Source organism: Prevotella sp. TF12-30 (assembly GCF_003436715.1).
Lineage (GTDB): Bacteria > Bacteroidota > Bacteroidia > Bacteroidales > Bacteroidaceae > Prevotella > Prevotella copri_A.
In genome coordinates this window covers 1-45031 of record NZ_QSQJ01000033.1, presented here as the reverse complement: position 1 = coordinate 45031, position 45031 = coordinate 1, and the positions used below count along the sequence as shown (strand labels likewise).

At 46.3% G+C, this 45031-nt stretch carries 24 protein-coding genes and 1 pseudogene; 13 read left to right on the top strand and 12 right to left on the bottom strand.

Translation table 11 applies throughout. The features are described from left to right. From DXD25_RS11850 to DXD25_RS11800, 10 genes are all read right to left on the bottom strand, one after another. Window positions 1-1071 (bottom strand): site-specific integrase (locus tag DXD25_RS11850; RefSeq protein WP_147327905.1); only part of this gene is annotated, 1071 nt, incomplete at its 3' end. A 31-nt stretch (window positions 1072-1102) separates the two neighbouring features. After that, on the bottom strand, window positions 1103-2332 hold the full coding sequence (locus tag DXD25_RS11845) for a site-specific integrase (RefSeq protein WP_117663687.1): 1230 nt from the start codon (window positions 2330-2332) through the stop codon (window positions 1103-1105). Window positions 2333-2592: 260 nt separating this feature from the next. After that, window positions 2593-2889, bottom strand: coding sequence for a PD-(D/E)XK nuclease family transposase (locus DXD25_RS11840; protein WP_117663686.1), 297 nt, complete (start codon window positions 2887-2889; stop codon window positions 2593-2595). Window positions 2890-2954: 65 nt separating this feature from the next. Continuing rightward, entirely contained in the window at window positions 2955-3230 is a 276-nt protein-coding gene (locus DXD25_RS11835; protein WP_117663685.1) for a type II toxin-antitoxin system YafQ family toxin, read from the bottom strand. Next, window positions 3227-3433, bottom strand: a complete 207-nt coding sequence (locus tag DXD25_RS11830) for a hypothetical protein (protein ID WP_117663684.1) — start codon at window positions 3431-3433, stop codon at window positions 3227-3229. The genes DXD25_RS11835 and DXD25_RS11830 overlap by 4 nt, the downstream gene beginning before the upstream one ends. Before the next feature lie 751 nt (window positions 3434-4184). Continuing rightward, window positions 4185-5438: an ATP-binding protein gene (locus tag DXD25_RS11825; RefSeq protein WP_117663683.1), complete on the bottom strand. Its 1254-nt coding sequence runs from the start codon at window positions 5436-5438 to the stop codon at window positions 4185-4187. A 495-nt stretch (window positions 5439-5933) separates the two neighbouring features. Beyond that, window positions 5934-7385, bottom strand: a complete 1452-nt coding sequence (locus DXD25_RS11815; RefSeq protein WP_117663681.1) for a DUF5115 domain-containing protein — start codon at window positions 7383-7385, stop codon at window positions 5934-5936. A gap of 24 nt (window positions 7386-7409) precedes the next feature. Beyond that, window positions 7410-8564 carry a SusF/SusE family outer membrane protein gene (locus DXD25_RS11810; protein ID WP_117663680.1) on the bottom strand — a complete coding sequence of 385 codons (1155 nt, stop codon included), beginning with the start codon at window positions 8562-8564 and terminating at the stop codon, window positions 7410-7412. Between the two features lie 26 nt (window positions 8565-8590). After that, complete coding sequence (locus tag DXD25_RS11805; RefSeq protein ID WP_117663679.1) at window positions 8591-10207, bottom strand: RagB/SusD family nutrient uptake outer membrane protein; 1617 nt, start codon at window positions 10205-10207, stop codon at window positions 8591-8593. Between the two features lie 18 nt (window positions 10208-10225). Next, complete coding sequence (locus tag DXD25_RS11800; RefSeq protein ID WP_117663678.1) at window positions 10226-13309, bottom strand: TonB-dependent receptor; 3084 nt, start codon at window positions 13307-13309, stop codon at window positions 10226-10228. Between the two features lie 280 nt (window positions 13310-13589). Between DXD25_RS11800 and DXD25_RS11795 the strand changes: the two genes are divergently transcribed. The 13 genes and pseudogenes from DXD25_RS11795 to DXD25_RS11735 all read left to right on the top strand — a co-directional run bounded on the left by DXD25_RS11795 (window position 13590) and on the right by DXD25_RS11735 (window position 40360). Next, entirely contained in the window at window positions 13590-14615 is a 1026-nt protein-coding gene (locus tag DXD25_RS11795; RefSeq protein ID WP_117663677.1) for a LacI family DNA-binding transcriptional regulator, read from the top strand. A 143-nt stretch (window positions 14616-14758) separates the two neighbouring features. Continuing rightward, on the top strand, window positions 14759-16072 hold the full coding sequence (locus tag DXD25_RS11790; protein ID WP_117663676.1) for an MFS transporter: 1314 nt from the start codon (window positions 14759-14761) through the stop codon (window positions 16070-16072). Window positions 16073-16215: 143 nt separating this feature from the next. After that, window positions 16216-18894, top strand: a complete 2679-nt coding sequence (locus DXD25_RS11785; protein WP_117663675.1) for a 4-alpha-glucanotransferase — start codon at window positions 16216-16218, stop codon at window positions 18892-18894. A gap of 217 nt (window positions 18895-19111) precedes the next feature. Next, window positions 19112-21247 carry a glycoside hydrolase family 97 protein gene (locus DXD25_RS11780; protein ID WP_117663674.1) on the top strand — a complete coding sequence of 712 codons (2136 nt, stop codon included), beginning with the start codon at window positions 19112-19114 and terminating at the stop codon, window positions 21245-21247. 145 nt (window positions 21248-21392) lie between these two features. Next, on the top strand, window positions 21393-23363 hold the full coding sequence (pulA, locus tag DXD25_RS11775; RefSeq protein WP_117663673.1) for a type I pullulanase: 1971 nt from the start codon (window positions 21393-21395) through the stop codon (window positions 23361-23363). A gap of 81 nt (window positions 23364-23444) precedes the next feature. Further along, the gene (locus DXD25_RS11770) at window positions 23445-25370 is read left to right on the top strand and encodes a glycoside hydrolase family 13 protein (RefSeq protein WP_117663672.1); all 1926 of its coding nucleotides are present in this window, start codon (window positions 23445-23447) and stop codon (window positions 25368-25370) included. A gap of 122 nt (window positions 25371-25492) precedes the next feature. Beyond that, window positions 25493-28462 (top strand): two-component regulator propeller domain-containing protein, encoded by a 2970-nt coding sequence (locus DXD25_RS11765; RefSeq protein WP_117663671.1) that lies wholly within the window; start codon window positions 25493-25495, stop codon window positions 28460-28462. A 319-nt stretch (window positions 28463-28781) separates the two neighbouring features. Further along, window positions 28782-31985 carry a TonB-dependent receptor gene (locus tag DXD25_RS11760; protein WP_117663670.1) on the top strand — a complete coding sequence of 1068 codons (3204 nt, stop codon included), beginning with the start codon at window positions 28782-28784 and terminating at the stop codon, window positions 31983-31985. A 54-nt stretch (window positions 31986-32039) separates the two neighbouring features. After that, window positions 32040-33797: a RagB/SusD family nutrient uptake outer membrane protein gene (locus DXD25_RS11755; protein WP_117663669.1), complete on the top strand. Its 1758-nt coding sequence runs from the start codon at window positions 32040-32042 to the stop codon at window positions 33795-33797. A gap of 28 nt (window positions 33798-33825) precedes the next feature. After that, window positions 33826-35268 (top strand): annotated as a pseudogene (locus DXD25_RS11750) (hypothetical protein); the annotation flags it as partial. A gap of 649 nt (window positions 35269-35917) precedes the next feature. After that, window positions 35918-37612 carry an arabinan endo-1,5-alpha-L-arabinosidase gene (locus DXD25_RS11745; protein ID WP_117663668.1) on the top strand — a complete coding sequence of 565 codons (1695 nt, stop codon included), beginning with the start codon at window positions 35918-35920 and terminating at the stop codon, window positions 37610-37612. 138 nt (window positions 37613-37750) lie between these two features. Next, window positions 37751-38815: a family 43 glycosylhydrolase gene (locus tag DXD25_RS11740; RefSeq protein WP_370453419.1), complete on the top strand. Its 1065-nt coding sequence runs from the start codon at window positions 37751-37753 to the stop codon at window positions 38813-38815. A gap of 240 nt (window positions 38816-39055) precedes the next feature. Then, a complete protein-coding gene (locus tag DXD25_RS11735) occupies window positions 39056-40360 on the top strand; it encodes an NCS2 family permease (protein WP_117663666.1) in 1305 nt (434 codons plus the stop codon). A gap of 176 nt (window positions 40361-40536) precedes the next feature. Here DXD25_RS11735 and DXD25_RS11730 read toward each other — a convergent pair whose 3' ends face one another. Next, on the bottom strand, window positions 40537-42978 hold the full coding sequence (locus DXD25_RS11730; RefSeq protein WP_117663665.1) for an alpha-L-arabinofuranosidase C-terminal domain-containing protein: 2442 nt from the start codon (window positions 42976-42978) through the stop codon (window positions 40537-40539). Window positions 42979-43219: 241 nt separating this feature from the next. Beyond that, complete coding sequence (locus DXD25_RS11725) at window positions 43220-44797, bottom strand: ATP-binding protein (protein WP_117663688.1); 1578 nt, start codon at window positions 44795-44797, stop codon at window positions 43220-43222. Between the last annotated feature and the right edge of the window lie 234 nt (window positions 44798-45031).

Here is a 45031-nt window from a genome sequence, read left to right as displayed (position 1 = left end):
GCTTTCCATTGATATGCCCGAAGTAACCATGTTTACTCCGAATGTATGTCTTGCAACGTGTGCGGTAAGGTTCTCATTGATACCCAAAGCCACACCGAGTGAATGAAATTCAAACCACATGGAATCACGTGAAGAAAGAGGGAAAACAGGTTTGCTATCATCCGCTGTATTGTATAGCGACATTATTTGTTCAGCTATCGGATGCAAGGGAATGAACGCTTCGTTGTTGGTCTTTGCTCTTTTCTCACGGATGTATTTTCTACCGTCTGCCGTCATCCCGATATGGTGTGGATACAGGTTACGTAAATCGACATAAGCCAAACCTGTAAGGCTGGAGAAAACAAACATTCTGCGTGCCAACTCCAAAGCCTTATCCTCCATAGGAGTCTCCATAATGAGCAGCAAGTCATTTCTGGATATATGTCTACGCTTTGGTGAGCCTTTCTTTTCATATCCGACATCTTCCAATGGATTGAATTTCAGCAGACCTCTGTCAACAGCGATATAAACCAAGCGTTGCAGCCAACAGAGATTATGGTTCGTATTGGATGCACTATACCCTTTGCCAATCAAGAACAACTTATAAGATTTGCCAAATTCCTCAGTCAAATCTTCAAATGCAATGTCATTCATTCCTCGTAACCCGATGAACTCTCGCAAGTTGAGCTGCGATGTCTTCGATTGGCGATAAGAAGATGTTGAGTTAATACGGATGGAGCGCAGCCTAAGGCGTTCACGCTCCTCCTCGCCAGTGGCAAGCAATGTCATCGGGATAGTATTTGCATCAACAATAACATTCTTCAGAATCTCGGCGGTAACGATGCCCTTTTCCTTTGTTGCCTGCTCGTAGGCTTCGTCAATTCTTAGTCTGAACGCTTGCAGTTGTCCGTTCACTCTTGCATTCTTGGCTTCACCTTTTTTCGTGTCCCATTCTTCGGGAGCACAGTAAAGACCTGTTGCTATGGCTGACACTTTGCCGTCAATCGTGATACGGCAAAATATAGATGTGGTTCCGTCTGCCTTTACTCTGCCACGGTTGATATAATAAAACTGCTTGTATGTACTTCTCATTGTTATGTTCCTTTCTTATTTTGTGATAATATTACAGGACAAACTTGAAGTCCTTGTTGACTTCGATGAACTTGTCCATATCCTCAAATAGCTTTTTCGGGGTGACACGTGCATAGATTTGCGTGGTCTGAATGTTGTTGTGACCAAGCATTCTGCTGATAGTCTCTATCGGAACACCTTCTTCGAGCGTAACGAGCGATGCGAAACTGTGCCGTCCAACATGATAGACCAAATCCATACTTATGCCAGATAGTACTCGGAGACTTTTCATGTTACCTCTCAGCACTCGAAATTCCTGTGGCGGTAAAAGAGTAGGTCTTGTCGGGTCTTTGTATTTCTCCAACATGGCAAGCGCCTCTGGCAGTAACTTCACACGTGCAAGCATCTTGTTCTTCTTTCTATGGTATTTCAGCCAAAGGCTGCCCTCCTCATCACGAAAGAGGTTTTCTTCCGTGATGGAAACCGTATCGGCATAAGCCGTGCCTGTATAGCAGGCGAAAAGAAAAAGGTCACGGGTCAAAGCCAACGATTTTCTTCGCTCTGGTATTTCGAGGTCACGAATTTTCAGGAAGTCCTCACGTGTCAATGCCTTTGGTGGATTCTCTTTCTTTTGAGGTAGCTTGAAGTGCATGAAATGATAACGCTCGGAGTGTCCTGCCTTGAAAGCTATTCGGCAGGTCTTCTTCAATATGGCGAGATAGTGGCGGACTGTATCAAGTGCAAGACCTCTCTCGTCCAAGCAAAAGTCCATGTACTCACGGATAAACTGCTCGTCAAGCTCACCGAATGCCACATCGTCAGTTCCATAACGCTTCTTGACGAACAATCCCAATGTCAGGCGAGTGTACTGGTAGTTTGGCAGCGTGCCTTTCTTGTAGTCGATGCCGATTCTTGACTCAATGTCCGCAATGATGGCGTCAAGCTGCTTCAACAAGGTCATCTGAGTGTCTGCACTGCATTGAAACAGATCCTTTATCGCCTTTGCGTCAAAATCCGTCTTGCGCTCCACAAGTGACTCGTAGGCTGAGTTTATTGCCAGCAACAGCTTGTCAATCTTGGCGTTCACTTCCACAGCCTCCTTGCTCTTGCCGTCAAGTCTGCTCTCACGTGGATTCCATAACTTTGGCGTACATGACAACTTGCAACCGAACTGCGCCATTGTTCGGTTGAGGGTGATGCGTCCCATGATGGGAGCCTTACCGTTCTTGTCCAATCCGCTCTTTTTAAGGTAGAGCAGCACCTTGAATTTTTCAACTTTCATCTGCTTACTTTTTTAGTTTGCAAAAATAATCAATCAGTAAGCATTCTCCGTCATTGAAAGTTGTGCATAACAGTGCAACAAACACTGGTGACAAACTATTTGTTTTTCACCTCGTTAGCAGTGTTGGTTTCGGTAACTGACCGCTAACGGTTTGGTAACTGAAATAACTCAATATCCTGCTCGGCTTTGCTTTGCAGCCAATTGGCAGAATTATGAAATATTGCTCATTCTCAACCACTTGCAGCTCATTTATCTCATATTCACTTTCCGTTGCTTTTGCTTAAATTGTGCATACCTTTCGCCATTCCTTTTTCCATACCTCTCTTCTCATCAAACTTTCTGGTGGCATATATATCACGCATATTCTTGATGTCCTCGTCATAAAGCTCAAGTTCCTCGCGGGAAAGCTTGCGGAGGTCGCCTATCTCTGCCAACTTGCGGAAGACTGGATACTTCTCGCTGAATGGCATCTGTTCAAACATGTTCATATTCTTCACTATATAAATCCAACAATCAAATATATCCATACACTCTGCCTCCGTATGCTTGTCGAACAACGGCAGTTGGAGTAATTGTTATACAATGTTTTTATATGCATTTTGCCAACAATAATACATTATAGTCAAAACAAATCGCTATGGGTTCCATTGTTGAGAAACAACAAGGTTAGTTTTTTATCGTTTTGTTCCCACAGCATCAACCAATCAGGGGTTATGTGACATTCCCATATCCCTTCTAGGTTTCCGTGAAGTTTATGCGATTTATATGATGGTGGCAATTTACCCTCATTGGCTAGTTTTTCTACTGCTTTTTCAATGAGAACTGGATCAAAACCACGTTTCACCCCTTTTCGCAGAGACTTTTTAAATTTGTTTGTAAAGTCAATAGAGTATTTCATTCTAAGCACTGTTTGATTAAGTCGTGAGCATCTTTTGCATGATATACTCTGCCAGCTTTAACATCTTCTAGGGCTTCTTCAATTCCACTTTTCTTTTCGGCTTGAATAACCCAGCCAAACTTCTTTGCCAGTTCCTTTAATAAGTTGAAGTCAACTTGCGGAACAGTTATAGTTGTTGTTATATTATTTATAGCTACATCCATATTGCTTTACTTTAATGTTATTTCTAATTTGCCGCAAAGATACGACTTTTCCTCGTAACTTCCAAGGTTTTTGGGAAAAATGTAGGGATGATGATAATGAAAATGAGGGTTTCAACATAAAGTTACCTTCAGAAATAGCTTCTCAAAAATAACAATTAAAATTTCATTCTCCTTTCACAATCATCAGAATATACTTATAATCAGTTGCTTAAGTGTGAAAGGAGAATTCTCTGAAACAACAATAATAATCAGTAGATAGGACTATTCATATAAGGAGAAAGCAACTTAGTCTAAGGGAGAAAGCAACTATCACAAAAGGAATAGAAAAGGCTTCTTTCTATCGGATGACCCGTGTCATCCATATAGATGACGGGAGTGAGCCATATAGATGACCCGAGTCATCCATATAGACGAACTTAGTCGTCCAGCTGATAACTCACCCCTTTTCTCCTGCCAATATCTATCCCTCATCCTTCTGGTTACTATCCTTTATCCCAGCATTCATAACAAAGACACCCACTATTCATTATCAAGACACCCACTATTCCCTATTGGAGCAAGGCACATCGCCATATTTAAGCTTAGCCATCAATTACCATCTCAAAATAAAGAGATTTTTCGGCTCAGGGGAGATTGTCCGTGGATAAGACAATCTCCCCTGAGCCTTTTTCTTTCCATTCTTGGTAATCGCTTTTTGAGTTATATACATTAGTTCATTCCTGCAGAATGGCACTTTTCTATATTTTGAGCATTAATAATTTAAACTGTTTTTGTCTAACAAGAAGTCTTTCAGCCCGATTGTAAGGATGCCATCTTCATTTCTCTTGGGCTTGATATCATCTTTCACAATGATTATTTTCTTGAAAGAGTCCTTAATTCTCAATAGTGATGCCGATTCCTGCGCCTCTTTTTCTAATGTTGGCATGGCGAAAGCTGACTGGATGTAATATCGCTGACTTCCTTGATTCACCACAAAATCCACCTCCAACTGCTTCCTGATCAACTTGCCACTTTTGTCTGGCTCTCTGACTTCCACCATACCCACATCTACATGATATCCTCTCGTACGCAATTCATTGTATATGATATTCTCCATGATATGTGTCTCTTCTTGCTGGCGAAAGCCTAACAGAGCGTTTCTGATTCCAAGATCCGAAAAGTAATATTTTGCCAAGGTGTTGATATACTTCTTCCCCTTGATATTATATCTGATGGACTTTTCCACAAGAAACGCATCTTCTAAAAAACCTAGATACTTGTTTATCGTCTGATGATGAATGGCCACATTCTTGACACTCTTGAATGTATTGGCAAGCTTCGTTGGATTGCATGGAGCACCAATGGAAGAGGCGATAATTCGCAGCAATTCATCAAACTCTCCCATGTTTTTTATCTTATGGCGTTCCAACACATCTACGAGATACACACTCTTATACAAGTTATTCAGATAATCTTCTTTTTTCTTATCTGTATCAAGCGTCAAAATAAGAGGAAGCCCTCCGTATGTATAATAATCTTTCCATGCATTGTCTATTGTCCCTTTATATCCTTCACAGTATTCAGAGAATGACAATGGAAATAAATGTATCTCATCACCTCTACCACGGAACTCTGTCACTACATCCGTCGATAGAAAATGCGAGTTGCTGCCTGTAACATATACATCTGCATTTGATATATGCAGCAAGCTATTCAATACATCTGTAAACTCATCTACCATCTGTACCTCATCAAGCATGATGTAGTAGAGATTTTTGTCTGTTATCTGCTCCTTGATGTATTTCAACAGATTATCAGGATCACGCAGTTCCTTATTGGTACGATCATCGAGGGCAACCTCTATGATATGGTCATCTGAAATCCCTTGCGAATTTAGATACTCATGAAATAACTTGAACAGAAGATATGACTTTCCACATCTTCTGATACCTGTAATAATCTTAATCAAGCCATTCCTTTGGCTTGCGATAAGTTGGTCTAAATATTGTTGTCTTTTAATATCCATAATTATACTATATTATCAAAAAGTGGCAATATTACCACTTTTCGTCACTGCAAAGATACAAAAAATATCTAAGAATGCGCAACTTTATTATCAAAAAGTGGTAAACTTACCGTTTTTCGTCACTAAAAAGGCTCAAACGAAGGCTTTTACCATGATTTACAAGCAAAAAGTGGTAGTTTTACCACTTTTCGTCACTTTCCCATTTTCTAGTTCCCAAAAAATGACATAAATGGTTCAGAAGAGATTGTCTATCCACGGACAATCTCCCCTGAACCGATTTTTCCTTTCACACTTAACTCTCTCATTTTCAATATAATCCACATTCCGTGAAAGGAGATTTATGATTCACCTTAAATATTTTCTGCAAATAGTTTTTTCTGCGGATGGCTTACATTGAAATACTGGAGGATGAAACGAAAATAGGCGGCTCCCAGAATCTGAGAGTCGCCTATAAATTATATATATTCGTGATGAAGTAAATCTATTACTCTTTCATTACTTCTTGGTGAGAACCACCTTGTTAGCACCCTCGTGAGAGAGGTAGAGCTGAATCTTGTAGGTGCCTTCGCCTGCAGGAACATTGAGATCCTTACCATTATTAACAGAGATGTTGTCGTAAGCAGTAGGGTCGTTGTTTGCACCACCCCAGCTTATAGCCCAATCATCATTCATGGCAAACTTGAAGCCATCCTTCAATGTGGTTGTGAGCTCCCAGCAACCTGCTTCCTTATTGTATGTCATGTGGCAGTTAGCGTCATCCTGCTTCCAACCATTGTGGTTACCTACGACAGTGATAGACTTCACCTGAGTAAGAGCGTATGTACCAGCCTGCAAGTCAACGTCAATCTTGTAGAAACCTGCACCTGGGTCAGGGCAGTTTTTGCCGCCATTGTCGGCAATCTTGCCTTCGCCATCGAATTCATAGTCACCAGCCCAGTCATCAGTTCCAGCCTGTGGCTTGAACTTGAACTCGCCATTCAGGTAATAGAATCCCTGATACTTGCCGTCACCGTTTCCACCATAGAGAGCATTTGTTGACTTCCAATTAGAATCACCGCCAATCTCATAGAAGTACTCACCGAATGAGAGAGGAGTAATCTTGTAGGTGTATTCCAACATATTGATCTCAACCTTGATGTACTTGGCACCAGCACTTTTAGGAACCTTGAATGATGCATCGTTGCCAACCTTTGCACGGGTATCCAACTGCTCTGTTTCATTCAGAGCGTTATTGCCTTTACCTTTTGCTGTACCGAGAACAGAACTCCAGTCACCATTAGCTACACCTTCGCAAGCTGCGTCATCTACAATACCGAACCAAGTATCGTCACCCTCCTTTGCTGGAATTGTGATTGTGAAGATTGGGTCATCGTAAACATTAATGTCGCTATGGTTGAACTTCTGGGTCTTTGCTGCATCAGCTGTCCAATCCAAAGTACCACCAATGATATAGTAGTTCTGAGAGATGTTAGGAGCTACAGGTGTAGCTGTCACCTTTACAGTACCTGCGTCAATCAAAGCAGCCTGTCCATCCTTTACGGCAGTTGTGTAAACATGACCGTCGAAGGTGCGAGCTACAGGAGCCTTTCCATAAACGCTTTCAATAAGAGCCTGCAGGTCTGCCTTGGCAGCTTTACCATCATTAGAAGTCTTTACTTCTGTGGCAGTTGCATTTTCTGCACCCTCAGGAGTCAGTTCGATTCGGCTGTTTCCCAATTCGAAACCTTCTGGAAGAGTGGCAGAGCTGATGGTATAAACATTCATACTGTCTTCTGCTACTTTAGCCAGGTCTAATGCGTCAACTGCACTTGCCTGGTAGCCAGGAATTGTGATGGCATCTTCCTGTGGGTTAGTCTGAGGATCTGCCCAGTCTTTGAAATCTTCGCTGCAGGACCCCATAAAGAGGCCTGCAAGTGCGATAGAGATATATAATGATAACTTTTTCATTGTCTTTCGATTTTAAATCGTTATTTACTTGATTTCACCAGTTCCCTTAGCGATGTTGAGGTGAACCTGCTGACCTACATTACCTGTAGCTCTATCCTGGTCGCCGCCTGTTGCACGGTACTTGATCTTACCGTCTAATGTGACGAACTCAGAATGCCACCAGTCGTGTCCAGGAATCTTAACGTACATACGTACACCCTTATCAGTACCAGCAGGAACTGAACCTACGAATGCAGGAGATACGAATTCTCCGTCCTTGGTTGTAGGTACGGTGAATGACCAGCCTTCAGCTTCCTCTGCGAAATCGTCGCTACCAGCTGCAGGGCCAATGAGCCAGATTGTTGGCTTGTTGAACTGAACGTCATAGTGGATTTCACGGTTTACAACTGATGTTGTAACGATTACCAGATACCAGCCTGGGTTCTTGGAAGCGATATTGCCTCCATTGTCAATGATGTCGTCCTTGCAGTCGCCGGAAACAGTGATGCCAGCATAACCAACTTCGCTATTATTCCATGCTGCTGCAGTATTGAACTTGATACCGCTATCGTCGATATAGACAAGATGCCAGAATGTATCCTCTGTACCATAAACCTGAACCATATCGAAGCAATTGTCCCATTTCCAATCACAGAAGTTGCCTACAGTATATACATGGCTAGGCAAGTTGACTGGTGGCAATGAGAACAAGAGGTGAATATTGTTGAGTGAAACTACATTAGAAAGAATCTCTGTTCCCTCTACAACATTACCATTGCTGGTCACAATATTTGCCTTCAAGCGGAAGTAAGCCTTTACGTCCATAGGGAAATCAGCCTCAGTCTTGCCTTTTTGCACATAGATGTTAGTCAAGGTACTTGCCAATGAAGCTGCATCAATTGCAACCTTGGCACTGTTGCTGGTTTCTGAAAGCTCAACAGCATCAGTCATATTTTCATCTGTTGCAACCTGTACTGTATATTGAACGCTAGCTGTATAGCCATAGTTAGGCTGTGAGCAGGTCAACATAATCTTAGACGAATTCGCCAGGTCGATTGGTGTATTCACCAATGCTGGAGTATTCAATTTGAACTCTGTTGGTGTCTGAATAGACGGATTAGAGTCATTGTCGTCGCTACAAGCTGTCATGAGAGTTAAACTCATGACAACGAGTAGAGCTGATTTAATTATATTTTTCATAATGAATTCCTTTTTATGTTTACGAATTAATATCCAGGGTTCTGAATCAGATTCTTGTTAGATGTCAACTCGTTGGTTGGGATAGCAAAGATATTCAAATCTTTAGAGAAGTTGCGACCTTCCTTGGTGCCACCCTTCCACTGCCAGTTGTAGTTGACATTGCCACCATAACGGTTGAAACGAATCAGATCCATACGACGGCGACCCTCGAAGTAGAACTCACGGCTCCATTCATCGCAGATATCGTTCAGAGAATAGCCCTTGTCTTCACGGATAGAGGCATTTGCACGCTTGCGGATAGCATTGATAGCTGCTGTACCTTCAGCTGTAGTCTCTCCACCATTGAGGCGGGCATCAGCCTCTGCAAAGTTCAGGTAAGCCTCTGCTGCACGCATCAGGAAGAAGTCTGCATCTGGGAATGTAGCATCATGACCTGCGCTACCGTCTGTTTTGAAGTTGGTAAACTTAGCAACAGCGAAACCGCTCTTGAAAGTAGAAACGTCATCATTATCCAATGTACGGTTTACACCGCAGAAGAGAGCACGGTCGTCACCGGCAGCTTCTGCTGTAGCGTAGCTTTCAAGATTTGGAACGTTACCATTAGGGAAGAACTTCTTAACCAAATCAGGACGAGCGCGGTTACCACCCCAAGCCTGGTCAGTACCATTGGTAGCTTTAGGGTTGTTTGGATTTGCGTGCATATCTTGATCGTAGGTAGAAGCCAACAGGAAGAGTGTTGAACACCAGCTTGTGGTCTTCAAACCATCCTGCAAGAGAGGGAAGATACCCTCGTAAGCTGCATCAGTCTCACCGTTATCGCCCATGAAGAGCATCTGGTAAGCACTCCAGCCGTTTACGCTTGTGGTGTTCAGCTTATAAGATGAATCCATCACCTTCTTGGCGTATTCCTTTGCCTTTGCCCACTGAGCTGTGCCAGTATAAACCTCTGCATTGAGGTAGAGGCGGGAGAGAAGCAACCAGCATGCAGCCTTATCTACACGGCCGTAGCCTTCATCTGTTGACTTCTTAGCCTTTGCTTCAGAAAGGTTTGGTTCTATTTCAAGAAGCTCCTTCTCGAGCCATTCGTAAGTCTGTGCTCTGGTATATCTTTCAGGCTTGGTCAATGGCTGAAGTGTAAATGGGATGTTGCCCCATGCATCCATCAAGCTATAGTATTCGTATGCTCTCAGGAAGCGAACCTCAGCAAGCTTGGTTGCATCCTGATCTCCTGCTTCAGCAAGATACTGGTTGCAATAAGCAATACCAGTTGTAATACGGGCGTACAAACCGGTCAACATTGGGTTTGTGGCATTGTAGCTATTATAGCAGAAGCCGGCAATACCATCATCACCCCAACCGCAGATAGCTTCATCGGTTGTGAGCTCGTTTGCATTGAATGTCTGGCGTACAAAACCAGATGTACCACCATCAATACCATCAATGTCGCAATCGCCATTAGCACCACCATTACCAGCCATGGCAAAGTTAGCGTAGCACTTGTTGAAAAGGCCATCGATGTTAAGGTTTGTCTGGATGTTTGGGTTAATCGGAGTAACGTCCAAATCACCGACACATGATGTTGTTGTTCCCATTGTAAGCAGGAGTGCTGCTACAGGAACAATATTTTTAATATATTTTTTCATAATGAATATCCTTTCTTATTAGAAATTCAAGCTAAGACCAACTACAACAGAGAATGGACGTGGGTAGAGGTTGTTGTCATTACCATCGCCTACTTCTGGATCCAAGCCGTCATAATTTGTAATTGTGAATACATTTGATGCAGTAGCGTATGCACGACCTGAAAGTCCATGCCAGCCGCTTGACTTAAACAAGTTGTTGAAGCTGTAACCCAATGTGATGTTGTCGCACTTCAGGAACGAAGCGTTCTTCACATAGTAGTCAGACAACTTAGAAGTAATCTCGTAGGTCTGCCAGTTTCTCTCAACTGTACTCTTCAAACGGTTAGAGAAGTACTTCAAAGAGTTAGAGAACCACTCACCTGTATTCATGTTACTCATGCCCTGCTCAACATTGTTATATACATAGTTGCCGATGCTTGCACGCAAAGAGAAACCGAAGTCCCAGTTCTTGTATTCCAGGCGAGAAGAGAAGCCCATTGTTACAGGAGCTGCTGGGCTCTTGTAGAGATACTTATCGCTTTCATTGATCTTACCGTCACCGTTACGGTCAACTACGCAGTTCTCAATTGGCTTGCCGTTCTTGTCGTAAACCTGCTGGTAAACATAGTATGAGTTCATTGCATAACCCACCTGGTTAGCCTGCAGATAAGCACCAGAACCATCACCTACCTTGATGTTTGTATTAACAACAGGAGCACCATTCTCTGATACACCATTCAAGTCGGTAATCTCGTTCTTGTTGTAAGTGAAGTTGTATGTCATGGTCCAGAACCAGTCCTTGGTCTGGATAGCACGCCAGGTAATAGCTGCTTCAACACCGGTATTCTTCAAGGAACCGATGTTCTGCCATGCCTGGTTCTTGTAACCTGCCATAGAAGGAAGTGGAGCATAGTTCAACAAGTCGGTAGTCTTTCTGTAGTACCAATCTACGCTACCAGACAATCTCTGATCCATGATGCCCCAGTCCAAACCTACGTTGTAGGTAGTGGTTGTTTCCCACTTCAAGTCAGGACGGTAGTTGTTTGGTCTGTAGAGCTCACCTGTACCAGTAACAGGATAGAAACCGTTTGTACCAGTGCTGATAGCATAAGAAGGAATCCACTCATAGTCACCGATAGAACCAGCCTGCTGACCAGTTTTACCATAGCCCAGACGGAGTTTCAAGTCAGACAACCAGTCAGCGTTCTTCAGGAACGCCTCTTCGTTAGCCTTCCATGCAAAAGCGAATGATGGGAACCATGCCCAGTGCTCCTTGAAACGTGAAGAACCATCATCACGAACGGTTGCTGTCAGGAAGTAACGGTCGAGCAAGGTATAGTTGGCACGTCCGAAGAAAGATACCAGGTAGCTTTCGCTCTTCTCGCTATATGGAGTATGAGGACGCTCTGTACCTGCAAGACTTGCATCGTTATTTGTTTCAGGATAATAACCTACATAGTCATTGTTCTTGCTGCGCCAGAAGTGCTGCCACTCATAACCAGCCATGATGTCGAAGTGATGAATCTTGTTGAAATCCTTGTAGTACTGAGCGTAAGCACTCAAAGAGAGGTTGCGCTTCAGAATTTCCTCACCACCATAGCTACCATAGTACAATGCGCTAGAACATGATGGAGCAAATGACTGGCTCTGGCGACCTTTAGAGATATCTGCACCCAAGGTAGCATGCAATCTCAAGTCCTCGAAACCGTGTACCTTATAGTCGATGTCTGCACTACCGATGAATGAACGGCTGTGAGCAATCTGACTGCCCTGATCCAGCAAAGACAGAGGGTTAGGCATCTGTGTGGTGCTGTCATAAGTGAAAGGCCATGTGTTATCACCATACTCTGCTTTCTTTGACCACTGGAAATAGCCACCATAGTTCTTGAGAGTCTGGTCCATATTGCTGCCCAGCTGATTCTTGTGATATTCAGATGTAAACTTGTAAGGATCCTGGGTTGGGTCCATTCTTACAGCTGATGAAACTACAGAACCATCAGTATATAAGGTTCTGGCATACATACCCTTGGCATTCAGGTTCAATGTCAAGTGATCCTTGAAGAATGATGGGTTCAAGTTCAAAGATGCTGTAGCACGCTTGAAGTCTGATGTCTTGACGATACCCTGCTGGTCTGTATAACCTACAGAAACACGGTATGGGAGAGACTTAGCTGCACCAGAAACTGTAATGTTGTGGTCGTGGCTGATAGCTGTGCGGTAAATCAAGTCCTGCCAGTTGGTGTTGGCTGTACCCAGTGCGCTATAAGCTTCACTGTCTTTGCCATACAGTCTTTCAACATTTGCACGGAACTCGTCAGCGCTAAGAACATCAATTGTGTTCTTCTTCTCGCTGATGGTTACGCTACCAGAGTAAGAAACGGTAGGCTTCTGACCCTTGCGACCCTTCTTGGTTGTAATGATGATGACACCGTTAGAACCACGGGAACCGTAGATAGCAGTTGCAGAAGCATCCTTCAAGACACTGAAAGACTCAATATCCTGTGGGTTTACTACAGAAAGGAGGTTAGAAAGACCCTTTACACCATCGTTGTCCATTGCCAGACCATCGATAACGATCAATGGGTCGTTAGATGCGTTCAGAGAAGAACCACCACGAACACGGATCTTGGCACCACCACCAGGAGTACCGTCGTTGCTGGTAATGTTTACACCGGCAACCTTACCTGTAAGCATATCCTGTGCGTTGACAACCACACCCTTGTTCTTAGAGTCTGGCTTGATAGCTGTAACAGAACCGGTTAAGTCAGACTTCTTAGCCACACCATAACCGATGACTACGACCTCATTCAAGGACTTGGAATCATCCTGCAAGGTAATGCTCATTTCTTTAGAAGCCTTCACGGTCTGTGGAGTCATTCCCAGATAAGTGAAAGTAAGATTGGTACCTGGAGCTGCGTCAACAGAGAAGTTACCATCCATGTCGGTAATACCTACTGCCTTACCGTTCACTGTAATGGTAGCACCCATGACAGGCTCACCGGAAGCATCCTTCACATGTCCCTTAATCGCATTAGTCTGCGCAAAGGAACTCACCGTCAGAAGCAGACCACCTGCGAGGGTCAATGCTCTGAGAGGTAATTTAATTTTTACCTGCTTCATCATTTGCTTGATTTTTAAGTTTATGTTTATACTATTGTTATTCTTAAAATGAATATTCTGCTTTTAGTCTCTGGCCTGTTTATGTAAAGAGGTCGAGTTGTCTAATTGTTTATTCTTTCTGGGTGCAAAATTAAAGTCTTTTTCGATACGATGTACTATTTTTCAGTTAATTCCGTTATTTCTTATGCGCAAACGTTTGCATTCCTTTTGCTTGATTTAGGTCAACAAAAAAAGTACAAAATAGCGGATATTTGCCTAATTTTGCAGCGTGATTTAAAACAACATGAACGAAAATAACAACATAACAATGAAAGATATAGCTCGCGAACTGGGAGTCAGTGTTGCTACAGTGAGCCGGGCGTTGAAGGACAGTCCTAGAATCAGTGCTGCCCAGAAGGAGCGTATCCAGACTTTTGCACGTGAACATAATTTCTTTCCGAACATGCTTGGTGAGGCTTTGCGCCATAGCAAGGTACAGCCGATGAAGGTCATCGGAGTCATTGTGCCGGAGTTCGTACATTATTATTTTATGTCCGTCCTTTCGGGCATAGAGGAGGAGGCGAGAGCCCGCGGATATCGTGTGATGGTGGCACAGAGTAACGAAAGATACGACAAGGAAGTGGCCATCTGCGAGGACTTCTATAAGAATAAGGTATGTGGTATCATCGTATCACAGGCGAAGGATACCAAGCAGTACGCCCATTTTGAGAAGTTGATGAACAATGGCGTGCCTCTCGTCTTCTACGATAGAATCTGTACGGGCGTGAACTGCTCCCGAGTGGTAGTAGATGACTATATGGGCGCCTTTACCGCCGTTACCCATCTGGTGGATACGGGCTGCAAGAAGATAGCCTTCTACGGTTCGCCGATGAATATGGAAATCTCCAAGAACCGTTATAACGGTTATCATGATGCACTGGTGAAACATGGATTGACGGAGAATCCCGACTGGGTGAGAATCTGTGACAACCGTGCCCAGGCAGAGGTGCTTACACCAGAGATATTGAGGGAAGAAAATCATCCGGATGCTTTCTTCGCCATCAATGATGATACGGCGATAGGCATTCTCTATACTGCCAAGCGAATGGGCTTCGATGTGCCGAATGACATCAGCATCTGCGGCTTTACCAATGGCGACAGAGCCAAGGCTTGCGATCCGATGCTCACTACGGTAGAACAGCGTGGAGTGGCAGTAGGCGAAGAGGCTGCAAACATTCTCATCGGACTGGTGGAAGGATCCAATCCTACGCATGACGTTGAGAAGCGAGTGGTAAGGACTCGTCTGGTGGTAAGAGGAACTACCCGATAACTTTGAACTTTGAGCTTTGAACATTGAACTTTATAAACAGCTCTAATAACTTAATGTCCTTTGTGAATTTCAATGTTCAAAAATCAAAGTAAGGGTAATCATAAAGTTCAAAATTCAATGTTCAAAATTCAAAGTATAACAATATGACACAAAAACCTGATTTAAGTTTCTGGAAGCTCTGGAACCTGAGCTTCGGATTCTTCGGAGTACAGATTGCCTACGCTCTTCAGAGCGCCAACATCTCCCGAATCTTTGCAACGTTGGGTGCTGATCCACACAACTTGAGTTATTTCTGGATTCTCCCTCCATTGATGGGAATCCTTGTACAGCCTATTGTCGGCACATTGAGTGACAAGACCTGGTGCCGTTTTGGTCGCCGCATCCCTTATCTCTTTGTGGGAGCCACGGTCGCCGTACTCGTGATGTGCCTGCTGCCGAATTCCGGTTCTCTTGGTCTGACGGTAAGCGGTGCGATGCTCTTCGGCTTGATTGCCCTGATGTTCCTCGATACGAGCATCAATATGGCGATGCAGCCTTTCAAGATGCTGGTAGGCGATATGGTAAACGAGAAGCAGAAGGCAAAGGCTTACTCTATCCAGAGTTTCCTCTGCAATGCCGGTTCTGTAGCCGGATATATCTTTCCATTCCTCTTTACCTTCCTGGGTATCAAGAATGTTGCCGAAGAGGGCGTGGTGCCTGATTCTGTAATATGGTCGTTCTACGTGGGCGCTGCCATCCTCATCCTCTGTGTCATCTATACCACGATGAAGGTGAAGGAGTGGAATCCTCAGCAGTATGCTGCCTATAATGGTGTAGCTGGCGAGGTAGAAAAGGAAGAAGAGGGCAAGGCAGACTGGATTACCCTCTTGAAAAACGCGCCTTCTACTTTCTGGAAGGTGGGACTGGTTCAGTTCTTCTGCTGGGCTGCTTTCCTTTATCTCTGGAACTATTCTACAGGTGCCATCGCTGAGACCGTATGGAATACCACCGATCCAAAGTCGGCAGAGTTCCAGGCGGCAGGCAACTGGGTAGGCATCCTCTTTGCCGTTCAGGCAGTAGGTAGTGTGCTCTGGGCAGTGGTTCTTCCTCAGTTCAAGAATACCAAGATGGCTTATAGTGTGAGCTTGATTATAGGTGGTGTGGGCTTCGCTCTCATCCCATTCCTGCACGATCAGTATCTGCAGTTTATTCCATTCCTGATGATTGGTGCCGGCTGGGCTGCCATGTTGGCGATGCCTTTCACTTTCGTGACCAATGCTCTGCAGGGTTATGGCCACATGGGCGCATACCTGGGCTTGTTCAACGGAACCATCTGTATTCCTCAGATTGTGGCTGCCATCTGCGGTGGTACTGTTCTGAGTCTGGTTGGTTCTCATCAGAGCGATATGATGATTGTGGCTGGCGTGTTGCTTATCGCCGGTGCATTGTCTGTAGGCATTATTAAAGGTCATGAATGAGTGTATAAGTAAAACCCGTGCAAACGTTTGTGCAGGATTTGTCTGAAATTGTGCACATAGAAATTATATACTTACGATTTTTTTTGCTAATTTCGCACTGAAAATAATAAAATTAAATATAAACTAACTTCTAACGGACTCTTATGACGATACATTTTCATATAGAATACGGAACAATGTTCGGCGAGCAACTCGTCTTGAACATACAGGAGGATGATGAAGAAAAACTGAAACTTCCTATGGCTACTCTCAATGGTAAGGAGTGGTCGGTTGACTGGTGTGTAAAACAACCCGCCAAAGCCTATACCTATTATTATAGTGTAGAGCGAGACGGCGTGGTGGTTAAGACAGAATGGCTTCTTGTGAAGCATCGTCTGGAACTTACAGCCCTGAAGGCTAATAATCTGACCCAGTATGATCATTGGAAGGTGATTCCAGAGGATGCATATCTCTATAGCAGTGCCTTTACAGACTGTATCAATCATCAGGCTCCAGAAGAGATGAAGGAGCAGAATGATGCCAAGACCGTGCGCCTCGTGGTGCGTGCTCCTCAGCTTCGCGACGGTGATCGCTTAGGTGTTGTGGGCGCTGATAACCTGTTGGGCACATGGAATGCCAAGAAGATGCTGAAGATGACTCAGCACTCTTATAATGAATGGGTTGCAGAACTGGATGCTGCCCATCTGCAGACTCGCCACATGGAATTCAAGTTTGTGGCTTACAATGAGAAGAAGGATTCGCTGATCTGGGAAACATCCATGAACCGCACCATCGACCTTCCTGAGATGAAAGCCGGTGATGCCATCACTTACGAACTGGATCAGGCATTCTTCGCCCTTTACAATCGCAAGCTTGCCGGAACACAGGTGCCGGTATTCTCTCTGCGCAGCGAGAAAAGTGCCGGTGTGGGCGATTTCGGCGATCTCAAGACGATGATTGATCTCGTGGCATCTACCGGTCAGAAGGTTCTTCAGCTTCTGCCAATCAATGATACCACCATCACCCATACCTGGACGGACAGCTATCCATATAGCTGCATCAGCGTCTTTGCTATCCATCCGATGTATGCCGATCTGAATGCCTTACCTGCATTGAAGGACAAGAAGGCTTGCGAGAAGGCAGAGAAGACCCGCCAGGAGCTCAATGCCTTGCATCAGATTGATTATGAGAAGGTGAATGATTTCAAGCAGGATTATCTGCAACAGATATTTGCACAGGAAGGTAAAGAGATGATGTCGGGAGCCGATTTCAAGGCTTTCTTTCAGGAAACGCAACAGTGGCTCGTGCCTTACGCACAGTATTCTTACCTGCGTGACAAGAATGGCACCGCCGACTTCTCTCAGTGGCCAGACCATAATGTCTGGGATGAGGCTGAGCGCAAGGATTTGACCAACCCTGAAACCGAGGCGTACCAGAACGTGGAGTTCTTCTACTTCGTGCAGTTCATTCTGAACAAGCAGATGCAGGAGGCACACGAGCATGCCAAGGCTAAGGGTGTCATCCTGAAGGGTGATATTCCTATCGGTGTGCATCGCCACAGCTGCGATGTGTGGATGGAGCCTAAGTACTTCAACCTGAATGGTCAGGCGGGTGCTCCACCGGATGATTTCTCTGTAAACGGACAGAACTGGGGATTCCCTACCTACAACTGGGATGAGATGCTGAAGGACGGCTGCCTCTGGTGGACCCGCCGCTTCCAGAATATGTCGAAGTTCTTTGATGCTTACCGCATCGACCACGTGCTCGGCTTCTTCCGAATTTGGGAAATCCCTGTGCATAGCGTGCATGGTTTGCTCGGACAGTTTGCGCCAGCTATCGCCATGACCCGTGGTGAGATCCAGAGTTACGGCTTGAACTTCCAGGAGGACCGCTTCACCCGTCCATTCATTACCGACTGGGTATTGGACCGTATGTTCCATGAGCGTGCTGATGAGGTGAAGGAGAAATATCTCGACCGTCTGGATGATGAGCGCTATCAGATGAAGCCTGAGGTAGATACCCAGCGCAAGGTAGAGGCACTCTTCCAGGATGTAACTGATGAGAAGGAAATCTGGTTGCGTGATGGCTTGTATGCCCTGATCAGCGATGTGCTCTTTGTGCGTGACCGTAAGGATCCTGAGCTCTTCCACCCACGTATCTCTGCACAGCTCGACTTCATCTACGAGTCGCTCTATGATAACGACAAGGCTGCGTTCAACCGCCTTTACAACGACTACTTCTACCGTCGCAACAACCAGTTCTGGTATGGTGAGGCGATGAAGAAGTTGCCTAAGCTGGTTCAGGCTACCCGTATGCTGGTTTGTGCCGAAGACCTGGGTATGGTACCTGATTGTGTACCATGGGTGATGGACGAGTTGAAGATTCTGAGCCTGGAGCTCCAGAGCATGCCAAAGGATCCAACGGTTAAGTTTGGTCATCTGAGCCGTAATCCATACCGCTCTGTCTGCACCATCACCAGCCATGATATGCCAACCTTGCGTATGTGGTGGGACGAGAACATCTCCCGCACCCAGGAGTATTACAACACGATGCTCTATCGTGAGGGACCAGCTCCTCATCCGCTCCCAGGTTGGTTGGCAAGAGACATCATCGCCCGTCACCTGGCGTCTCCATCCATGCTCTGCATCTTGAGCGTACAGGATTGGCTCGCCATTGATGAGAAGCTCCGTCTGCCGGATGCTGAAGCCGAGCGCATCAACATTCCTGCCAATCCAAAGCACTACTGGCGCTATCGCATGCACCTCAGTCTGGAGGAGTTGGCTGCCAACAAGGAGTTCATGGCTAACATTACAGAGCTTGTGGCACAGGGCGGACGCAATTAAGCGGGTGACTCTTCAAACAAGGAATAAAGGTGTGCAACCGTTTGCACATTGTTATACATCAAAATACCCTTCTATTTTTAGGAGGGTATTTTTGTTTTTCGTATCTTTGCAAGCAATAATGCAAGTGCGTGCAACGGAAGCTGTTTTCCTGATTGCCGGTGCTGCAATATCCCAAAGTCTAACGAATAAACAAACGAATAAACAATAGGTAAACAGAATGAAGAAACTGAATTTATTAGTGATGGGTCTCTTGCTCCCGATGTTGGCAGCAGCCCAGACCGTCAAGTCGCCTAACGGCAACGTCTCGGTAACTTTCTCTTTATCCGAAAAGGGACAGCCTACCTACGAGATGAGCTATAAGGGAAAGACTGTGTGCAAGCCATCTCATCTCGGATTGGAGCTGGCTAAGGATAAGCATGCCTCTAAGGGTATGGAAGAAACCAGTCTGATGGATGGTTTCACAGAGACTGGCAGCAAGACATCGACCTTCGATGAGACCTGGAAGCCAGTATGGGGCGAGACTGCTACCATCCGCAACAACTATAACGAGATGGAGGTAAACCTGAATCAGGCATCTTCCAAGCGTAACATCACTATCCGCTTCCGTGTATATGATTATGGTATGGGCTTGCGCTATGAGTTCCCACAGCAGGAAAGCCTTAACTATTTCGTAATCCAGGAGGAGCATACACAGTTTGCCATGGCAGGCGATCATACTGCCTATTGGATTCCTGGCGATTACGATACCCAGGAGTATGACTACAACATTACTCCGTTGACAGGTATCCGCCCAATTATTGCGAAAAACCGCGAATCTTACAAGAGCAATTCATCTACCACCGTCTTCTCGGATACTGGCGTTCAGACCTCTCTCCAGATGAAGACCAAGGATGGTCTCTATATCAATATCCACGAGGCTGCCTGTCTGGATTATCCAACCATGCACCTCAACCTCGACGAAAAGACATTGACTTTCGAGTCTTGGTTGACTCCTGATGCCGTAGGCAGAAAGGGATTCATCCAGACTCCATTCAATACACCTTGGCGTACCGTGATGGTAAGCGATGATGCCCGTGATATGCTTTCATGCAAGTTGACTTTGAATCTCAACGAGCCTTGCAAGATCGAGGATACTTCATGGATTCATCCTACCAAGTACTGCGGCGTTTGGTGGAACATGATTGTTGGCACCAAGACCTGGAGCTATACCAACGACCTGCCATCTGTTCGCCTCGGTGTAACCGATTACAGCAAGTGCAAGCCTAATGGCACTCATGGTGCAACCAACGAGGAAGTAAAGCGCTATATCGACTTTGCAGCCAAGAACGGTTTGCAGGAGGTGCTGGTAGAAGGCTGGAACGAAGGATGGGAAGACTGGTTCGGCCATCAGAAGCTCGATGTTTTCGATTTCGTAACTCCATATCCTGACTTCGATATCAAGATGCTCAACGACTACGCACACTCCAAGGGCGTGAAGCTGATGATGCACCACGAGACCTCTTCTGCTGCTCTCAACTACGAGCGCCATCTGGAGGATGCCTTCAATCTGATGAACAAATATGGCTATGATGCCGTGAAGACCGGTTATGTGGGCGATATCATCCCAAGAGGTGAGTATCACTACAGCCAGTTGATGAACAATCACTATCAGCGTGTGGTTGAAACAGCTGCCAAGCATCATATCATGGTAAATGCCCACGAGGCAACCCGTCCTACTGGTATCTGCCGCACCTGGCCTAACCTGGTGGGTAACGAGAGTGCCCGTGGTACAGAGTATGAGGCATTTGGCGGCAGCAAGCCTTATCACACCGTGATGTTGCCATTCACCCGTCTGCAGGGTGGTCCGATGGATTACACTCCTGGTATCTTCGAGACCAAGCTTTCTGAATGGAGCAACAACCAGAGCTATGTTCATACTACACTCTGTGGTCAGCTTTCGCTCTATCTCGTGATGTACAGTCCTTTGCAGATGGCAGCCGATCTTCCAGAGCATTATGAGAAGTACGACGATGCCTTCCAGTTCATCCGCGACGTAGCTTGCGACTGGGACGACTCCAAGTACCTGGAGGCAGAGCCAGCTAAGTATATCACCGTAGCCCGCAAGGCTAAGGGTACCGACAACTGGTTTGTTGGTGGCAAGACAGATGCTGCCCGTACATCCGTAGTAAAGCTCGACTTCCTCGATAAGGGCAAGAAGTATGCTTGCGCCATCTATCAGGACGGCAAGAATGCAGATTACGAGAAAAATCCTAAATCTTACCAGATCATCCACAAGACTGTGAAGAAGGGTGATGTCTTGAAGATTAAAGAAGCACGTGGTGGTGGTTTTGCCATCTCATTGCTTGCTAAATAATTTTTGGGAATTTGAGAGATGTCAGGGATAAGACCATAACTTCGTGTTATGAGGATGATTTCCTGATTTCTCTTGAATTCCTTTTCCCATTTTAAAACTACAGTTTTATAACTATAGTTTAATGACTAACAAGAGCTTAAATAATATGAATGTTCAAAAACTAATAATCGCAGCATTGACAGCTACTGTTTTACCAACTTCATTGAGTGCTCAGCAGACATTCAATGAGATGATGTATTCCAAGGAGAAAACCATGTTCGTTCTCAATGCCCCAACAGCCGGCAAGTCTTCTGTTACCATCCGTCTTTATAAGGATGGACAAAAAGGTAAGGCTTACAAGACGCTGAAGATGAAGAAGATGGGCGATGAACGATGGGGGGCTACCGTGAAGGGCGATCTGAAAGGTAAGTTCTATACCTTCGATATCGGTAAGGGCGAAACGCCGGGAACCTTTGCCAAGGCGGTAGGTGTGAATGGAAACCGTGGCGCTATCGTTGATCTCTATGATATCGACCCTGTGGGATGGGACAAGGATGTGCGTCCTGCCATCCAATCGCCAGCCGACCTCGTCATCTACGAGCTCCACGTACGTGATTTCTCCATTTCTCCTACATCGGGTTTGAAGTATCAGGGCAAGTATCTTGCCCTCACCGAACCTAAGGCTATCGAATATCTCAAGAACCTCGGCATCAATGCCATCCATTTCCAGCCGGTGTTCGATTACGCCTCAGTAGATGAAACCAAGCTCAACAAGCCTCAGTTCAATTGGGGCTACGATCCGAAGAACTATAATGTGCCGGAAGGCAGCTACAGTACCGACCCTTATGCTCCAGGAACCCGCATCAAGGAGTTCAAGGAGATGGTGATGGCGCTTCACAAGGCTGGTATCCGAGTGATTTTCGATGCCGTGTATAATCACACCTTCGATATCAATGGCAGTAACTTCCAGCGTACCTATCCTGATTATTATTATCGCAAGACCAAGGAGGGTAAGTATAGCGATGGTTCCGGCTGCGGCAACGAGACAGCTTCTGAAAAGCCTTTGATGCGCCAGTTTATGCTGGAGAGCGTGAAGTACTGGATTGATGAATTCCATATCGACGGCTTCCGCTTCGACCTGATGGGTGTTCACGATATCGAGACCATGCAGGCTATCCGTGAGATGGTAAACCGCATCGATCCTAGCATTTATATCTATGGTGAGGGATGGAGTGCAGGCAGCTGTGCTTATCCTACGGAGAAACTTGCCATGAAGGCGAATACCCATCAGCTCAATGGTATCGGTGCCTTCAGCGATGATATGCGTGATGCTCTTCGTGGTCCTTTCTCTGATGACCATAAGGGTGCGCTCCTGGCTGGACTCCCTGGACAGGAGGAAAGTCTGAAGTTCGGTATCGTGGGTGGCATCGCTCATCCGCAGGTCGATATGACCAAGGTGAACTATGACAAGAAGCCTTGGACCAACAACCCAACCGAGCAGATCAGTTATGTAAGCTGCCACGATGATATGTGTCTGGTAGATAGATTGAAGGCGAGCATCCCATCCCTGACAGACAAGAATATCTCGGAGGAGATGCGTACTGCCGAGTTGCTCCGCATCGACCAGCTTGCCCAGACCTGTGTGTTCACTTCGCAGGGTGTACCTTTCATCCTTGCCGGCGAGGAGATGCTTCGCGACAAGAAGGGAGTGCATAACAGTTTCAATTCTCCAGACAGCATCAACCAGTTTACCTGGACCAATCTGCAGAAGTATCCACAGGCATTCACCTTCTATAAGAATCTGATTCAGCTCCGCAAGAACCATTCAGCCTTCCGTCTTTCTACAGGCGATAAGGTGCGTCAGCATCTGGAGTTCCTGCCTAGTCAGGATGCCAATGGCAACCAGCAGACTTGCCTCGTAGGTTTCCAGCTCAAGAACTTGGAGGGCATCGATGCCTGGAAGCAGATCATTGTTATCTATAATTTCAACAAGCAGGCAAAGAAGATGCAGATTCCTGAGGGCAATTACACCGTGGCTTGCTGCAATGGTGTTATCAACGAGGAAGGTCTGGGCTTCATCGCCGGAAAGGAAGTAGAGGTTGCCCCTCAGTCTGCCTTGATTCTTTATCAGAAATAGTCTATATATAATAAGGTATAAGAAATGTCTATATATATAATAAGGTATAAGAATAGTCTATATATATAATAAGGTGTAATTATGAAAAAGATAATAGCTTCATTAGTGCTTATGGGTAGCGCAATAAGTATGAACGCGACAGTCAACGTAAGCCGCATTGAACCTACCGACTGGTATGTGGGCATGAAGGATGCTTCGCTCCAGCTGATGGTGTATGGCAAGGATATCAAGAATGCTGATGTCTCTGTGGATTATCCGGGTGTGAAGGTGGATAGCATCGCCCGCCTCGATTCTCCTAACTATCTCCTTGTATATCTCAATCTCGATGGTGCCAAGGCTGGAGAGATGACACTCAACTTCAAGCAGGGCAAGCAGTCGAAAAAGGTGAAGTATGTGTTGAAGAACCGTGAGATGGCGGGTGACAAGCGCATCGGTTTCTCTAACGAGGATGTGCTCTACATGCTGATGCCCGACCGTTTTGCCAATGGCAATCTGAAGAACGATGCATTCAAGAACATGCGTGACAAGACCTGCGACCGCACGGCACCAAGTCTTCGTCATGGTGGCGACCTGGAGGGAATCCGCCAGCATCTGGATTATTTCAACCAGTTGGGCGTAACCGCCCTGTGGTTTACTCCGGTCTTGGAGAATGACAGTCCTAATGATGGCAAGAACAGTACCTATCATGGTTACGCTACCACCAATTACTATCGTGTAGATCCACGCTTCGGTACCAACGAGGAGTACAAGCAGCTTACTGCTGAGGCTCACAAGAAGGGATTGAAGGTGGTGATGGATATGATTTTCAACCATTGCGGTTTCGATCATCCTTGGGTAGTCGATATGCCATCGAAGGATTGGTTCAATGCTCCAGAATGGCTTGCTCCGGAAAATCAGACACCGGAACATCAGAAGAAGATAGGTACCGTGGATGGTGCTGCTAAGGTGAATGACAAGTATCTGCAGACCAGTTATAAGTTGACTCCTGTGCTCGACCCATACGCCAGCAAGGTAGATCTCACGGAAACCGTAGATGGCTGGTTTGTGCCAAGTATGCCAGATTTGAACCAGCGCAATCCGCACGTCATCAAATATCTGATTCAGAACAGTGAGTGGTGGATAGAGACCGTGGGCATCGACGGCATCCGCATGGATACCTATCCATACGCCGACCGTGATGCGATGGCACACTGGATGAAGGTGCTGGGCGAGGAATATCCTCACTTCAATACCGTGGGTGAGACTTGGGTGACCGAGCCTGCCTATACTGCTGCCTGGCAAAAGGATAGCAAGCTCTCTGAAAAGAACAGTTATCTGCCAACCGTGATGGATTTCGCCTTCTTCGACCGCATCAACAGTGCGAAGAACGAGGAGACTGATGATTGGTGGAACGGTATGAACCGCATCTACAACGTGTTCTGCTACGACTATCTCTATCCGAACCCAAAGAGCGTGATGGCATTCGTAGAGAATCACGATACCGACCGCTTCCTGGGTGAAGGCAAGGATACCCTGGCATTGAAGCAGGCGCTGGCACTTCTCCTTACCGTCAACCGCACCCCACAGCTCTATTACGGAACCGAGGTGTTGATGAATGGTACCAAGAGCGTAACCGATGGCAATGTCCGCAAGGACTTCCCTGGCGGTTGGGCAGGTGACAAGCACAATGCCTTTACTGCCGAAGGAAGAACACAGGCTGAAAACCAAATGTTCGACTGGCTCAGCCGATTATTGCATTGGCGTCAGGGCAACGAGGTCATCACCAAAGGTAAGCAGACCCAGTTCTGTCCGCAGAAGGGTGTATATGTCATTGCCCGCCAGTATAAGGGAAAGACCGTGATGACCATCATCAATGGCAAGAAGGAAGCCAATGAACTGAATGTTTCCCGCTATGCAGAGATTATCGGCAATGCAGAGAAGGCTACGGATGTAACGAATGGCCGTACCGTTCTGATCAACAAGAACGTGAAGCTTCGTCCTCGCCAGACTATGATACTCGAATTCTAGAAAAAACTCAAGAAAGTGCCTAACGGTGTATTTTTACACTGATAGGCACTTTTTTCTTGTATTTATTCTTTTGTTTCAAATATTCTTCGTACTTTTGCAAGCAGATGGTATAAAAGAAATTAATGACTAGATACATTCTTTCCCTGATAGCAGCATTATTCATAACCTTGAGCAGTTTTGCGCAAGGCAGCCTTCCTAGTCGCTTTAATGTAAGCTATCTCAATATGGCGGCAGGAATGCCTAATAATTTTGCGGATGATATTTTCCAGGATTCATACGGTTTCGTCTGGATCAGTACGCATGGTGGTGGACTGGTACGTTATGATGGATTCAATTATATGAACTTCAATCTGGGCTCATCCGGTATCAGTCTGCGAAGCAATAGCTGCCGCAATGTGTATGAAGATCATTTCAAGCGCCTTTGGATAGCTTTCGAGGAAGGTCCGCAGGTGCTCGACCTCAAGACGATGCAGCCCATCATTCCACCTTGTGAGAATGAAAAGGTAGAAGCTCAGCTCAACAAGGCACTCAAGAACCTTTGCACCCGAATGTATTGCGATGCCAAGGGCAATGTATGGATGCTATCCATCAATCTTCTAACCCGAATCTCCTTCAATGAGAAGGGCGAGGTGAATAGTGTCTTATTTATTGATTATCCATTCAATGCTCCTGACCTCGGCCTTTGCGATGTGTATCGCAATGGCACGGTGGTGATGTGTAACAATGGAGTAGTGAGTGAATTCTCGGTCAAGAACAATCAGTTGGTGGCTAAGAATATATCTTCTCTGTTCCCTAAACTCGATTCCCGTTATGCGGGAGCCGTCATATCTTATCACGGAAAAATCTGGTTGGCTACCAATCGTGGCTTGTTTAACAGCGCCAAGCAGGAATTCCACTGTTCGGCAACCGATCATTCACTCCAGCATGAGGTGGTAACGAGTCTTGCCATCACAGAGGATGATAAGCTTCTGGTGGGTACTCTCTGTGGTGTGGATATTATAGATGATAAGACTGGTATGATCGAGCATTGGAATTGTAGCAGTGTGAATCCGTTGAGTAGCAACTTTGTAAACAGCTTGTTGTCTAAGGATGGACAGATCTGGGTAGGTACCGAAACAGGTGGTATCACCAAGTTGGCACCACGCCAGTTGCAACTGGAATTTTTCAAGCACGATGCAGCGAATCCTGCCAGTCTTTCTCCGAATGCGGTGAATGCGATGTATGCAGCCCCGGATGGCACCCTGTGGGTAGGAACCGTAGAGGGCGGACTCAATGCTCTGGCTCCAGGCAGCAGGAACTTTACCCATTATACAATGGCAAATTCCGGTTTGCCCCACAACAGTGTTTCCACGCTTGCTGCCGATAACCGGGGGAATCTGTGGATAGGCACCTGGGGGACGGGCATTGCTGTGATGAATCTCCAGCAGCCGGGCAGGATCATTCCTCTTGTGGTAGATGCCAAGCATCAGCCTTTCCTGAATTTTGCAGGAGCACTGGTGTATGATCCTATCAATGATGGTATGTGGCTGGGAACCAATGATGGTCTCTTCTTCTACGATTTGAAGCGTCAGCAGTTGATTGAGCCTTTCAAGGGCTGTCTGAATGTGCGTGGCTGCATCGGAAACCTGATTACACCAGATGGCAAGCTCCTGATGGGATGTGTGCAGGGTATGGTGGAGATCAATCTGAAGTCCCGTTCTCGTGGAAAGGGCGAGTTTGCCGTCGAATATCATCCGTATAAGTTGGATGCCCCAGAGAGTGGCGTGATAGACAAGATTCTCTCTTTCTGTCTGGCGAAGGATGGCAAGATCTGGCTGGGCAGCAATGGCTACGGCTTGTATTGCTATAATTATAATAAGGAGGGAAAGACATACGTGAAGTCCTTCACCACGAATAATGGATTAGCCAACAATACCGTGAAGGGTATTGTAGAGGATAACCAGGGTATGTTATGGATAGCCACGGATAATGGACTCTCCATCTTCAATCCGAAGACCGAGACCTTCAGCAGTTATTCCCGTGAGGACGGACTGCTCAGTTCGCAGTTCTATTTCAATGGTGCCATCCGTGATGCCAAGGGTAAGATTTACCTGGGTACCGATGAGGGATTGATGGCGGTTACGGGTGTGAACCATGCGGTTCATAACTTAGCCAGACTGCGTTTTACCGAACTTCTGGTAGATAACCAGCCGGTGTTTGCCGGCAGTGATTATCTGGACGATGATATATCCATTGCCAAAAGGTTGTGCATCCATGAGAGCGACAAGTCGTTTACGATCTTCTTTTCTGCCTTGAACTATGGCAGCGAGAGTCTGGGTGTATATCTCTATCGCATGAAGGGATATGAGAATGATTGGGTTCAGCTGAAACCGGGACAGCACAGTGTACGCTATTCCACCTTGCCAGCGGGCAGCTATCAGTTTGAAGTGAAGTATATTCCTTCCTTCGATTCCGATAAGGAGCAGGTTATTTCAGTAGATATTAAGGTGACTCCTTATTTCTGGAAGAGCTGGTGGTTTGTCTCCTTGATGGTGATAGCCTTCATCGCCTTCCTGCTCTACATCTATACCAGCAGACTGGAGAAGATGCGCGAACGCGAGGTGGAGGAACTCTATCGTCCGATAGAGGCTGCTCTGAAGGATAGTGATGAACCGGGCAAGTTGCAGAGTCGCATCCAGATGATTCTGGAGAACCAGAAGCGCTATCAGGATAGTCAGAAGAAGTCGATAGAGGCAGACAGGAAACAGGTAGCCGAAAAGGAGCGTCCGTTTATGGATATCGTGATGGAGGTGATGGAGAAGAACTACGATAACTCGGAGTTCGGTGTGCAGGAGTTGGCTGATGAAATGCGGATGAACCGCAGTGTGCTCAGTAAGATGCTGAATGCTGAGGCTGGTCAGCCTACCGCCCAGTTTATCCGCAACTATCGTCTCGACATCGCGAAGAAGATGATTACAGAAAAAGTGGCAAACCGGAACATCACGGAAATAGCCTATCGTGTGGGCTTCAATGATCCGAAGTATTTTACCCGTTGCTTTACCAAGCAGTATGGTGTGTCACCTTCTTCCTATAAGGATTCGCTCGACGAGTAGGTGTGTTTGGAAGTGTATAATTGTTAAGAAACCAAAATACAACAAGGAGTCACTTGATTTAAGTCAAGCGACTCCTTGCTTTGTATGTGCGGGTGCACAACTAGTGGATAAGTGTGTAATAAACGGAAAAATCTACTGTTTATGCGGTTTGTCCACCTATTATTTACGTTTGTCCACCTACTTAATAGTGATTAATTGTACTTTTGCCACCGAAAATTAACGATCAAACCGATTTGCAGTAACAAACAAACCGTTTGAAAATTAACAAACCAAAGAAAATTAGAATAAACAAAATCATAAACCTAAAAAGTTTTAAGCAATGAGGAAACAATTATTCTCTATGATGCTATGCCTAGGAGCTGTCGGTGGTGCTTCTTTCGTAACCCCGATGACCGCTATGGCCGCTGTAGCACAGGACCAGGTGATTACAGTCAAGGGACAGGTTGTAGATGATCAGGGTGAACCTCTGATTGGTGCAACAGTGAAGACCAAGGATGCCAAGACCGGTGCTGTAACTGACCTCGATGGTAACTTCGAGATCAAAGTAAAAGCTAACGCTACTCTTTTGGTTAGCTATTTGGGCTTCAAGGAGCGCCAGATTGCCGTTCGCGGACGCGCTATCCTCGAACCTATCCAGCTTTCTTCAGACAATCAGTTGCTCGAACAGGTTGTTGTAGTGGGTTATGGTACTCAGAAGAAGGCAGACCTTACCGGTTCTGTAGCTATCGTCAATGCAGAGGAGATGAAGAAGGTATCTAACTCCAACATCTCTACCATGCTCGAAGGTAAGGTAGCTGGTGTGCAGATTACATCCGATGGTCAGCCAGGTGCCGACCCAAGCGTACGTATCCGTGGTATCGGTTCTTTCGGTAGCACTGCTCCTCTTTATGTCATCGATGGTGTGCCAATGGGTACCACTATCCGTGATTTCTCTCCTAATGATATTGAGACCATCCAGATCTTGAAGGATGCTTCTGCGGGTGCCATCTATGGTTCTCGTGCAGCTAATGGTGTCGTTATCATCACTACCAAGAATGGTAAGAAAGACCAGCCTCTGAAGGTGAACTATTCTGGTTACTTCGGTGTTGACCAGATTCCTGGCGATGTATATGACGTGATGAACGCCGACCAGTATAGCAACTACCTGGGTCAGGCTTGTTCTAACTCCAACACTCCTCTGCCTGGTGGTTACAAGATGGGCGAGGATGGCAAGTATCACTTCCAGGATGCTACCAATACAAATTGGTTTGACGAAGTATTCAAGACTGGTATCCGCCAGAATCACAACGTAGCCCTCAGCGGTGGTAGCTCTCACAGTACTTATAATGTATCTCTCGACTACTATAACCAGAAGGGTACATTGCAGGGTGCAGGTCCTAACTACGAGCGTTACACAGCCCGTGTGAACAACACCATGGACACCAAGTTCGTGAAGTTCCGCACCAGCATGGTTTATTCTCACTCTAACCAGGACAACATGGGTCTTTCCAATGCCTCAGAGTATGTTCAGGGTCTTTATGGTGATGTAACCAACGTGCTCCGTGGTACACTTCTGATGCAGCCAACTATCAAGGCTTACGATAACTCAACATGGGTTCTCGATGACAAGGTAGGTGCTGCCAACGGTTATCGCTACGATGCATACGGTTATGGTGTTTACTATGACAGCGTACATGGTGACATCTCTGCATCCAACCCATTGCTGGTTAATAACCTCCTGCAGCGCAACACCTTGGTTGACCGCTTCGTAGGTACCGCTTCTGCCGATGTAGATTTGTTGGGCATGGTAGGTATCAAGAGCAAGAACCATGGTCTTCACTATAATGTAAACCTCTCTTACAGCAAGACAGAGGCAAAGGATAAGACCTGGATTCCTTCCTGGATTCAGAGCAACCGTGTATATCTTGCCAAGGAGAACGAGCGTCTTACCAAGGGCTCACGCAACTACAGCGACGCCTTGGTTGAGAATACCATTACCTACAATGGAACAATCGGTAAGCACAACATCAACCTGCTCGCTGGTATGACTTACGAGGAAGAGAACACCAACCTCTTGACAGGTTGGGGTATCAACTTCACAGAGCCATACTTCCTCCAGCTTCAGAATGCCAAGAACACTTACTCAGAGTCATACGAGTACAAGCATAGCTTGGCTTCTTACGTAGGTCGTTTGAACTATAACTATGCTGAGAAGTACCTGATTTCTGCAGTAGTACGTCGTGATGGTAGCTCCCGCTTGAGCAAGAACATCCGTTGGGCAACCTTCCCATCTGTATCTTTGGGCTGGCGCTTCGATAAGGAAAAGTTCTTCCCAATCAGTCAGGATATCGTTAATATGTTCAAGATTCGTGCCAGCTACGGTGAGCTCGGTAACGAGAATATCGGTGAGTACCAGTATATGGCTACCATGAACCGTAACAACATGACTTACAGCTTCGGCAACAGTCCTGTAACCGGTTCTGCCGTTTCTACCTTTGTGAACAACGATATCGCATGGGAGAAGAAGAAGACTACCAACGTGGGTATCGACCTCGCGATGTTCAACAACCGCCTGGAGTTCACTGCTGAGTGGTATATGAATAAGTCAGAGGACTTGCTTTACTCTGTTCCTGTTCCTGCACAGACTGGTGTATCCAACACCTCTGTTACCATGAACGCTGCCTCTATGGAGAACAGCGGTTTCGAGTTCAGCGCAACCTATCGCAACCGTGACCACGCCTTCAAGTATGACATCAGTGCCAACTTGAGTACCTTGAAGAACAAGGTAACTTCTCTGGGTATCGGTAAGGACTCTTACATCTCTGGTGCATACGCTACCTACGTAGGTCAGGAGATCGGTCAGTTCTATGGTTGGGTTTACGAGGGAATCGCCCGTACACAGGCAGATCTCGACAACCACGCTACCCAGCAGGGTGTTAATGTAGGTGATTGCCTCTATAAGGATATTTCTGGTCCAGAAGGAACTCCTGATGGTGTAATCGATGCATACGACCAGACCGTATTGGGCAGTGGTCTTCCAAAGGTGAACTTCGGTTTGAGCACCCACATGGAGTATAAGGGATTCGACCTCAACATTTCTACCTACGGAGTATTGAACTATCACGTATCAGATGATATCTATAATAGCTTGAACTCTTGCTACGGCTATGGTAACAAGGAAGTAGGCATGCTGGATGCCAACCGCTGGTCAGAGGATGGTACCTACCTTTCAAGTGTTCCACGTACCTACGCTGCCAACAATGCAACATTGGCATGGAACGACCTCTTCAGCTCTCGCAAGATTCAGAATGCAGCTTACTGGAAGATTGCCAACGTAGAGTTGGGCTACAACTTCCCAGACAAGTGGTTTGGTGGATATGTCAGCGGTGTACGTCTCTATGTATCAGCACAGAACCTCTACACCTTCACAGGCTATCATGGATATAATGTGGACTATGCCGGCGGTACCTTTACCCCAGGTTACAACTTCTGCTCTTTCCCAAGTGCCAGAACATTTATGGCAGGTCTCCACTTCACATTCTAATAGTTTAAGAGATAAGGAAAACTACGAGAATTATTATTTAAAAGAACATTTGATATGAAACTATATAAATTATCATTAGCTCTCTTCCTTGGCCTCGGTGCAATGGCTACCACCTCATGCGAGGACAAGTTGGATGTTAACAATCCTAACCAGCAGACCACCGGAACCTTCGGTTTCAATGCTGATGATTTGGAAGAGTGCGTTATTGCAGCATACAACCATATTCGTATGGAAGGTTCTTCGGCACGTGTGGGTTATACCCTCGATGTAACACGTGGCGATGAGGTATGGAACTCATCACAGGTATGGTACATGCCATTCGATGATATGAATGACCCAGTGACAGATGAAATCTCTATGTGGCCTTGGCGTGAGGCTTACTATACTATTAATGTATGTAACTTCATTCTTTCACGTACTACAGGCGATGATGCTTCGCTCAGCGAAAGCATGAAGCGAATCAAGGGACAGGCACTCTTCCTCCGCGGTTATTCATATTATACATTGGCAGGATATTACCAGAATCCTGCGCTGATTACTGATTATGCCAACTATTCTACTCTGGATGGTCTCTATGGCAAGAACAGTACTTACGATGATGTGCTCGACCAGGTGGAGAAGGATTTCGCTGAGGCAATGACTCTTCTTCCTTCCCGTGATGCAGGTGGCGAGTGGGCAAAGGGTCGTGCTACCTGTGGTGCTGCTGCCGGCTACTATGCCCGTACCTTGATGCAGCGCCATAAGTATAGCGATGCACTCGTTGTACTCAAGGACATCATGAACAAGAAGTATGGCTCTTACAAGCTGATGGCCAACTATGGCGACAACTTCCGTGAGGGTTCTGCTTACGAGAACAATGACGAGAGCCTCTTCGAGATTCAGTATCTCGACTACGGTTCACAGGGTGTGGATGATGAGTGGACTCCTGTCAATACCAGTCCTAACGCTACACAGGGTCATGCCGTAGAGTCTAACTTCGCTCCTGGTAGATTCGGTGGATGGGCAGACCTCTCTGCATCTCCATGGTTGTACAACCTCTTCAAGCAGGAGCGTACCAAGGATGGCAAGCTCGATCCTCGTCTCTACTGGACTATCGGTACCTACGAGTCTGACTGGATTGGTTTCGAGAATGGCAACGTAGCTTACAAGAGTGAAATGACTCCTAATGATACCATCATCACCAACAACAACTATGGTGGTCTCCCTATCGCTAAGTGGACTAATTTCCGTACCAACCTTTATGACAAGGTTACTACAGGTCTTCATTGCGGTATCAACCTCCGTATGATGCGTTACTCAGATGTATTGCTTCGTGCTGCAGAGTGCGAGAACGAGGTAAATGGTCCTACACAGCAGGCTATCGACTGGATCAATCAGGTTCGTGAGCGTGCCAGCCTGAAGGATTTGAGCCTCTCTGATTTCGATACCAAGGATAAGCTCTTCGAGCAGATTGCCAATGTAGAGCGTCCTAAGGAGTTCGGTTGCGAGTATGGTCGTGGTTACGATTTGATTCGTTGGGGATTCTTCTATGATCAGGGTCGTTTGGCTCAGTTGAAGGAACACGGAACCTTCCGCCGTTCTCCATACAAGGCTAAGGAGCCGGTAAGCTACTCTTTGGTAGGTGTTGATCCTGAGGTGAAGAGCTCTTACGATACATACGTACCGGGTCATGAGTTCCTGCCAATCTATCAGGGCTTGCTGAACGATAACCCTAACCTGACTGGTAACTCTGCGAATACCAATACAGACAACTCTACTGATTTCTTCGGAAGAGGTTGGACAGTTCACCCAGTAGTAAACTTGGGCAAGTAACAATATTACAATATAGAATATATAAAATATGAAACACCTAAATAAAATAGCATCTGTCTTCTGCGTGGCAGCAATGGCTTTGACTGCATTGACAGGATGCGAGGGAAGTGACATGTTCAGTGTTAACTCTCCTGATTGGATTTCAGAGAAGATTGACTCCATCAATGCTGCTAAGGGCAATAATAATGCATTGCCAGAAGGTGAGGAGGATGTTTACACCGTTGGTGCTACTGACTATTCTTCTGGTTTCTGGACTGCCTTCTCTAAGTATTATGTCATACCTGAGGGCAAGACCTGGAATGCCGTGTTCAATCTGAACATCAACCCATCGGCTCCTAATACCTTCAAGAACTTCGCCCTCATCCTTGCTAGTGATGATGATCGTGGTGGCGCTAACTATAAGGAGTATGGAGCTATTCGTTTCGATAATCAGCCTAGCGGTAACTCTGAGTGGGGTGATTATATTGATAGAAGTGGTGTAGTAAGTGATCTTACTTTTGAAACTGATACCGACGAAGGCGTACAGAAGCTCGGTGGTACAGTCGTTGTTACTGTTGACCGCTCAGACCCTAATGCCTTCAGCGTCAAGATTACCAATGGTACAGTAACCAAGACATACAAGCAGTCAACCCCTCTTCCAAATCTCAATCCTGATGCAAGCGATACCAACATCCGTGCATTCCTTGTACCGGAAGGTTCATACATCAACTTCCTCCAGTCTAACCTCGAGCCAATCGGTGGTTTCACTTCTGCAGAGGATAAGCAGCCTCTTTCTATGGAGTTGCACTCTGTTCCTAAGAAGGTTTTGGTTGGTACATCTCTTGAGGATGCAATGGCCAACGTTTCTGCTACCATCACATTCGAGACTGGTATCACCAAGGAGGTTCCTGCTGCTGAACTCGGATTTGTGGCTGTTCCTAATATGGATCAGGTAGGTGTGAAGACACTCGTTGCTATCTACAACAAGACATTCAAGAACGAGAACTGCAGTACTCCTATTGCAGGTCAGGCTCAGTTCAGCGTGGTAGATAAGATGTTCAACAGCCTGGGTGCTACCGACAACTCAACTCCATTCTTCGGTGTTCTGTCAGATCCAGTAAAGGTAGCTCCTCATGAGACTCAGGTGATGCAGTTTACCAACTATACCAATGGTGGTAATAACTGGGAAAACTTCCTCGTTGTAATGGTAAACGGTGCTGGAACAGAATACGGTGTTACCCGTGCCGACTGCTACGGTTGGGGTACAGCTTATGACGGCAAGGCAACTCCTTTCGGTGCTCCTGAAAATTGGGCTACATGGCTTGCTGACATGGATGGCGCCAAGGTTACTCTCTATACAACCAACAATGGTGATGGTACTGTAGATATCAAGTACGATATCGTTGCAGCCAATGGTCATAAGTATCACATGGGCTACACAGGAATCTCTGGCGTAGATGCCAACGATTTCTTTGTCAAGCTCTCTCTTGAGAAGGCTCACCTGGAGTTTGATACCGTCATCGGTAATGAGGACAATACTTCTGCTTTCTTCGGAGCTCTCTCTAATGTGTTTGATGTTCCTGCAGGCAAGACCGTTTCTACTCAGTTCGTCAACTACACAGCTGGTGGTTCTAACTGGCACAACTTTGTAGCTGTGCTTGTCAACAAGGCAAACGACAAGGAGTATGCTGCCGTTCGTGCCGACAATTATGGTTGGGGGGCTGGATATGATGCATGTTCTCATGCCTGCTCATGGGAAGACTGGGGTGCTTGGCTTGCCGCTATGGATGGTGCCAAGGTTCAGCTCTCTGTAACCAATGTAGGTAATGGTACAGCCAACATCAAGGCAACCATGATAGGCAACAATGGTGTAACCTACACCCAGACCTATAATGGCATCAACAACATCGATGCCAATGACCTGGCGTTCAAGCTCACCATAGAAAAGGCTCATCTGGTATTCGATTTACCATTTGCCAATTCTTCATTTGCATCAGCACGCAAGCATTACTCACGTGCACATCGCAGATAAGAGATTTTTGAAATAGTATGATAAGGCATGACCTATGCGGAAACACATTCCCATAGGTCTGCCTTTTTTCAGAAAAGAAGATTATAAAACTAACTAAACGAAAAGAAAAATGAAAAAGCTTCATATATTTGCCCTTTTGCTGGCTTGTACGCTGATGGTAGGATGCAGCAGTAGCAGTGATGATCCGGAGATTCCTGTGAATCCAACTCCTACACCTACACCAACCCCTACACCTACACCAACTCCTGGTGATCAGACAGCAGAGGAACTGGCTAATTACAAATGTCCTACCTATGATGATAATTATACATCGGTGGCTGCCTGGACACAGCGCTCGAAGTGGAATCTTGCCAATATGCACGATCCTACGGTGGTGAAGGCATCTGATGGATATTATTATATGTATCAGACTGATGCCAGCTATGGCAATGCACATCAGAAGGATATCCGCAACAGCAACAAGCACGGGCACTTCTTCTGCCGCCGCTCCAAGAATCTCGTAGATTGGGAATTTGTAGGAGCCACCATGGTGGGCTTGCCTTCCTGGATAAAGACAAAACTCAATGAATTCCGCAAGGGCATGGGAGTGGCTGAACGTCCTGACAGCTATTTCGCCAATGACCTGGACTTTGGTTTCTGGGCTCCATGCGTGCGCAAGGTCAACGACCATCTCTACCGTATGTATTATGCCATCACCTGTCCTGGCACCATCAATGGTGACGGAACCTGGAGTGAACGCGCCTTCATCGGACTGATGGAGACCAGCGATCCGGCTTCCAACAAATGGGAAGATAAGGGATATGTCATCACCAACGCTTCTGACAAGGGATTGAATTTCAAGGTAAAATCAGATAATTGGGCAAACTGCTATTTCAAGTATAATGCCATCGACCCTACTTACATCATCACTCCAGAAGGAAAGCATTGGCTGATATATGGTTCCTGGCACAGTGGTTTCGCTGCTGTGGAGCTTGATGCCAATACGGGTAAGACCAAGGCTGCCTTGCCTAACCCATGGGGTACAGCCGATGAAATCGCTGCTTACGGAAAGACCATCTTTACACGTACGTTGAATAACCGTTGGCAGGGTTCCGAGGCTCCGGAGATAATATATCATGATGGCTATTATTATCTTTTCGTTGCTTACGATGCCCTGGATGTTCCTTACAATACCCGTGTGCTCCGTTCCAAGAACGTGGATGGTCCGTATGAGACCATGAATGGTAAGATTACCGATGCTGCCAAGGGTGCCAATGAGGAACCTACCGTGCTGACTCATCCTTACAAGTTCAGCGCAGGAAGCGGTTGGGTAGGTATCAGTCACTGTGCCGTATTTGATGATGGTGCAGGCAACTGGTATTATGTTTCCCAGCAGCGTATGCCTGCCAATGTTGCAGGTATTGCTGCCAGCAATGCCATCATGATGGGTGGCGTGCGTTCTATTCAGTGGGATAGCAACGGATGGCCAGTCGTGATGCCTGAGCGTTATGGAGCTGTTCCACAGGCGACAATCACCGCCAGCGAACTGGAGGGAACCTGGGAAGGTATCGAACTCTCTTATGAGTATGGCAAGCAGAAGACCAGCAAGACCTTCAAGCTCAGCAGTAATGGCGTGATGGAGGGTGGTTCTGCCTGGAGCAATGTCAAGGCATGGAGCTTCGATGCTTCTTCCAACACATTGACCATCGGTACTACCAAGCTGAAGGTTCAGCGTGAGGTAGATTGGGAGGCAAGTCCTCGCAAGGTTACCATCGTTTACTCGGGTGTGAGTGGCAACAGAAGCTATTGGGGAAAAAAGAATTAAGATCTTTAGTTAGTTTTAATGTTTTGCCGCATCTGCGGTTTTTGACAGAATAAGGGGGAGCTAAGCTGTGAAGCATTCAGCTCCCTTTTTTAATAACTCAATATAGTAAGTAATTCTATAAACAATAACAAAAAACGTATGAAAAATTTTTTGATTAAAGATATAAGAGTATGGGTTCTCTCCATACCCATAATGGCGGCTTGTGCCGTTTTCGCCGTTTCCGCAAAGGCGCAAACGGCTCTTCCACAGCCAGTTGTTGTGGATACACCAATGGTTCATGATCCCGTGATGGCTTACGAGAATGGCAAGTACTATCTCTATTGCACGGGTCATGGAGTGGCTCAGATGACTTCTACCGACCGCCAGCACTGGACTCTGAATCCGCAGGGTGTATTGAAGGATGAGGCTCGTGGTGCTTTTCCGGCATGGACGCACGATAGTGTACCGGGATATGAGAGTCATACCTGGGCACCGGATGTCATCAGGTATAAGGATAAGTGGTATATGGCTTATTCCTGTTCTACTTTCGGCAAGAACACCTCTGCCATCGGATTGCTGAGCAATTCTTCGCTCGCCGATACTGATGGATGGAAGGATGAGGGCTGCCTCATATCTTCAAAGGGTGGTAGAGACAACTGGAATGCCATTGATCCGAATTTTGTGATTGATGAGAAGGGAAAGCCTTGGCTTACCTGGGGTTCTTTCTGGGATGGTATCCAGCTTATTCCTTTAGACAAGAAGACGATGCATGTGAAGAAGGGCGCCAAGCCTCAGACCATTGCCCGCCGTTATGCGCTCAATCAGATGGATGTGCCTACCAATCCTACCTCCCGTGATGCCGGCACCAATGCCATCGAGGCTCCTTTCATCATGAAGCATGGTGGTTATTACTATCTCTTCGTCAGTTGGGATTACTGCTGCCAGGGTATGAAGAGTACCTATCGTGTTGCCGTAGGCAGGAGCAGGAAGGTGGCTGGTCCTTATTTGGATAAAGAAGGCAAGGATATGCGCAATGGCGGTGGCACCCTGCTGCTGGAAGGCGACAAGAAGGAATATGAGGCGATGGGGCATTGTTCTGCCTACTCCTTCCCTGATGGCGATTTCTTCTTCTGCCATGGTTACAGCGTGCCGAAGAATGGTGCCAGCATCCTGGTTCAGAAGAAAATCAACTGGACAAAAGATGGCTGGTTGACGCTGGAATAAGATATGTCGAAGCTGATACCGATTTTTACCAGTCGCTTGCCTTCTGTATGATATGGCAGCATATTAAAATCCGGAAACTTGTAAAATAAGGCGTTCTGTGTAGTTAAAAACATGTAAAATAAGGCATTCTTCATTATTTTTTCTTATCTTTGTTCGCCCCGAAAAAACAATGGGATTGGGTTGTGGAAATGGGGAAGAGAAAATAGAGAAAAAAAGAGAAAATCAATCGCAATATAAGAAATGAATAAATTAAAAGCATTATTGGGCTTCGACCCGAAGACTACTACGGTCAAGACGGAATTGATAGCTGGTATGACTACCTTCTTGACCATGTGTTACATCCTGGCAGTAAACCCTACCATCCTTGCCACCACAGGCATGGACAAGGGGGCTCTCTTTACTGCCACAGCCATCGCTTCTGCCATTGCCACCTTCCTGCTGGCTTTCATGGCAAAACTGCCTTTTGCCCAGGCTCCCAGCATGGGACTGAACGCCTTCTTCGCCTTCACCCTTTGTCAGGCAATGGGCTTGACCTGGCAGCAGGCTTTGGCAGTATTGCTCGTAGAGGGTATCATCTTCCTTGCCATCACCTTCCTCAATATCCGTGACAAGATATTGGAGTGCATTCCGAAAAACCTCCGCTTTGCCATATCGGCAGGTATCGGTATGTTTATCGCCTTTATCGGTTTGAAGAATGCGGGCATCATTACTGCGAATGCTGATACTTTCGTGCAGCTCGGCAAGTTTACACCAGTCAGCATCCTGGGTCTCATCAGCATCCTGCTCTGTGGCTGTCTGATGGCGAGAAGAGTGAAGGGCTCTTTGTTTATCGCCATCATCATCTCTACCTTGATTGGTATTCCGATGGGCGTAACCCAGTTCTCTGACAACTGGATGCCGGTATCTACCCCTCACAGCATAGCTCCTATCTTCTGCCAGTTTGATTTCACGGGCTTCTTTACCCCAAAGATGTTCATGGTGGTATTCTCCCTGTTGCTTGTCAACATCTTCGATACCATCGGAACGGTTCTGGGATTGGTTTCCAAGTTGGGTATCAAGGAGAATGAGAAGGGTGAGATTCCTGGTGTGAAGGAGGCGATGATGAGTGATGCCATCGGTACTACTGCCGGTGCCCTGCTGGGTAGCTCTACCATTACCACTTATGTGGAGAGTGCTTCGGGCGTTGCCGAGGGCGGTAAGTCGGGCTTGACATCTTTCTTTGTGGGTTTGATGTTTATCCTGAGCATCTTCCTGGCTCCTATCTTCCTGCTGATTCCGAGTGCAGCCACCAGTGGTGCCCTGGTAATGGTGGGTGTATTGATGATTGATTCGTTCAAGAAGATTGAGTTGGAGGATATTTCCGAGTCATTCCCTGCTTTCATCACAATGATTACGATGGTGCTCTGCTACAGCATCGCCGATGGCATCTGCCTCGGCATCCTGAGTTATGTGCTTATCAAGATGATGGTGGGTAAGTTCAAGGATCTGAATCTTACGCTCTATATCCTGAGCGTCTTCCTGCTCTTCAATTATGTTTTCAGCTAAATGAAGCGATAGATAAAAACGAGGCGGCAACCTGCATCACGCAGATTGCCGCCTTCTTCTTTTCTAACTAACTTTCTTATCAACTATTCAAAAAATGTATCAATATATTGGGTATATCCAGGGCTGATGCCCTGGATGTAGCTTGTTTCTTGTTTCAATCTTTCTACTTCATCTTTCTATTTCAATCTGATGATGTTCAGAGAGCTGGCTGGAATCTCTACTGTGGCACCATTCTTCTCTGTAGTTACGTAGTTTTCTACAGGATAGATGTTGGTAGGGTTGTCGATGGTGTTCTCCTCCAGACCGTTCTTGGCAGAAAGGCGGATGAGCTTGCCAGCCTTGATCTCCTTGCCCTGAAGATTGATCTTCGCTGTGGTGTGCTCGGTGCTGGTGTTCGCAATCTTCAGGATTACCTCGCCCGTTTGTTCATCAAGTGTGGCTGTAGAGAAGATGCCAGGAAGGGTGTTCGCCTTCAACTTGGTAGCGAATACCTCCTTGCCATCCAACTTGGCGAAGATGCTGTCGCCTACTACCTTCAGCTCGATATCATACCATTTGCCGGTTTCAATCTTGCCTGGGCAGGTAGCAATCTGACTCTTGGCACCATTCACGATAGACTCCACGCCGTGCTGGGTATTGTTCCAGCCACCAAGGTTCAACCAGCAGTAGTTGTTCTTATCTACGTAGTTGAAGATGATGAGGAAACCCTCGTTTCCGGCATCCTTCTTCGCGCGTACCTTATATATATAACCGTTGCTGGTAATCTCGCCTGGGTTCAGACGGATGCAGCTCTCCTCGTTGCTGGTCTGCTTGATGAGGCTACCCTCAGCCTTCCACTGTCCACGGATGTCGGTAGGCAGTTCCTGCAAGGTCATTGGCAGCGCCTTGCCGTTCTCATCGCTGTAGCCCTTGTCCTCGAAAGAAACCTGGGTGCCCCATGTTCCCATTCCCACACGGCAGATGGCTGGCTTCACCTGGGTCTGCTCATACTTGTATGGATTCTCCTGATTCACCTTCAATACACGGGTACCGATATTGTTCGCCATCACGTTCTGGACGTAGTAGGATGGAGTTCCGAATACCTTATCTGATGTATATTGAATCATATCCGGTGCCCACATACGGTTGTTGAGGTTGGCGAAGATAGGAGCGTAGGATGCCATGGTCACGATATCAGAATTGTTCTCGATGCCCATCATATAGACAGCCTCACCGAGTGCAGCATCGAGCGAGCCCATATTGCCGAAGCCCTGGGTTACGGCATATTCGCCTACATAAATCTCGCTGCCCTTGCGGTCGTAGTTATCATACTTGTTGAAGTTCTCGGCAAACCAGGCTGGGTTTCTGTAGTAGTGCTCGTCGAGCAGCTCTACGCTCTCGTTGCTTTCCCACTTAGGGTTATCATCGCCCCAGGCTACCACGTTGCCGATGAGATGCATCTTAGGATATTTCGCCAATACGGCATCCTTGAACTTCTTGAAGCGCTCGTAGTAGTGGTCGCTCTGAGCCGCAGGATCCGGCTGGTTGTTCTCATTACCAATCTCCAGATACTCGATGTTGTATGGTTCCGGATGACCGTTCTTGGCACGCAGCGCACCATACTTGGAGGTAACAGGACCATTGGCATACTCCAGGGCATTCATGCACTCGTCAATCCAAGGCTGGATGCTGTCCACAGGAGTCATACCGCCGTGCCACAAACCTACGTTTACTACATAGAGAGGCTTGGCATTCAAATCTTCGGCAAGCTGCAGATACTCATCGAATCCCATACCGTCGCTGGTGCGGTAGCGCCAGTTTACGTTCTTATGTCCCGGACGCTCCTCGATAGGACCGATAGTCTTCTCCCAGTGGAATGCATTCTCCGGAGACTCCTGTCCCTCTACGTAGCAACCGCCTGGGAAGCGGACGAACTTAGGATGGATGTTATAGAGAAGCTGAGCCAAATCAGGGCGCAAGCCGTTCTCGCGATTCTTGAAAGTAGGAGGGAAGAGGCTAACCACGTCGAGAACGATGGTACCCTTTCCGTCAGCTACGAGTTCAAACTGTGCTTTCGCATCGTTGGCATTGGCTGTGAGTTCTGCTGTATATTTGGTCCACTTCTTGCCAATCTTGGCATTGAGTGCAGTTTCTGCATACACCTTGTCGCCCTTTGCGTTGGTGAGACGAGCCTTCAATCCGCCTTTGTAGCTACCCTTTGCCCAGAAAGAGAGCTTGTAGGTTCTGCCCTGTACGGCGTTGATGCCCCAGAAGCCTTCGTTGATGAGAGAGGCTGTGGCTGCTGGTTTGGCAGCAATGGTAAGCTGGAGAGCCTTGCCCTGTGCCTTGTTGAGCAGACCCTTGTTGATGAGTTGTGTCTGGATTTTTGCACCTTTCTGGGCGGAAGTTTTCCAGGTAGGGATGTTCTTGTCATCATCTTCGAAGGAGCGGTTGCTGATGAGTTCGGCATAGAGACCGCCGTCAGCAGCATGGTTGATATCCTCGAAGAAGATACCATATAAATTAGGTGAAACCTTGACGCCTGGGTTAGAGGCATCTACGTTGATGGTTACTTGGGCATTGGCTGCCAAAACAGAGGCGAGAGCCGCCGAAAGTAAAAACTGTCTTTTCTTATTCATTTGCTTATTTTTAGGCTTGTTTTTATTTTGTTGCTTGTTATTTGCTGGTAGCATGAAGCCGCAGCTTTTGGAAGTTACTTCCTGCTGCGATTCATACACAGCCGCAAAAGTACACAAAATACACGGAAAAGAGGTGGACAAAACGGAGAATATAGTGTAAAAGGTGGATTTTCTGCTGAAAATCCACCTTTTTATCCTCTGTGAGGGTGTGTCATTATTCCTCGGATTATGCACGGAAAATCTATGAAGTAATCCCCCAATCCAATATGCCTTTTCCTTCCTCGTCCAGTTCTATGCCGAGACCTATCACCTTTCGCTTGTCAGCCTTGAAAGGTTCCAGGTATCTGTTTTCTTGAATCTGCTGGATGGCAGCCTTCTTGCCGCCATTGTTTCTCAGCTTCAGTTCTATCACGTAGATGTAGCGGGAAGTCTGGGCTATGAGGTCGATTCTTCCTGTGGCAAGCATGTGCTCTACTTCTACTTTCAGTCCGATGGCATTCAGAATGGTACTGATGATGAGTCTATAGCGCTCTTCCATATCCATTGAGGCAAGCTTCTTGTTGCTGTAAGGCACGTCGGCAACCAATGCTTTCAATGTTTTCATAGCATCTGCGATTTCACCAGTACCCAATTGACGGAACAGACTACTCTGCAGACTGATGATATCGCTTTCAGATTGCATTGTCAGCGTGGGGAGAACCACCTCGTAAAGAGCCTGTTTCACTTCCTGATTAGGGAAACCGAGGAAGTAGCCAAATTCATCGCTGCTTTTGATGGTAAGGTAGCCCGTCTGATAGAGGAAAAGCTCGGCACCACCATTGATTACATCAGAACTCTCAAGCGTTTTGCGTAAGATTGGACAATGTTCGAAATTACGTAAGCGAAGCTCCATATTATCCACAAACTTCGGCAGCATGGAGGTAGCGCCTGATGAAACCCAGAAACAGCTCAGGTCTTGTGTATCAAGTGCATTGAGGAGACTGAAAGGATTGTAGATGTCCACCATATTTCTGCGACTGAAATGGTAGCCGTCGTAGTAATCCTTCAGGTTATCATGGGTTTGCTGCAAAGTCCAGCCGTTCACTTCTGCCATTCTTTCCAGTTCCGGCTTGAAGTTCTGTCCGATTTCTTCTTCTGTGATGCCGCAGATGGCAGCATATTCTGGAAGAAAACTGATATTGGTCAGGTTATTGAGTACCGAGAAAAGAGAAATCTGCGTAAACTTGGTAATGCCCGTGATGAAGACGAAACGCTGGTAGGCATCGTCAGCCTTCAGAATGGCAAAAACGCTTCTATATACGTCTGTGCAACCCTCATGCTCGGGAGTTTTCCAGGAGTGCTGGAGAGGAGAGTCGTATTCATCGATGAGAATGGCGACTTTGAGCCCTGTTTGCTTATAGGCGGTTTTGATGATGAGGTCGAAGCGGTTTCCCAGTGAATCTGTTGGTTTAATATGGATGCCATATAATTGCTCATAAACATCAAACGTTTGATCCAGATATGCCTTAACTTCATCTGCGGTTGCTCCCCCTCGGCTCATATCAAGTCGAATTACCGGGTACTGTTTCCAATCTTTTTCCAGCTCCATGATTTTCAGTCCTTCGAAGAGATCTTTTCTTCCTTCGAAGTAAGCCTGGAGCGTATCAACAAGCACAGATTTTCCGAATCGACGAGGACGGCTCAAGTAATTATACTTAAAACCTTGGTTCGCCAATTTCCAAATCATGTCAGTTTTATCAACATAGAGGTATCCTTCCTCTCTGATAACATTGAAAGATTGTATGCCTACCGGCAGCTTTCTGTATTCATTGTTTGCCATAATCATTTCTCCTATTCCTTTCTTTAGCCGCAAAGATACGGCAATTTTTTGGATTGTGCAAGTTTTTGGCAATTAAAAAGATGTAAATCGTTTCTGACAGGGGGGATTGCAAATCCCCAGGTTTGATAAGTCGAACCTTTTTATACGACGGATTGCAAATCATAAGTGGTTGATAGTTTTATTATTCAATAGAGGTAAATTCTATGGTTTTTCAAATTTTTGCATTTTTTTCTT

Excerpts from the sequence above, each read along its gene's own strand:
- DXD25_RS11780 (WP_117663674.1), top strand. The coding sequence starts at position 19,112 with ATGAAGAAACTGAATTTATTAGTGATGGGTCTCTTGCTCCCGATGTTG.
- DXD25_RS11790 (WP_117663676.1), top strand. The coding sequence starts at position 14,759 with ATGACACAAAAACCTGATTTAAGTTTCTGGAAGCTCTGGAACCTGAGC.
- DXD25_RS11735 (WP_117663666.1), top strand. The coding sequence starts at position 39,056 with ATGAATAAATTAAAAGCATTATTGGGCTTCGACCCGAAGACTACTACG.
- DXD25_RS11745 (WP_117663668.1), top strand. The coding sequence starts at position 35,918 with ATGAAAAAGCTTCATATATTTGCCCTTTTGCTGGCTTGTACGCTGATG.
- DXD25_RS11740 (WP_370453419.1), top strand. The coding sequence starts at position 37,751 with ATGAAAAATTTTTTGATTAAAGATATAAGAGTATGGGTTCTCTCCATA.
- DXD25_RS11800 (WP_117663678.1), bottom strand. The coding sequence starts at position 13,309 with ATGATGAAGCAGGTAAAAATTAAATTACCTCTCAGAGCATTGACCCTC.
- DXD25_RS11795 (WP_117663677.1), top strand. The coding sequence starts at position 13,590 with ATGAACGAAAATAACAACATAACAATGAAAGATATAGCTCGCGAACTG.
- DXD25_RS11760 (WP_117663670.1), top strand. The coding sequence starts at position 28,782 with ATGAGGAAACAATTATTCTCTATGATGCTATGCCTAGGAGCTGTCGGT.
- DXD25_RS11810 (WP_117663680.1), bottom strand. The coding sequence starts at position 8,564 with ATGAAAAATATAATTAAATCAGCTCTACTCGTTGTCATGAGTTTAACT.
- pulA (WP_117663673.1), top strand. The coding sequence starts at position 21,393 with ATGAATGTTCAAAAACTAATAATCGCAGCATTGACAGCTACTGTTTTA.
- DXD25_RS11765 (WP_117663671.1), top strand. The coding sequence starts at position 25,493 with ATGACTAGATACATTCTTTCCCTGATAGCAGCATTATTCATAACCTTG.
- DXD25_RS11770 (WP_117663672.1), top strand. The coding sequence starts at position 23,445 with ATGAAAAAGATAATAGCTTCATTAGTGCTTATGGGTAGCGCAATAAGT.
- DXD25_RS11785 (WP_117663675.1), top strand. The coding sequence starts at position 16,216 with ATGACGATACATTTTCATATAGAATACGGAACAATGTTCGGCGAGCAA.
- DXD25_RS11725 (WP_117663688.1), bottom strand. The coding sequence starts at position 44,797 with ATGGCAAACAATGAATACAGAAAGCTGCCGGTAGGCATACAATCTTTC.
- DXD25_RS11815 (WP_117663681.1), bottom strand. The coding sequence starts at position 7,385 with ATGAAAAAGTTATCATTATATATCTCTATCGCACTTGCAGGCCTCTTT.
- DXD25_RS11755 (WP_117663669.1), top strand. The coding sequence starts at position 32,040 with ATGAAACTATATAAATTATCATTAGCTCTCTTCCTTGGCCTCGGTGCA.
- DXD25_RS11825 (WP_117663683.1), bottom strand. The coding sequence starts at position 5,438 with ATGGATATTAAAAGACAACAATATTTAGACCAACTTATCGCAAGCCAA.
- DXD25_RS11730 (WP_117663665.1), bottom strand. The coding sequence starts at position 42,978 with ATGAATAAGAAAAGACAGTTTTTACTTTCGGCGGCTCTCGCCTCTGTT.
- DXD25_RS11805 (WP_117663679.1), bottom strand. The coding sequence starts at position 10,207 with ATGAAAAAATATATTAAAAATATTGTTCCTGTAGCAGCACTCCTGCTT.
- DXD25_RS11845 (WP_117663687.1), bottom strand. The coding sequence starts at position 2,332 with ATGAAAGTTGAAAAATTCAAGGTGCTGCTCTACCTTAAAAAGAGCGGA.
- DXD25_RS11830 (WP_117663684.1), bottom strand. The coding sequence starts at position 3,433 with ATGGATGTAGCTATAAATAATATAACAACAACTATAACTGTTCCGCAA.
- DXD25_RS11835 (WP_117663685.1), bottom strand. The coding sequence starts at position 3,230 with ATGAAATACTCTATTGACTTTACAAACAAATTTAAAAAGTCTCTGCGA.